Annotated in this window: 50 protein-coding genes (1 of these 50 only partly in view); 31 read left to right on the forward strand and 19 right to left on the reverse strand. The window is 71.8% G+C overall.

Annotated features, from left to right (window positions below; translation table 11 throughout):
• Window positions 1-101 precede the first annotated feature (101 nt).
• Entirely contained in the window at window positions 102-533 is a 432-nt protein-coding gene (locus F0L46_RS07055) for a 4-aminobutyrate aminotransferase (protein WP_149816355.1), read from the forward strand.
• A 13-nt stretch (window positions 534-546) separates the two neighbouring features.
• Here the strand turns inward: F0L46_RS07055 and F0L46_RS07060 are convergent, their stop codons facing one another.
• A complete protein-coding gene (locus tag F0L46_RS07060; protein ID WP_149816356.1) occupies window positions 547-891 on the reverse strand; it encodes a hypothetical protein in 345 nt (114 codons plus the stop codon).
• A 53-nt stretch (window positions 892-944) separates the two neighbouring features.
• Between F0L46_RS07060 and F0L46_RS07065 the strand changes: the two genes are divergently transcribed.
• Both F0L46_RS07065 and F0L46_RS07070 read left to right on the forward strand, forming a co-directional pair.
• Entirely contained in the window at window positions 945-2195 is a 1251-nt protein-coding gene (locus F0L46_RS07065) for a winged helix-turn-helix domain-containing protein (RefSeq protein WP_240539896.1), read from the forward strand.
• A gap of 327 nt (window positions 2196-2522) precedes the next feature.
• Window positions 2523-4847, forward strand: a complete 2325-nt coding sequence (locus tag F0L46_RS07070; protein WP_149816357.1) for a Tex family protein — start codon at window positions 2523-2525, stop codon at window positions 4845-4847.
• A 260-nt stretch (window positions 4848-5107) separates the two neighbouring features.
• On the opposite strand, the gene F0L46_RS07075 is transcribed toward F0L46_RS07070, so the two are convergent.
• The 4 genes from F0L46_RS07075 to F0L46_RS07090 form a co-directional block, all read right to left on the reverse strand.
• Window positions 5108-5617: a Pycsar system effector family protein gene (locus F0L46_RS07075; protein WP_149816358.1), complete on the reverse strand. Its 510-nt coding sequence runs from the start codon at window positions 5615-5617 to the stop codon at window positions 5108-5110.
• Window positions 5618-5721: 104 nt separating this feature from the next.
• Window positions 5722-6570 carry a D-amino-acid transaminase gene (locus F0L46_RS07080; protein WP_149816359.1) on the reverse strand — a complete coding sequence of 283 codons (849 nt, stop codon included), beginning with the start codon at window positions 6568-6570 and terminating at the stop codon, window positions 5722-5724.
• Window positions 6571-6648: 78 nt separating this feature from the next.
• A complete protein-coding gene (locus tag F0L46_RS07085) occupies window positions 6649-7287 on the reverse strand; it encodes a hypothetical protein (RefSeq protein WP_149816360.1) in 639 nt (212 codons plus the stop codon).
• A gap of 120 nt (window positions 7288-7407) precedes the next feature.
• The gene (locus F0L46_RS07090) at window positions 7408-8202 is read right to left on the reverse strand and encodes a DUF2243 domain-containing protein (RefSeq protein ID WP_149816361.1); all 795 of its coding nucleotides are present in this window, start codon (window positions 8200-8202) and stop codon (window positions 7408-7410) included.
• 151 nt (window positions 8203-8353) lie between these two features.
• Between F0L46_RS07090 and F0L46_RS07095 the strand changes: the two genes are divergently transcribed.
• The 3 genes from F0L46_RS07095 to F0L46_RS07105 all read left to right on the forward strand — a co-directional run bounded on the left by F0L46_RS07095 (window position 8354) and on the right by F0L46_RS07105 (window position 13622).
• The gene (locus F0L46_RS07095; RefSeq protein WP_240539897.1) at window positions 8354-9151 is read left to right on the forward strand and encodes a DUF1194 domain-containing protein; all 798 of its coding nucleotides are present in this window, start codon (window positions 8354-8356) and stop codon (window positions 9149-9151) included.
• Window positions 9152-9378: 227 nt separating this feature from the next.
• Window positions 9379-10536 (forward strand): acyl-CoA dehydrogenase family protein, encoded by a 1158-nt coding sequence (locus tag F0L46_RS07100; protein WP_149816363.1) that lies wholly within the window; start codon window positions 9379-9381, stop codon window positions 10534-10536.
• A gap of 365 nt (window positions 10537-10901) precedes the next feature.
• Complete coding sequence (locus F0L46_RS07105; protein ID WP_149816364.1) at window positions 10902-13622, forward strand: bifunctional acetate--CoA ligase family protein/GNAT family N-acetyltransferase; 2721 nt, start codon at window positions 10902-10904, stop codon at window positions 13620-13622.
• 6 nt (window positions 13623-13628) lie between these two features.
• Here F0L46_RS07105 and F0L46_RS07110 read toward each other — a convergent pair whose 3' ends face one another.
• Window positions 13629-14246 (reverse strand): LysE family translocator, encoded by a 618-nt coding sequence (locus F0L46_RS07110; protein WP_149816365.1) that lies wholly within the window; start codon window positions 14244-14246, stop codon window positions 13629-13631.
• Window positions 14247-14270: 24 nt separating this feature from the next.
• Window positions 14271-15236 (reverse strand): patatin-like phospholipase family protein, encoded by a 966-nt coding sequence (locus F0L46_RS07115; protein ID WP_240539898.1) that lies wholly within the window; start codon window positions 15234-15236, stop codon window positions 14271-14273.
• Window positions 15237-15456: 220 nt separating this feature from the next.
• On the opposite strand from F0L46_RS07115, the gene F0L46_RS07120 reads away from it, so the two are divergent.
• The 7 genes from F0L46_RS07120 to F0L46_RS07150 all read left to right on the forward strand — a co-directional run bounded on the left by F0L46_RS07120 (window position 15457) and on the right by F0L46_RS07150 (window position 24019).
• A complete protein-coding gene (locus tag F0L46_RS07120; RefSeq protein WP_149816367.1) occupies window positions 15457-15678 on the forward strand; it encodes a NepR family anti-sigma factor in 222 nt (73 codons plus the stop codon).
• Between the two features lie 253 nt (window positions 15679-15931).
• Window positions 15932-16429, forward strand: coding sequence for a (2Fe-2S)-binding protein (locus tag F0L46_RS07125; RefSeq protein WP_149816368.1), 498 nt, complete (start codon window positions 15932-15934; stop codon window positions 16427-16429).
• 186 nt (window positions 16430-16615) lie between these two features.
• Window positions 16616-18985: a xanthine dehydrogenase family protein molybdopterin-binding subunit gene (locus F0L46_RS07130; RefSeq protein ID WP_149816369.1), complete on the forward strand. Its 2370-nt coding sequence runs from the start codon at window positions 16616-16618 to the stop codon at window positions 18983-18985.
• Window positions 18986-19001: 16 nt separating this feature from the next.
• Window positions 19002-19805 (forward strand): FAD binding domain-containing protein, encoded by an 804-nt coding sequence (locus tag F0L46_RS07135; protein ID WP_149816370.1) that lies wholly within the window; start codon window positions 19002-19004, stop codon window positions 19803-19805.
• A gap of 86 nt (window positions 19806-19891) precedes the next feature.
• Window positions 19892-20806, forward strand: coding sequence for an AAA family ATPase (locus F0L46_RS07140; RefSeq protein WP_149816371.1), 915 nt, complete (start codon window positions 19892-19894; stop codon window positions 20804-20806).
• A gap of 282 nt (window positions 20807-21088) precedes the next feature.
• On the forward strand, window positions 21089-22303 hold the full coding sequence (locus F0L46_RS07145) for a vWA domain-containing protein (RefSeq protein ID WP_240539899.1): 1215 nt from the start codon (window positions 21089-21091) through the stop codon (window positions 22301-22303).
• A 321-nt stretch (window positions 22304-22624) separates the two neighbouring features.
• On the forward strand, window positions 22625-24019 hold the full coding sequence (locus tag F0L46_RS07150) for a DegQ family serine endoprotease (protein ID WP_149816373.1): 1395 nt from the start codon (window positions 22625-22627) through the stop codon (window positions 24017-24019).
• A 3-nt stretch (window positions 24020-24022) separates the two neighbouring features.
• Here the strand turns inward: F0L46_RS07150 and F0L46_RS07155 are convergent, their stop codons facing one another.
• The gene (locus F0L46_RS07155; RefSeq protein ID WP_240539907.1) at window positions 24023-25057 is read right to left on the reverse strand and encodes an HD-GYP domain-containing protein; all 1035 of its coding nucleotides are present in this window, start codon (window positions 25055-25057) and stop codon (window positions 24023-24025) included.
• A 5-nt stretch (window positions 25058-25062) separates the two neighbouring features.
• Window positions 25063-25239 (reverse strand): hypothetical protein, encoded by a 177-nt coding sequence (locus tag F0L46_RS26065; protein ID WP_188311885.1) that lies wholly within the window; start codon window positions 25237-25239, stop codon window positions 25063-25065.
• A gap of 249 nt (window positions 25240-25488) precedes the next feature.
• On the opposite strand from F0L46_RS26065, the gene F0L46_RS07160 reads away from it, so the two are divergent.
• The 5 genes from F0L46_RS07160 (at window position 25489) to F0L46_RS07180 (ending at window position 29850) form a co-directional block, all read left to right on the forward strand.
• On the forward strand, window positions 25489-27096 hold the full coding sequence (locus F0L46_RS07160; RefSeq protein ID WP_149816374.1) for a carboxyl transferase domain-containing protein: 1608 nt from the start codon (window positions 25489-25491) through the stop codon (window positions 27094-27096).
• Window positions 27097-27370: 274 nt separating this feature from the next.
• Complete coding sequence (locus tag F0L46_RS07165; protein ID WP_149816375.1) at window positions 27371-27682, forward strand: polyhydroxyalkanoic acid system family protein; 312 nt, start codon at window positions 27371-27373, stop codon at window positions 27680-27682.
• Between the two features lie 12 nt (window positions 27683-27694).
• Complete coding sequence (locus F0L46_RS07170; RefSeq protein WP_149816376.1) at window positions 27695-28522, forward strand: protein-L-isoaspartate O-methyltransferase family protein; 828 nt, start codon at window positions 27695-27697, stop codon at window positions 28520-28522.
• A gap of 25 nt (window positions 28523-28547) precedes the next feature.
• Entirely contained in the window at window positions 28548-29240 is a 693-nt protein-coding gene (locus F0L46_RS07175) for a TIGR04283 family arsenosugar biosynthesis glycosyltransferase (protein WP_149816377.1), read from the forward strand.
• On the forward strand, window positions 29233-29850 hold the full coding sequence (locus F0L46_RS07180; protein WP_210247618.1) for a TIGR04282 family arsenosugar biosynthesis glycosyltransferase: 618 nt from the start codon (window positions 29233-29235) through the stop codon (window positions 29848-29850). The genes F0L46_RS07175 and F0L46_RS07180 overlap by 8 nt, the downstream gene beginning before the upstream one ends.
• A gap of 494 nt (window positions 29851-30344) precedes the next feature.
• Here F0L46_RS07180 and F0L46_RS07185 read toward each other — a convergent pair whose 3' ends face one another.
• Window positions 30345-32144, reverse strand: coding sequence for a DEAD/DEAH box helicase (locus tag F0L46_RS07185; RefSeq protein ID WP_149816379.1), 1800 nt, complete (start codon window positions 32142-32144; stop codon window positions 30345-30347).
• Between the two features lie 196 nt (window positions 32145-32340).
• Here F0L46_RS07185 and F0L46_RS26800 point away from each other — a divergent pair, with 196 nt between their 5' ends.
• From F0L46_RS26800 to F0L46_RS07200, 3 genes are all read left to right on the forward strand, one after another.
• Window positions 32341-33012 (forward strand): PRC-barrel domain-containing protein, encoded by a 672-nt coding sequence (locus F0L46_RS26800; RefSeq protein ID WP_240539900.1) that lies wholly within the window; start codon window positions 32341-32343, stop codon window positions 33010-33012.
• Window positions 33013-33470: 458 nt separating this feature from the next.
• Window positions 33471-33959, forward strand: a complete 489-nt coding sequence (gene msrB, locus F0L46_RS07195; RefSeq protein ID WP_149816380.1) for a peptide-methionine (R)-S-oxide reductase MsrB — start codon at window positions 33471-33473, stop codon at window positions 33957-33959.
• A gap of 260 nt (window positions 33960-34219) precedes the next feature.
• The gene (locus tag F0L46_RS07200) at window positions 34220-34591 is read left to right on the forward strand and encodes a hypothetical protein (protein ID WP_149816381.1); all 372 of its coding nucleotides are present in this window, start codon (window positions 34220-34222) and stop codon (window positions 34589-34591) included.
• A 3-nt stretch (window positions 34592-34594) separates the two neighbouring features.
• Here the strand turns inward: F0L46_RS07200 and F0L46_RS07205 are convergent, their stop codons facing one another.
• Entirely contained in the window at window positions 34595-35518 is a 924-nt protein-coding gene (locus F0L46_RS07205; RefSeq protein WP_149816382.1) for an amidoligase family protein, read from the reverse strand.
• Between the two features lie 118 nt (window positions 35519-35636).
• On the opposite strand from F0L46_RS07205, the gene F0L46_RS26570 reads away from it, so the two are divergent.
• Window positions 35637-36023: a hypothetical protein gene (locus tag F0L46_RS26570; RefSeq protein WP_210247619.1), complete on the forward strand. Its 387-nt coding sequence runs from the start codon at window positions 35637-35639 to the stop codon at window positions 36021-36023.
• On the forward strand, window positions 35978-36421 hold the full coding sequence (locus tag F0L46_RS26575) for an aspartate dehydrogenase (protein WP_210247620.1): 444 nt from the start codon (window positions 35978-35980) through the stop codon (window positions 36419-36421). Before F0L46_RS26570 ends, F0L46_RS26575 begins: the two co-directional genes overlap by 46 nt.
• 230 nt (window positions 36422-36651) lie before the next feature.
• Here F0L46_RS26575 and F0L46_RS07215 read toward each other — a convergent pair whose 3' ends face one another.
• The 6 genes from F0L46_RS07215 to F0L46_RS07240 form a co-directional block, all read right to left on the reverse strand.
• Window positions 36652-37689, reverse strand: a complete 1038-nt coding sequence (locus tag F0L46_RS07215) for a LacI family DNA-binding transcriptional regulator (protein ID WP_240539901.1) — start codon at window positions 37687-37689, stop codon at window positions 36652-36654.
• Window positions 37686-38459, reverse strand: coding sequence for an HpcH/HpaI aldolase family protein (locus F0L46_RS07220; protein WP_149816383.1), 774 nt, complete (start codon window positions 38457-38459; stop codon window positions 37686-37688). The genes F0L46_RS07215 and F0L46_RS07220 overlap by 4 nt, the downstream gene beginning before the upstream one ends.
• A gap of 1 nt (window position 38460) precedes the next feature.
• Window positions 38461-40188 (reverse strand): L-arabinonate dehydratase, encoded by a 1728-nt coding sequence (araD, locus tag F0L46_RS07225; protein WP_149816384.1) that lies wholly within the window; start codon window positions 40186-40188, stop codon window positions 38461-38463.
• A gap of 349 nt (window positions 40189-40537) precedes the next feature.
• Entirely contained in the window at window positions 40538-41890 is a 1353-nt protein-coding gene (locus F0L46_RS07230; protein ID WP_240539902.1) for an Nramp family divalent metal transporter, read from the reverse strand.
• Between the two features lie 91 nt (window positions 41891-41981).
• On the reverse strand, window positions 41982-42560 hold the full coding sequence (locus F0L46_RS07235) for a hypothetical protein (protein WP_149816386.1): 579 nt from the start codon (window positions 42558-42560) through the stop codon (window positions 41982-41984).
• Window positions 42550-43869 carry a class I SAM-dependent methyltransferase gene (locus F0L46_RS07240; RefSeq protein ID WP_149816387.1) on the reverse strand — a complete coding sequence of 440 codons (1320 nt, stop codon included), beginning with the start codon at window positions 43867-43869 and terminating at the stop codon, window positions 42550-42552. The genes F0L46_RS07235 and F0L46_RS07240 overlap by 11 nt, the downstream gene beginning before the upstream one ends.
• A 294-nt stretch (window positions 43870-44163) precedes the next feature.
• On the opposite strand from F0L46_RS07240, the gene F0L46_RS07245 reads away from it, so the two are divergent.
• From F0L46_RS07245 to F0L46_RS07280, 8 genes are all read left to right on the forward strand, one after another.
• On the forward strand, window positions 44164-44721 hold the full coding sequence (locus F0L46_RS07245; protein WP_188311886.1) for a DUF4142 domain-containing protein: 558 nt from the start codon (window positions 44164-44166) through the stop codon (window positions 44719-44721).
• Between the two features lie 104 nt (window positions 44722-44825).
• On the forward strand, window positions 44826-46286 hold the full coding sequence (locus F0L46_RS07250; protein WP_149816389.1) for a carotenoid oxygenase family protein: 1461 nt from the start codon (window positions 44826-44828) through the stop codon (window positions 46284-46286).
• Window positions 46287-46380: 94 nt separating this feature from the next.
• Window positions 46381-47403: a magnesium chelatase ATPase subunit I gene (gene bchI, locus F0L46_RS07255; RefSeq protein WP_149816390.1), complete on the forward strand. Its 1023-nt coding sequence runs from the start codon at window positions 46381-46383 to the stop codon at window positions 47401-47403.
• Window positions 47400-49133, forward strand: coding sequence for a magnesium chelatase subunit D (locus F0L46_RS07260; RefSeq protein ID WP_149816391.1), 1734 nt, complete (start codon window positions 47400-47402; stop codon window positions 49131-49133). Before bchI ends, F0L46_RS07260 begins: the two co-directional genes overlap by 4 nt.
• 3 nt (window positions 49134-49136) lie before the next feature.
• Window positions 49137-50018 (forward strand): alpha/beta fold hydrolase BchO, encoded by an 882-nt coding sequence (gene bchO / locus F0L46_RS07265; protein WP_149816392.1) that lies wholly within the window; start codon window positions 49137-49139, stop codon window positions 50016-50018.
• Between the two features lie 50 nt (window positions 50019-50068).
• Window positions 50069-50983 (forward strand): alpha/beta fold hydrolase, encoded by a 915-nt coding sequence (locus tag F0L46_RS07270; RefSeq protein WP_149816393.1) that lies wholly within the window; start codon window positions 50069-50071, stop codon window positions 50981-50983.
• A 58-nt stretch (window positions 50984-51041) separates the two neighbouring features.
• Complete coding sequence (locus tag F0L46_RS07275) at window positions 51042-52562, forward strand: phytoene desaturase (RefSeq protein WP_149816432.1); 1521 nt, start codon at window positions 51042-51044, stop codon at window positions 52560-52562.
• On the forward strand, window positions 52543-53580 hold the full coding sequence (locus F0L46_RS07280) for a phytoene/squalene synthase family protein (protein WP_149816394.1): 1038 nt from the start codon (window positions 52543-52545) through the stop codon (window positions 53578-53580). Before F0L46_RS07275 ends, F0L46_RS07280 begins: the two co-directional genes overlap by 20 nt.
• 114 nt (window positions 53581-53694) lie before the next feature.
• Here F0L46_RS07280 and F0L46_RS07285 read toward each other — a convergent pair whose 3' ends face one another.
• Window positions 53695-54546 (reverse strand): carotenoid 1,2-hydratase family protein, encoded by an 852-nt coding sequence (locus F0L46_RS07285; protein ID WP_149816433.1) that lies wholly within the window; start codon window positions 54544-54546, stop codon window positions 53695-53697.
• A protein-coding gene (crtD, locus tag F0L46_RS07290; RefSeq protein ID WP_149816395.1) for a 1-hydroxycarotenoid 3,4-desaturase CrtD crosses the window boundary here: on the reverse strand, window positions 54543-55996 show its 3' portion. 106 nt of this gene lie beyond the right edge of the window; the window shows 1454 of its 1560 coding nt (coding positions 107-1560); its start codon lies beyond the right edge, outside the window — the gene reads right to left on this strand; the stop codon is at window positions 54543-54545. Before crtD ends, F0L46_RS07285 begins: the two co-directional genes overlap by 4 nt.

The raw sequence follows: 55996 nt of genomic DNA on the forward strand, positions 1-55996 counted from the left end.
GGAGCCGCCTTCTCCACATCACGCATCGCAGACCGGCCACGCACAGCTTGACGGATGGCCCCGCGCCCCACACCTGAGAGGCCACCCATCCAGGAGGCCCCATGATCCGCCCGCTCAGCGTTCTCGCCGTCTCGACCCTGATCCTCGCCGCCGGGCCGGCGCTCGCGCAGGATCGCCAGCCCAGGTCCGTCGAGGCCCAGCCCGGCAAGTCGCAGCGGCTCACCATGGTCGGCAACGTCTCCCAGGACTGCAAGCCGGGCGCGCTGCCGGCCATCAAGCTCGTCCAGACCCCACGGAACGGCAGCCTGACGGTTCGCACGGGGGAGACGCCTGCGGGCCAGCTCAAGCGCTGCCCCGCCCTGAAGGTGCCGGTCCTCGGCGTGTTCTACGAGGCCAATGCCGGCTTCACCGGAGGCGACGAGGTCGTGATCGAGGTCCGCCAGGCCGACGGCAAGGTCCAGACCCAGACCATCAAGATCAACGTCAGCAACAAGCCCGCGGCGGAGCCGAAGAGCGACGCGGTCGAGCTGTGAGGCGCCAGGCGCCTTACCAGCCGTGATCGACGGCGGCGCAGCGGGTCTCGCCGCGCCGCGCGTTCAGCACCTCGAAGGCGCCGATCGCGCAGTCGTTGCCCGGCGCCGCCTCCCGCAGGGGATAGGTCGCCACCGTCGAGGCCTCGTAGCGGCCGCGCTCGCCGGGGCGGTAGGCCGGCCAACGCTGGCCGTTCCACCGGGGCGCGTGGGAGTAGAGGGGGTAGTAGGTTTGGAAACGCGGGCGGTCGTAGGACGGGTTCGGCGGACGGGGCTCGCTGTGCCACCGTGGGATGCCCTGCGCCGCCGCTGCACCGGAACCGGCCAGCAGGAGCAGCAAGGCAAGGGCGGGGCGTCTCATGATGGGCGATCCTTAATGGGAAGTGACCAGATCGCCTCGGATCAGCAGGACCCATGCCAACCCGCCGGAACCCGCGCCTGATGGCCTCCGCCGTCTCCCTCTCGGCCCGGGACGCCCGCCGGATCGCGCTGGCGGCGCAAGGGCTCACGGGTGCCAGACCACCGAGACCGTCGCGCGGGCGCCTTGACGCGATGCTCGGCCGGCTCGGCATGGTGCAGATCGATTCAGTCAACGTGCTGGCGCGGGCCCATTACATGCCGGGCTTCTCGCGGCTGGGCGCATACGCCGTCGACCACCTCCACGAGGCGGCCTATGGGCGCCGGCGGCACCTGTTCGAATATTGGGGGCACGAGGCCTCCCTGATCCGGCTCGACCTCCAGCCCGCCCTTCGCTGGCGGATGAGCCGGGCAGGGGAGGGGCGGGGTATCTATGGCGGGCTCGCCCGTTTCGGCCGCGAGCGGCCGGACTTCATCGCCGAGGTGCTGCGCCAAGTGGAGACGCGCGGCGCGCTCTCCGCGCGGGAGCTGGAGGATTGCGGACGTTCGGCGGGCTCCTGGTGGGGCTGGAGCGACGGAAAGCGGGCCCTCGAATGGCTCTTCTGGGCTGGACGCGTCACCACGGCCGCGCGGCGCGGCTTCGAGCGCGTCTACGACCTGCCGGAGCGCGTCCTCCCAGCCGAGATCCTAGCGGCCCCCACACCCTCTGACGAGGAGGCGCACCGCACGCTCGTGCGCGTCGCGGCGGGTGCGCTTGGGGTCGCGACGGAGCGGGACCTGCGCGACTATTGGCGCCTCGACCCGCCGGACGCCCGGGCGGCGATCTGCGCCCTCGTGGACGAGGGCGACCTGCTGCCCGCGTCGGTGGAGGGCTGGGACACGGAGGCCTATCTGGCGCCGGGCGCCGCGGCGCCGGCGCGCCTCAAGGCCCGGGCGCTCGTCTCCCCCTTCGACCCGCTGCTCTGGGAGCGCCCGCGGGCGGAGCGCCTGTTCGGCATGCGCTACCGCATCGAGATCTACACCCCGGCCCACCTGCGCGAGCACGGCTATTACGTCCTGCCGTTCCTATGGGGCGACCGGCTCGCCGCGCGGGTGGACCTCAAGGCCGACCGCAAGACCCGCCGCCTCCTGGTCCAGGCCGCCCATCTCGAGCCCCGCGCCCCGCCCGACACCGCCGCCGCCCTCGCCGACGAGCTGGGCCTGCTCGGCACCTGGCTCGATCTCGACGAGATCGCCGTGGCCGCCCGCGGCGACCTCGCCCCCGCCCTCGCGGCCGCCACCCGGCTGATGCCGTCCGCCCCCGGCTAGAGGAGCGATTCGAAGCCGCAGTGCAGGGCTCGACCCGCTCCCCTCCCCCTTGCGGGAGGGGTTGGGGGGGTGACGGCGGTGCCGAGCCAAGATGGATCTCGACCGATCGGCTGGTCACCTTTCCGGATAGGACGCCGCCGTCACCCCCCACCCCNNGGGGGAGGGAGCACGGCGGCGCTCTTGGAGCGGCGCCACCAGCCGTGGACGGACCCCCGGAGCGAGCGCGTGTGGGCCCCGCCTTACCTCCCCCAACGGCACGCCCCGGACGGCGTTGACCCGCCTCCCGCGCGCGGGTATCCGACGCGCCCCATCCCCGAGGAGAGCCCGATGGCGTCGATCACGCAGCGCATCGCAGCCGAGCTGAGCGTCCAGGACTGGCAGGTCAAGGCGGCGGTCGATCTGCTCGACGGCGGCGCGACGGTGCCGTTCGTGGCGCGCTATCGCAAGGAGGCGACGGGCACCCTCGACGACGCGCAGCTGCGCACCCTGGAGGAGCGCCTGCGCTATCTCCGCGAGCTGGAGGACCGCCGCAAGACCATCCTCGACAGCATCGAATCGCAGGGCAAGCTCGACGCTCCCCTGCGGGCCCGCATCGCCGCGGCCGAGACTAAGGCGGTGCTGGAAGACCTCTACGTGCCCTTCAAGCCCAAGCGCCGCACCAAGGCGCAGATCGCCCGCGAGGCCGGCCTGAAGCCCCTCGCCGACGCGCTGCTCGCCCGGCCCGACCGCCAGCCTCTGGAGGCCGCGGGCGGCTTCGTGAGCGATGAGCGGGGCGTCGCGACGCCGGAGGCTGCCCTGGAGGGCGCCCGCGCCATCCTGGCCGAGCGCTTCTCGGAAGATGCGGCGCTCGTCGGAACGCTGCGCGAGGATTATTGGCGGCGCGGCCGCCTCGTCTCCAAGGTGCGCAAGGGCAAGAAGACGGACGGCGCCAAGTTCGCCGACTATTTCGACTTTGCCGAGCCCCTCACCAAGCTCCCCTCGCACCGCATTCTCGCGATGTTCCGGGGCGAGAAGGAAGAGGTGCTCGATCTTGCCCTCGAGGAGGACAAGGCCGCGGGCGAGCCGGCCTATGTCAGCCCCTACGAGGGCCGCGTGGCGCTCACCGCCGGCATCGCCGACCGGGGACGGCCGGGCGACCGCTGGCTCCTGGAGGCGGCGCGCTTCGCCTGGCGCACCAAGCTGCGCCCCTCCGTCGAGATCGACCTGCGGCTGCGCCTGTGGCAGGCGGCGGAGGACGAGGCCGTCAAGGTGTTCGCGGGCAACCTGCGCGACCTGCTGCTTGCCGCCCCCGCCGGCTCGCGCCCGACGCTCGGCCTCGATCCGGGCTACCGCACGGGCGTGAAGGTCGCGGTGGTGGACGCTACGGGCAAGGTGGTGGCGACCGACACGATCTATCCCCACGAGCCCCGCCTCGACTGGGACCGTTCGTTGGGCGTTCTGGCGAAGCTCTGCCGCGCTCACCGTGTCGAGCTCGTCGCCATCGGCAACGGCACCGCCTCGCGCGAGACGGACAAGCTCGCCGCCGAGCTCCTGGCGCGGCACCCCGACCTGAAGCTCACGAAGGTGATGGTGTCGGAGGCCGGCGCCTCGGTCTACTCGGCCTCGGCCTATGCGAGCGAGGAGCTGCCGGGGCTCGACGTCACGCTTCGTGGCGCCGTCTCGATCGCGCGGCGCCTGCAGGACCCGCTCGCCGAGCTCGTGAAGATCGAGCCCAAGGCGATCGGGGTCGGGCAGTACCAGCACGATCTCGCCGAGCACAAGCTGTCGCGCTCCCTCGACGCCGTGGTGGAGGACTGCGTGAACGGCGTCGGCGTCGACGTGAACACGGCCTCCGTGCCGCTCCTCGCCCGCGTCTCGGGCCTCGGCGCCCACGTGGCGGGCAACATCGTGGCCCACCGCGACGGCAACGGCCCGTTCCGCACCCGCAAGGCGCTGAAGGAGGTGCCGGGCCTCGGCCCGAAGACCTTCGAGCTCGCGGCGGGCTTCCTGCGCATCCCCGGCGGCGACGATCCCCTCGACGCGTCGGGCGTCCACCCGGAGGCCTATCCCGTGGTGAGGCGCATCCTGCAGGCGACGAAGAGCGACATCAAGGTGGTGATCGGCAACCCGGGCATCCTCAAGGCCCTGCGGCCGGAGACCTTCACCGACGAGCGCTTCGGCCTGCCCACCGTCGTCGACATTCTGGCCGAGCTCGAGAAGCCCGGCCGTGACCCGCGCCCGGAGTTCAAGACCGCTACCTTCCAGGAGGGCGTGGAGAAGATCTCCGACCTCAAGCCCGGCATGGTGCTGGAGGGCGTGGTCACGAACGTCGCCGCCTTCGGCGCCTTCGTCGACATCGGCGTGCACCAGGACGGGCTCGTTCACATCTCGGCCCTGTCGAAGACCTTCGTGAAGGATCCGCGCGCCGTGGTGAAGCCCGGGGACGTGGTGCGGGTGAAGGTGCTCGACGTCGACCAGCCCCGCAAGCGCATCGCGCTCAGCATGCGCCTCGACGACGAGATCGGGCCGCAGGGCCGCTCGTCCGGCGCATCGCGGCCCGCGCCGGCCAAGGCTCCGGCGCCTCAGCCCGCCCCGGCGGCGGGTGGTGGGGCCATGGCGGATGCGCTGCGGCGGGCGGGCCTCGGCGACAAGAACCGGGGCGGGCGGCGGTAGGGGCGCTCGATTGCCCGTCTGGGTTCATGGATGGGCCTGCCGGCGCAGGCATACGGAGCCGCTTCGCGGCATCAGAATCCTGGGTCCCGGATCTGCACCTCGCTTCGCGAGGCTTGTCCGGGAAGGTGGGCGAGGGTGGCAGGAAGGTTCTCAAGAACCTCGACGCCACTTTCCCGGACAAGCGCAGCCGAAGGCGAGCGCCGATCCGGGATCCAGCGCAAGGAGCCGCGCCGAAGGCGCTCCCTATCGAACCCCCGCCCTCAGCTCAGCGACCGCCCGAGCGACAGGGCGCAGGCCCAGGCGGGGACCGTGAACATCAGGGCCATGATGGCGCGGCGGAGCGACCGGAACTTGGAGCGCAGGATGCGGGCGTTGAGGTAGACCTGGCCCAGCACGTCCTGCAGGTAGTCCTCGTCGGTGAGCGCGCTGAAACGGCGCCGGTACTCCTCCTGCGGCATCGCCGCGATGGAGCCGAAGAAGAACATCGACGGGCGGTCGTTGCGCATGCGCGGGAACAGCCCGTGGATGATCTCGCCCACCACGATGGCGAAGCCGAGACCCGTGAGCACCAGGGCGACCGTGAAGCTCGCGGTCCATTTCGAGATCGGCGGCGTGGCGGCCGAGAGGGCGCCGAGCATCGCCACCGTGATGCCCATGGTGGCGCCGCTGCGCAGATCGTGGCGGCCGATCCATTCCAGCATGCGCTGGAGCGACTTCTCTGCGCGCTCGATGCTCGTGGTGCTCAAGGGCACGATCGGTTCGTGAAACATGGTTCGGCATTCCCCCCGGATCGGCTCCCACGCCGACCCCTTGCCGCCTTCAAACCAAGCCCCGCGCCCGCCATCCGTGCGCCCGCGCACATGGTCCGCGCCGCTCAGCCCTCGCGGGCCATGTCGAGATAGAGCTCGCGCAGGCGTCGCGTGAGGCGGCCGGGCTTGCCGTCGCCGATCGGCGTCCCGTCGATCGCCACCACCGGCATCACGAAGCTCGACGCGCTGGTGATGAAGGCCTCCGCCGCGTCGTGGGCCTCCTCCAGGGTGAACAGGCGCTCCTCGACGCGAAGCTGCGCCTCCTGCGCCAGCCGCATCACGGAGCGGCGGGTGATCCCCGGCAGGATCGCGTTGGAGAGCGGGCGGGTCACGATGGTGCCGTCGCGGGTGATGATGAAGGCCGTGGACGAGGAGCCCTCGGTGACCGCGCCGTCCTCCACCATCCAGGCCTCGCCCACGCCCGCCTCCGCCGCCGCCTGCTTGGCGAGCACCTGGGCAAGCAGCGCCACCGACTTGATGTCGCGCCGCTTCCAGCGCAGGTCCGGCACGGTGACGACGGCGATGCCGCTCTCGGCCTGGGGCGAGGCGAGGATAGACTTCGGCTGGGTGAACATCACCACGGTGGGCGTGGCCTCCTTCGGGAAGGCGAAATCGCGCTCGGCCGCGCCGCGGGTCACCTGCGTGTAGACGATGCCCTCGTCGAGCTCGTTGCGGGTGATGAGCTCGGTCTGGAGGCCGACCCACTCCTCGTCCGAGTAGGGGTTCGCGATCCGGATCTCGCCGAGGCTGCGGGCGAGCCGCGTGAGGTGGCCCTCGTTGTCGATGAGCCGGCGGCCGACGACCGCGCTCACCTCGTAGATGCCGTCGGCGAACAGGAAGCCGCGGTCCATGATGGGGAGGCGGGCCTCCTCGAAGGGGAGGAACTCGCCGTTCACGAAGACGATGCGCGCCATGACTGTTTCACCGAGCGGGCAGGGGGCCCCTGCGGCCCTTCTGGGACAGATTCGCCGCGAGGGGAAGCACCCGCGATTCTAGCGGGGCACCGCGCCGCTGGCGGATGCGGTGTCGCGGCGGGGCGCGGCCTTGCCGGCGCGCCTGCGCAGCTCGGCCAGGACCCGGCGGCGGGCCGTGTCCGTAAAGGCCGCGAGCGTCTCCTTCGCCTGCGCCTCGCTCTGCCCGGAGGCCACGAGAAGCCCCTGCGCGAGGGATGCGTAGCCGTTGCAGGCCCGGGTGATGGCGCTCGCGGTCGCCTCCACGTCGGCGTCCGGCGCCACCGGATAGGCGAGGACGTCGCCCCTGGTCTTCTCCAGGCACAAGGTCCAATCGGCGAGGTGCTCGTCGGCGCCGGGCCCGCGCGCGGCTTCCTTGCGGGCGGGGGACGCCGGCTTCAGGGCCTTCGCGGCTGGCGCATCGGAACTCCCGCGCTGGCGGGGCGCGATGAACCGCTCCTGCGCCGCCCCCACATGGGACGCGGCCTGGGCGGGCGAATAGCCGATGCCGACCATGCCGGCCCGCGCGGCGTCGAGATGCCCGGCGCAGCCCTTCGCCCCGGGACGGGTTCGGGCGCAGGTCTCGTAGGCCCGCAGAGGCGCGTTCACGGCCCGCTCGAAATCGGGCTTCGGCGCGACCGCGGGCGCGGCGCACATCACCAAGGCGCAAAGCAAGCTCACGTCCGCCCCCTCGAACGCCCACGAAACCTCATGCGGGCGATTGACGGGATCCCTAGCAGCGGGCCCCTCGCGGCCGGATGAAGCGGATCGCTCGAATTGTGCGGGTCTTGGCCGTGCCGGTCAGATGCGCGACCAGGCGAGGCAGCCTGCGACCGCGGGCGAGCCGCCGACGAGGAGCGCGCCGTGGCCGATGAGGCGATAGGGGCTGCGATCGCCGGGCACGATGGCCAGAAGCTCGCCGGACGGATCGGCCCACACCACCCGCGCGTCGATCGCCGCCACGGCCGCGAAGGCCCCCGGCGCCCCGATGCCCTCGCGAAACAGCACGAGCACCGGCGCGTCGCCGCCCGGCGGCAGGGCTGCGATCGGTGCGGCGAGGAGGGCGATGGCGCTCAAGGCCGCTGCGACGCGCCCGTTTCCCGGCCCGCCCCGGTCCGCGTGCGCGCGCAGCCACAGGCCGAGCAGCAGGGGCGGAACGCCGAACATCACGACCCAGCCGATGTCCCAGAGGAGCGGGTTCGGCACGTCGACGCGGATGCGGTGGATGCCGAGCAGCCAGTGGAACAGCACCGTGTCCGCCGCCTGCCACAGGGCGAAGCCGAAGGCTGCGCCGGCCGCCACGCGCCGGTCGGCTCCCGTGCCCGAGAACCCGCCGCGCCGCCGCCAGAGCATCCACAATCCCACGGCCGCGATGGCGTACATGCCGACGTGGAATGCGCCGTCGGCAAGAATCTGCGCCCGGATGTCCCGCAGCGCCTCTCCGGGCACGAGGCTCAGGAGGTGGTGCCATTGCAGCACCTGGTGCAGCAGGATGCCGTCCACGAAGCCGCCGAGGGCGAAGCCCAGCACCCAGGCCCCCGCGGCAGGCGAGGGGGTGGAGGCGGTGGGAGGGCTGGCGATCGAGGCTGTGGCCATGGGGATCTCGTGGCGGCTGGCCTCCAACCCGGGCGGGGCGCCCCGCGTTCCATGCGGCGGCGCGTCCCACGAGCCCCCGTCGCGGGCGGCGGGGCTTGCCCGCCCCCGCGGACGTGGCACACTCCCCGGCGCAAACGTGGAGGGCCGCTCCGTGCCGAACCTGCGCCTGCTCGCCGCCTCGCTCGTCGCCCTCTGGCTTGCGCTTCCGGCCGCCCCGGCCTGGGCCGACACGGAGGTGGACCTCGCCCTCGTGCTGGCCGTCGACGTGTCCCGCTCCATGGACACGGAGGAACAGGAGCTCCAGCGCGAGGGCTTCGTGGAAGCCTTCCGCTCCGCCCTCATCCACGAGGCGATCGCGCGCGGCACCCTGGGTCGGATCGCGGTCACCTATGTGGAGTGGTCGGGGGTCGGGCAGCACACGGTGGTGGTGCCCTGGACCCTCGTGGACGGCCCCGGCACCGCCGACGCGTTCTCCGAGCGGCTGGCGAGCACGCCCATCGGCCGGGTGTTCTCCACCTCCATCTCCAGCGCGATCGACTTCAGCGCCCGCCTTCTCGACGACAGCGGCTTCGAGGCCATGCGCCGGGTCATCGACGTGTCGGGGGACGGGCCGAACAACCAGGGCCGCACCGTGACCTTCGCCCGCGACGAGGCGGTGGCGAAGGGGATCACCATCAACGGCCTGCCGCTCATGTTGAAGCGCCCCACGGGCTGGGGCGACATCGAGAACCTGGATCAGTACTACCAGGACTGCGTCATCGGCGGGCCGGGCTCGTTCATCGTGCCGGTGCGCGAGCGCAAGCAGTTCGCCGACGCGATCCGCACCAAGCTCGTGCGCGAGATCGCGGACCTGCGCGACCCCCATCCGCTGGTGCAGCGGGCGCAGGAGCGGGAGCGGATGAACTGCCTGATCGGCGAGCAGATGCGCCGGCGCAATTACGGCCCCTGACCCAAACACCGCCCGCCGTCCGTGCGCCGGAGCACGGCGGAGGCGGGAGCGCGCCCCTAAAGCGGTCGCACTCGGGCACCGGCCGCCACGGCGCGGCCGGCCCGGACGCGGGGCGGCCTCATCGGTGGTTCGATGGCCGCCCCGCCCTCGACCTCGCGTCGTCCTCGCGCATGGACGAGCGCGCCCGCCACCCCTATCTGTGCGGTGGCAAAGTTGAGGATGGCCCCATGCGCTTCGAGCTCTCCGACGAAGAAGAGATGATCCGCGACGCGGCACGCCGGATCGCGGCCGACCGGCTCGCGCCGCTGGCCGAGCGCCTGGACGCGGGCGAGGGCCGGGAGGGCTTCCTCGCCAACCTGCGCTCGCTCGCCGAGAACGGCTTCATGGCGCTCAACGTCGAGGCCCGCTACGGCGGCACGGAGGCCGGCACGGTGGCCTTCGCGCTCGCCATCGAGGAGCTCGCCCACGCCTGCGCCTCCACCGCCGTCACGGCGTCCGTCACGAACATGGTGGGCGAGGTGATCCAGGCGGTGGGCTCGGAGGAGCAGAAGGCCTTGCACCTGCCGCGCCTCGCCGACGGCACCTATCCGGCCGGCGCCTTCTGCCTCACCGAGAGCGGCGCGGGCTCGGACCCCGCCGGCATGCGCACCCGGGCGCGCCGCGACGGCAACGGCTACGTGCTCGCGGGCTCGAAGATCTACATCACGAGCGCCGAATATGCGGGCCTGTTCGTGGTCTGGGCGGTCACCGACCCCGAGGCGCCGAAGGGCAAGGGCATCTCCTGCTTCCTGGTCGAGGGCAACACGCCGGGCCTCGTGATCGGCAAGGCCGAGAAGAAGATGGGCCAGACGGGATCGGCCACGAACATCGTCCATTTCGAGGAGTGCCGCGTCACGGCGGATGCCCTCATGGGCCCGGAGAACGGGGGCTTCCGCACGGCGGTGGCGGAGCTCGCGGGCGGGCGCATCGGCGTCGCGGCGATCTCGCTCGGCATCGCGCGCGCCGCCATGGACGCCGCCAAGAGCTACATCCGCGAGCGCAAGCAGTTCGGCCAATCCATCGCCGACCTCCAGGGCCCGCAATGGATGGTGGCCGACCGGGAGGTGGACCTCGAGGCCTCGCGCCTCCTCATCCTCCAGGCCGCGCACCAGAAGGACGCAGGCCTGCCCTTCGCGAAGGCCGCCTCCATGGCGAAGCTCTTCGCCTCCGAGGCCGCCCACCGCTGCACCGACACGGCGATCCAGCTCCATGGCGGCGCCGGCTATTGCCGCGACTATCCCGTCGAGCGCTACGCCCGCGACGCCCGCATCACCCGCATCTACGAGGGCACCTCGGAGATCCAGCGCCTGATCATCGCGCGGGAGACGCTGAAGGCGGTGGCATAGCCTCCCCTCTCCCGGATGGGAGAGGGGTCGGGGGTGAGGGTTGCACGCCGGTCGGTTCGCAGCACCTCACCACCGCACCACCGTCATCCCCGGGCTTGTTCTTCGATAGGCTCAGGATGAGGCCGGGGACCCAGGCCTTCGCGTCGGCTGGATGGCCGGGTCAGGCCCGGCCATGACAAGCGGAGGTGGTTGGGCGAAATGGTGTGAGCGCGCCACCCTCACCCCCTGGCACTTCGTGCATCCCTCTCCCATTCGGGAGAGGGGAGACATCGGAGAGGCGGGGCGGCCCCCATCGTCGCAGGGGGCGAACCGGAGCGGGCGGGGGTCGTTGCCTGCCCGACGCCGCTCAGGAGATGGACAGCCCCATGAGCACCTATCGCCTCGACAAGCTCTTCGCTCCCAATTCCGTGGCCCTGGTGGGCGCGAGCTCTCGGGACGGGTCGCTCGGGCGGCGCGTCCTGCAGAACCTGCGGGACGCCGGCTTCAGGGGCCGCATCCAGCTCGTCAACCCGAAGCACAGCGAGATCGACGGGCTGCCCTGCGTGGCGCGGGTCGAGGACCTGGAGGGCGCGCCCGATCTCGTCGTGATCGCGGCCCCGCCCGCTGCCGTGCCGGGGATCGTGGACGCCGCCGGCCGCAAGGGCGTCGCGGCGGCGATCGTGATCACGGCGGGGCTCGGCCATGGGCCGGGCTCGCTCGCCGAGGCCGTGACCAGGACGGCCCGGCGCCATGGCGTGCGCATCGTCGGGCCCAACTGCCTCGGCGTGATCGCGCCCCATGCCCGGCTCAACGCGAGCTTCGCGGCCCGCAACGCGCCGGCCGGCGACCTTGCGCTGATCTCGCAGTCGGGTGCGATCGCGGCGGGTCTCGTGGAATGGGCCGCCGCGCGGCGGGTGGGCTTCTCGGCCGTGGTGTCGCTCGGCGACAAGACCGACGTCGATTTCGGCGACTGCCTCGATTATTTCGCCCAGGACCGGGCGACCCGCGCCATCCTGCTCTACGTCGAATCGATCCACACCGCCCGCAAGTTCATGTCGGCGGCCCGGATCGCGGCCCGCGCCAAGCCCGTCGTGGTGATCAAGTCCGGGCGGCACGCCCAAGGCGCGCGGGCCGCCGCCACCCACACGGGCGCTCTCGCGGGGTCCGACGAGGTCTACGACGCGGCGTTCCGCCGCGCGGGCCTCCTGCGAGTGTTCGACCTCGACGAACTCTTCGCCGCGGTCGAGACGCTCGGGCGCCAGAAGCCCTTCGCCGGCAAGCGCCTTGCCATCCTCACCAATGGCGGTGGCGTCGGCGTGCTCGCGGTGGACCGGCTCGTCGACCTCGGCGGCTCGCTCGCGGGCCTGTCCGAGGGCACGGGGGCGGTTCTCGACAGCCTGCTGCCGGAGACCTGGTCCCACGCCAATCCCGTCGACATCATCGGCGATGCCGACGCCACCCGCTACGCCACCTCCCTCGACGCGCTCCTCAAGGACGACGCCAACGACGCGGTGCTCGTGATGAACGTGCCCACCGCCATGGCGAGCGCCGCGGAGGCGGCGGAGGCCGTGGTGGAGACCGTGCGGCGCGACCGGGCGAGCGGCTACCGCCGCAAGCCCGTCTTCGCGGTCTGGCTCGGCGAGGACGGGCGCTCGGCCTCCGCCTTCGAATCGGCCGGCATCCCGCACTTCGCCACGGAGGCCGACGCGGTGCAGGGCTTCATGCACCTGGTGCGCTACCGCGAGGCGCAGGACGCCCTCATGGAGACGCCCGACAGCCTCCCGCAGGATTTCGTCCCCGACGCCGCCACCGCCCGCGCCATCGTGGCTGCCGTGATCGCGGAGGGGCGCACCTGGCTCGACCCGCTGGAGGTGAGCCGCCTGCTCGCCGCCTACCAGATCCCCGACGCCTGCGTGACGCTCGCCCGCACCCCCGACGAGGCGGCCGAGGCCGCGCGGCCCCACGTCTCGGCCGGCGCCACGGTGGCGGTGAAGATCCTTTCGCCCGACATCGTCCACAAGTCCGACATCGGCGGCGTGCTCCTCGATCTCACGAGCGAGGACGCGGTGCGCGAGGCCGCAGCCAGCATCCTGGAGCGGGCCGCCCGCCTGCGCCCCGGCGCCCGCGTCACCGGCGTCACCGTCCAGCCCATGGTGCGCCGGCCCAAGGCGCGGGAGCTGATCCTGGGGCTTGCCGACGATCCCACCTTCGGGCCCGTCATCGTGTTCGGGCGCGGCGGCACGGCGGTGGAGGTGATCAACGACAAGGCGCTCGCCCTGCCGCCCCTCGACATGAATCTCGCGGCAAGCCTCGTCGCCCGCACCCGGGTCTCGCGCATCCTGAAAGCCTATCGCGACGTGCCGGCGGCGGACGAGCGGGCGATCCAGCTCGTCCTCGTGAAGCTCGCCCAGCTCGCCGCCGACGTGCCCGAGCTGCGCGAACTCGACATCAACCCCCTGCTCGCCGATTCGAACGGCGTGATCGCGGTGGACACCCGCATCGCCGTGGCGCCCGCCGAGACGCGCCGGGGCTCCGGCCATCCGCGCTTCGCCGTGCGGCCCTATCCGAAGGAGTGGGAGCGCCGCTTCGAGCTGCCGAGCCACCGCCGGGTCTTCGTGCGCCCCGTGCGGCCGGAGGACGAACCCCTCTTCGTCGCGTTCTTCCAGAGGGTCACGGTGGAGGACCTACGGCTTCGCTTCTTCGCCCCCGTGAAGGAGTTCAGCCACGCCTTCATCGCCCGGCTGATCCAGATCGACTACGCCCGCTCCATCGCCTTCGTGGCCATCGACGAGGAGACGGGCGAGATGATGGGGGCCGTGCGCCTCCACGCCGACGCCAACAACGAGGCGGGCGAGTACGCCATCCTCCTGCGCTCCGACCTGAAGGGCCTCGGCCTCGGCTGGCGCCTCATGCAGCTCATGATCGAGTGGGCCCGCCACGAGGGCCTGCACCACGTGGAGGGCCAGGTGCTGCGCGAGAACACGGTGATGCTGGAGATGTGCGCGGGGCTCGGCTTCGAGATCCGCTCCGACCGCGACGACCCGGAGATCAAGGTCGTGCGGCTCGCCGTGGCCGACATGCCCGAGGATCAGCGGCTCGCGGGGTAGGGGCCTTCAGCGCGTCAGGGCAAGCCGCGCGCCGAGGCCCACGAGCGCGACGCCGAGAAGGGCCGTGATGCCCCGCCTCAGGCGCAGGAAGCCCCGGCGGATGTGCTCGGCGGAAAGGAGCAGCGCCAGCGTGAACGACCACGCCGCCGAGACGCCCGCGACGGTGAGGCCCGTCGCCGGAAAGAGCCAGCCGGGTGCGTCGGCGGGGAGCACCGCCGCGTAGAAGCCGGCGACGAAGGCGGCCGATTTCGGGTTCGCCATGTTGACGACATAGCCCCGCCGGAACGCCGCCGCCCCGCTCAGGCGAGGGCCCTCAGGGATCGCGCGGCCGGTGCCAGGTCGGACGCTCCAGAGCATCCGCAGCCCGAGATAGACAAGATAGAGGGCGCCCGCGATCCGCAGCGCCTCGTAGAGCCAGGCCACCTGCGCCACCACGAGGGCGAGCCCCATGGCGCCCGCCATCGCCCAGGTGAGCGACGCGGCCGCGACGCCGGCCGCCGCCCAGAGCCCCGAGCGTCGCGAGGCCAGCGCCTGCGTGGTGATCATCACGAAGTTCGGGCCCGGGCTGAGCGCGGCGAGAAGGCCGATGCCAGCGACGGTGGCGAAGTGGCTGACGTAATCCATGGACGGGCCTCCGACAGGCGGGCCTTACGCGGGCAGCGCCTGCATCTCGCCGATGAGCTCCTGGAGGTCGGGCAGCGCGCGTTCCGCCGCCTGGCGCCCGAGCTCGATGACCTCCGCCGCGCGGTGGAACTCGAACAGGCCGATGCCGCCGAGCTTCGGCGCGATCATCACGTCGGGCGGGTCGCCCGCGAGGCGCGAGCGCGAGATGCGGTCCTGGGTGATGTTGAAGGCGTCCATCATCACGCTGGCGATGCCGGGGCCGGGCGTCTTGGGCCGCGGGCGGGGCTTGTCGCCGTTGGCCCGGGGCGCGAAGAGGCCCCAGCGCCGGGGCTCCTCGACGACAGCCTCCACCACCTCGTCCTCCTCGCCGCCATAGGCCTGGATCACGGTTCCGCGCAGCTTCATGTCGCCGTTGAGGTTGACGCACAGCACCACGTCGGCGCCGAGCGCCCGGGCCGTGGTGACGGGCACGGGGTTCACCAGCGCGCCGTCCATGAGGAGCCGGCCCTTGATGCGCACGGGATCGAAGATCCCGGGAAGGGCGTAGGAGGCCCGCATGGCCTCGATGAGCGGCCCGCGGCTGAGCCAGATCTCGTGACCCGTGCCGATCTCCGTCGCGACGCAGGCGAAGCGGCGGCCCAGATCCTCGACCTTCAGCTCCGCGAGATCGCGCTCCAGGAGGCGACGCAGGCGCTCGCCCGCGATGAGGCCGGAGGAGCCGAGGTGGAAGTCGAGCAGGCCGACGACGCCGCGCTTGCTCAGGCTGAGCGCGAATCGCTCCAGCTCGTCGAGCTTGCCCGCCGCGTAGCAGCCGCCCACCACCGCGCCGATGGAGCAGCCGGCGATCACGTCGACCGGGACGCCCGCCGCCTCCAGCACCCGCAGGACGCCGATATGCGACCAGCCTCGCGCCGCGCCGGCGCCGAGCGCGAGCCCGACCCTGATCTTGTGCCGCCCGCCATTGTCGGGTGCGGGCACTATCGACGTCATCGCGCCTTCTCCGCTCGCCAGAGCCGCCCGCTTCAAGATCCCGTCCCAGAACATGGGAGTCCCCGATCGTTCCGGGGACCAGCCTGCATGGGGACCATGAAGCCATCATGAATCGAACGTCCCCCACGCGCGGGCCGGATGCAAGGCCGGCAAAAAGGGAACGCAACCTGGGTTAACGCGTTACCCGGCCTGACGAGAAAGCTTCCGCGGGGGAGTCCCAGTGCCTGATCACGACGATCTGGATGCCGCCCGGGGTCCCGGGCGGTCGGCTCACCTCAATGGCGGCGCGTTCCGGCGTTCGGAGTCCGTTCCCCTCGATCGATCCACCCAAGACCGCATCGGCTTCGCGTTGAGATCGCTCTATGACGGCCTCATGGACGAGCCCGTCCCCAACCGCCTCACCGACCTGATCCGCCGCCTTGACCGCGGCCAGGGCGGCTGAGCGGAGCCGCCTTTCTCCTTTCTCCTCAACATCTCCCGGGTCTCCGGCCCCTCCGCGAAATCGTCGCCAAGCGCGACGTTTGCGCCCTGTTTGCGCCGTGAGGAGCGCTTGACCAGCGATTCAGGCCGGTTCACACTCGTTTTCGGCTGGATCGTTCGGGCGACGTCGCGTCACCTCTATCCGCCCAAAACGCCGCTCGGGGCAACCGGGCGTTGATGCCGGCCGTCGAGAGCCGGGCCACGAGGAGGATTGAATGGCCATCGTCAACATGACGGTGAACGGGCGCGCCGTCACCGCCGACATCGACCCGCGCATGCTGCTGGTGCAGTTCGTGCGCGAGAACCTGCGCCTGACGGGAACCCATGTCGGCTGCGACACCAGCCAGTGCGGATCCTGCGTGCTTCATGTCGACGGGCAGGCCGTTAAGGCGTGCACCGTGCTGGCCATCCAGGCCGACGGATCGAGCGTGACGACGATCGAGGGGCTGTCGGCGGCGGGCGGCGAGCTGCATCCCATGCAGGCGGCCTTCCGCGAGCATCACGGCCTCCAGTGCGGCTATTGCACGCCCGGCATGATCATGGCCGCCATCGACATCGTGAACCGCAAGGGCCACGCCCTCGACGAGACCACGATCCGCGACGAGCTCGAGGGCAACCTGTGCCGCTGCACGGGCTACCACAACATCGTCAAGGCGGTGGCCGCGGGCGCCGAGGCCATGGGCCGCGAGCCCATCCGCCAGGCCGCGGAATAAGCCCACGCCCGTCCGCGTCGTGCGGGGCGGCGCCCCGCAGGCCGGGGCCCCGCGCCCCAGCCCGCCAGCGCCGGTCCTCCACCGCGAATGGGCTTAGACGCCCCATTCACGCCGACCAGGGCCCCGCGCCGACAACCCTCTGAGGGGAGGGGCGCGCCGGGGCCGTCACCTCCAGGGAGGACCATCATGACCGGAACCGGCATCGGCGCGCCCGTGCGCCGCAAGGAGGACCAGCGCTTCATCACGGGCGCGGGCCGCTACACCGACGACCTCAGCCGTCCAGGCCAGGCCCACGCCTATTTCCTGCGCTCGCCCCACGCCCACGCCAAGATCCTGTCCATCGACACCGCCGCTGCCCGGGCCATGCCCGGCGTCGTCGCCATCCTGACCGGCGACGATCTCGCGGCCGACAAGATCGGCGGGCTCATCTGCGGCTGGATGATCCACTCCAAGGACGGCTCGCCGATGAAGGCTGGGCCGCATCCGGCGCTCGCCCAGGGCAAGGTGCGCTATGTGGGCGACCACGTGGCGGTCGTGATCGCCGACACCTACGCCCAGGCCCGCGACGCCGCCGAGGCGATCGAGGTCGCCTACGAGGTGCTGCCCGCGGTCGTTGATGCCCGCGCGGCCCAGAAGGCCGGCGCGCCGCAGGTTCATGACGTCGCCGACGACAACACGGTGTTCCGCTGGCACCTGGGCGACAAGGCCTCGACCGACGCCGCCTTCGCCCGCGCGGCCCACGTGACGAAGATCGACCTCGTCAACAACCGCCTCGTGCCCAACCCCATGGAGCCCCGCGCGGCGGTGGGCGAGTACGATCCCGGCAACGAGTCCTACACGCTCTTCACCACGAGCCAGAACCCGCACGTGGCGCGGCTCGTGCTCTCCGCCTTCATCGGCGTCGCGCCCGAGCACAAGCTGCGGGTGATCGCGCCCGACGTCGGCGGCGGCTTCGGCTCGAAGATCTTCATCTACGCCGAGGAGACCGTGTGCGTGTGGGCCGCCAGGAAGGTGGGCCGTCCCGTGCGCTGGACGAGCGACCGGACGGAGGCCTTCCTCTCCGACGCCCATGGCCGCGACCACGCCACCCACGCCGAGCTCGCCATGGACGAGAACGGCAAGATCATCGGCCTACGGGCCCAGACCATCGCCAATCTCGGCGCGTACCTGTCGACCTTCTCGTCGTCGGTGCCGACCTATCTCTACGCGCCGCTCCTGTCGGGCTCCTACGACATTCCGGCGATCTACGCCGAGGTGGACGGCGTCTACACCAACACCGCGCCCGTCGACGCCTATCGCGGGGCCGGGCGGCCTGAGGCCACCTTCGTGGTCGAGCGCCTCGTCGAGGTCGCGGCGCGCGAGCTCGGGATGGATCCGGCGAAGTTCCGCAAGCGCAACTACGTCAAGCGCTTCCCGCACCAGACGCCGGTCATCATGACCTACGACGCGGGCGATTACGGCGCCTCCATGGACAAGGCGCTGGAGCTCGCCGACTACAAGGGCTTCTCCCGGCGCAAGCGCGAGAGCGCCCGGCGCGGCAAGCTGCGGGGCATCGGGTTCTCGTCCTATATCGAGGCCTGCGGCATCGCCCCCTCCCAGGCCGTGGGCTCGCTCGGCGCGGGCGTGGGCCTGTGGGAATCGGCTGAGGTGCGGGTCAATCCCACGGGATCGATCGAGGTGCTCACCGGCTCGCACAGCCACGGCCAGGGCCACGAGACCACCTTCGCCCAGCTCGTCTGCGACCGGCTCGGCGTGCCGATCGAGAACGTCATCATCGTCCACGGCGACACCGACAAGGTGCAGTTCGGCATGGGCACCTACGGCTCGCGCTCCGGCGCGGTCGGCATGTCGGCCATCGCCAAGGCGATCGACAAGGTGATCGTGAAGGGCAAGAAGGTGGCGGCCCACGTGCTCGAAGCCGCCGAGGCCGACATCGAGTTCAAGGACGGCAAGTTCACGGTGGCCGGCACGGACCGCGGGGTCGGCTTCGCCGACGTGGCGCTCCAGGCCTACATCGCCCACAAGTTCTCAGGCCAGGACCTCGAGCCGGGGCTGAAGGAGGGGGCGTTCTACGATCCCACCAACTTCACCTTCCCGGCGGGCGTCCACATCTGCGAGCTGGAGATCGACCCCGACACGGGCGTCACCACCATCGAGCGCTGGACGGCGGTGGACGATTTCGGCGTCATCATCAACCCGATGATCGTCGAGGGCCAGGTGCACGGCGGCATCGCGCAGGGCGTGGGCCAGGCGCTGCACGAGGGGGCGATCTACGACGAATCGGGGCAGCTCGTGACCGCGAGCTTCATGGACTACCGCATGCCCCGCGCCGCCGACCTGCCGTCCTTCCAGGTCGGCATGACCGTGACGCCCTGCCCGTCGAACCCGCTGGGCATCAAGGGCTGCGGCGAGGCGGGCGCGATCGCGGCCCCGGCCGCCGTCATGAACGCCATCACGGACGCGCTCGGCCACGAGGACATCGCCATGCCGGCGACGCCCCAGGCCGTCTGGCGCGCCGCCCAGAAGAACGCCGCCATGCGGGTCGCCGCCGAATAATCGCGGGAGGACAACGATGTACGCTTTCACCTACCACAAGCCCTCCTCCGTCCGGCAGGCCGCCGCCATGCTGGCCAAGAACGAGGACGCCAAGCTGCTCGCGGGCGGGCACACCCTGCTGCCCACCATGAAGCAGCGCCTCGCCAGCCCCTCGGCGCTCATCGACCTCGGCGCGATGCCGGAGCTCAAGGGCATCGAGCGCAAGGGCCGCTCCGTCGTAATCGGGGCCATGACCCGTCACGGCGAGGTGGCCGAATCGGCGGTCGTGCGCGAGGCCATCCCCGGTCTCGCCGAGCTCGCCGAGCTCATCGGCGACCCGCATGTGCGCCACCGCGGCACCATCGGCGGCTCGGTCGCGAATAACGACCCCTCGGCGGACTATCCCGCCGCGCTCCTCGCCCTCGACGCGACCGTGATCACCAACAAGCGCAAGATCGCGGCGGACGAGTTCTTCCAGGGGCTCTTCGTCACGGCGCTGGAGGAGGGCGAGATCGTCACCAAGGTCTCGTTCCCGGTGGCCCAGAAGGCGGCCTACGCCAAGTTCCGCAACCCCGCCTCGCGCTATGCGCTCGCCGGCGTCTTCGTCGCCAAGCGCGGCTCCGACGTGCGGGTCGCGGTGACAGGCGCGAGCGAGAACGGGGTGTTCCGCTGGACCGCCGCCGAGGAGGCGCTGAAGGCGCGCTTCACGGCGAAGTCCCTGGAGGGCATGGCGCCCTCGCCCGACGGCATGATCGGCGACATCCACGCCGATTCGGCCTACCGCGCGCACCTCGTGGGCGTCATGGCCCGCCGCGCCGTGCAGGCCGCGACGTCGCGCTGACGCAAGACAGATTCCTCCCCCCGCCGGGCGGGGAGAGGAATCGTCCCGCCCCTGGCGGCTGTCGCCGCTCGCCGGAGAGCCGCCTCTTGACCCCGCTGCCTGCCTCCATCGACGCCACTCTCGCGCTCTTGCACAACAACGGTTACGTCGCCGACCGACCGCTCGCGACCGTCCTGTTCCTGTCCTTGAAGCTCGGGCGGCCGCTCTTCCTCGAGGGCGAGGCGGGGGTGGGGAAGACGGAGATCGCCAAGACGCTGAGCGCGGCGCTCGGGCGCAAGCTCATCCGCCTTCAATGCTACGAGGGGCTGGACGTCGGCTCGGCGGTCTACGAGTGGAACTATGCCGGCCAGATGATGGCGATCCGCCTCGCGGAGGCCGGCGGCGGGGTGGACCGGGAGCGCCTGGAGGGGGACATCTTCTCCGAGCGGTATCTCGTGCGCCGCCCGCTCCTCCAGGCCCTGGAGCCCGATCCGGCGGGCCCGCCCGTGCTCCTCATCGACGAGCTCGACCGCACGGACGAGGCCTTCGAAGCCTTCCTCCTGGAGGTGCTGTCGGACTTCCAGGTGACGATCCCGGAGCTCGGCACGGTGAAGGCCGAGCACCCGCCCATCGTCATCGTCACCTCCAACCGCACCCGCGAGATCCACGACGCCCTCAAGCGCCGCTGCCTCTATCACTGGGTCGACTACCCGGACGCTGCCCGCGAGCTGGAGATCGTGCGCGCGAGGGCGCCGGGGGCGCCCCAGAAGCTCTCCCGCGAGATCGTCGCCTTCGTCCAGGCCATCCGCAAGGAGGACCTGTTCAAGGCCCCCGGCGTGGCCGAAAGCCTCGACTGGGCGAGCGCCCTCGTCGAGCTCGACGCCGTCGCCCTCGATCCCGCCCTCGTCTCCGACACGCTGGGCGTCCTGTTGAAGTACCAGGACGACATCCAGAAGATGCAGGGGTCGCGGGCCAAGGAGGTCCTGGATCAGGTCCGCGCCCAGATGCGAGGGGCGGCGTGACGAGCTCCCCTCTCCCAGGGGGAGAGGGGTTGGGGGTGAGGGGTGACCACGCTGGTCCAGTGGTCTCCCACCCGCTCGCTCCAACCCTCACCCCGGTCCCGAGGTGCCCACGAAGTGGGCCTCGAAGGGCGCTCCAGGAATCTCCCTTCGAGCGTGGCGATGTGCTGCGTGCTTCGAGACACCCGCTGCGCGGGCTCCTCAGCATGAGGGAGATATCTGGATCAGCGTCGTACCTCCTCACCCCCGGCCCCTCTCCCCATGGGAGAGGGGAGGGAGCCCTCCATGACCTCTGACGGCACCGGCCACCTCGCCGACAACATCGCCTATTTCGCCCGTGCCCTGCGGGCCGCCGGCCTGCCGCTGGGGCCGGGCTCGGTGGTGGATGCGCTCGATGCCGTGGAGGCGGCGCGGGTGGGGACGCGGGAGGATTTTTACTGGACGCTCCACGCCGTCTTCGTCACCCGGCGCGAGCACTCGGCGATCTTCGACCAGGCGTTCCGGATCTTCTGGCGCCGCCGCGCGCTCATGGAGAAGCTCATCGCCCAGATGTCGCCGATCGCCCCCGGCGACCCCACCCAGCCCGACAAGCCCAAGGCAGGGGCGCTACGGGTGGCGCAGGCCCTGGCGCCGAGACCTAAGCCCACCGACGAACCCCCGCCGCCCGAGCGCGAGATCTCGGCGCGGCTCACCATGTCAGACCGCGAGATCCTCAAGTCGAAGGACTTCGCCCAGATGTCGGCCGCCGAGATCGCCCAGGCCAAGCGCCTCGTGGCCGAGCTGCGGCTGCCCGACGACGCGCTGCCGACCCGCCGCCTCACCCCGAGCGCGGGCGGGCGGCGCATCGATCCGCGCCGCTCGTTCCGCCGCTCCCTTCGGGCGGGTGGGGCAGCCATCGAGCTTGCCATGCGCGACCGCATCGAGGCGCCGCCGCCGCTGGTGGCCCTCGTCGACATCTCGGGCTCAATGGCGGATTATTCCCGCCTTTTCCTGCACTTCCTCCATGCGCTGTCCGAGAAGCGGCGGCGGGTGCACGCCTTCGTCTTCGCCACGCGGCTGACCAACATCTCCCGCGAGCTCCAGAGGCGCGATCCCGACGAGGCGCTGGCGCTGGCAAGCAAGCGCGCCGAGGATTGGGAGGGCGGCACCCGCATTTCCGCCGCGCTCCACGATTTCAACCGCCACTGGTCGCGCCGCGTGCTTTCCGGCGGCCCGGTCGTGCTCCTCTTCACCGACGGCCTGGAGCGGGAGGTGACGCCGGAGCTCGCCTTCGAGATGGACCGCCTCAAGCGCTCCTGCCGCCGCCTCGTCTGGCTCAACCCGCTCCTGCGCTTCGACGCTTTCGAGGCCCGCGCCGCGGGCATCCGGGCCATGCTCCCCCACGTGCACGAGTTCCGGCCGGTCCACTCTCTCGCCTCCATGGAGGAACTGTGCCGGGCGCTTGCGGGCGACGGCTCCGCTGCCGCCGACCCCCGCCGCTGGCTCGCCCGGGTGGCCTGAGGGGCGGACCCGGGCGAGAGCGCTGCCCCGATCCTCACCCTCGTCCTGAGGCGCCCGCCGCAGGCGGGCCTCGAAGGGCCCTCCAGGGTTCTCCGAACCGCCAGGGCACTGTTTTGCGTGCTTCGAGGCTCGGTCCGCTCGCGCCTCAGCATGAGGGAGGAAGGGAACTCCCTTGGTCCTGATCAGACTCTGACAGCCCCGGCAAGCAAGAGACACCGCGCTCAAGCCGCCCTTTTTCCGTCAGGGTCTGAGGCTTATAGGAACCCCGCACGCTCGCACCCCTCCGGGGGCGAATCACAGATCCGTGGGGCTACCAACGACATGCGCCGTCCCGTCCTCGTCCTGGCGATCCTCGCCGCCATCGGCATGCCCGCCGCCGCGCAGACCCGGGTCACCCCGGAGAACCGCGCCCAGGTTCAGCTCTCCTTCGCGGGCATCGCGAAGCAGGCCTCGCCGGCGGTGGTGAACGTCTACGGGGCGCGGGTGGAGCAGCGGGCCAATGCCGGCATGGACGACTTCTTCCGGCGCTATTTCGGCGACGGCCAGCCCGGCGCCATGCCCCAGGACCGGGTGCAGCGCTCGCTTGGGTCGGGCGTCATCGTCGACGCCTCGGGCCTCGTCGTGACGAACAACCACGTCATCGAGAACATGACCGAGGTGAAGGTCGCGCTCACCGACCGGCGCGAGTTCGAGGCCGAGATCGTGCTGCGCGATCCGCGCACCGACCTCGCCGTGCTCCGCCTGAAGGGCGCCGCGAGCTTCCCCACCCTGGCCCTCGGCGATTCCGAGGCGCTGGAGGTGGGCGACCTGGTGCTCGCCATCGGCAACCCCTTCGGCGTCGGCCAGACGGTGACCCAGGGCATCGTCTCGGCGCTCGCGCGCACTCAGGTCGGGGTCACCGACTACCAGTTCTTCATCCAGACCGACGCGGCCATCAACCCCGGCAACTCGGGCGGCGCCCTCGTCGACATGTCGGGGCGCCTTGTCGGCATCAACACGGCGATCTTCTCCCGCTCGGGAGGCAGCCACGGCATCGGCTTCGCGATCCCCGCCAGCATGGTCCGCACCGTGGTTGATTCGGCCAGGGGCGGCGGCAAGACCGTGCGCCGGCCGTGGCTCGGTGCCCGCCTCCAGGCCGTGAACCCCGAGATCGCCGAGAGCGTCGGCCTCGACCGGCCGACGGGCGTGCTGGTCGCGGGCGTGGTCGAGAAAGGCCCCGCCGAGGAGGCCGGCATCCGGCGCGGCGACGTGATCCTGGAGGTGGACGGCCGCGAGGTCGACGACCCCGAGTCCTTCGGCTACCGCTTCGCCCTGAAAGGCGTGGAGGGCCGTACCGCCGTCACCGTGATGCGCGGGGGCAAGCGCAACGCGCTCCAGGTCCGCCTCATCACGGCGCCCGAGACCCGGCCGCGCGATCCCGTGCGCATCCGCGCCCGCTCGCCGCTTGCCGGCGTCACGGCGGTGAACATGTCGCCCGCGGTGGCGGAGGAGATGTCCCTCGACGTCGGAACGGAGGGCGTGGTGCTCCAGGAGGTCGAGCGCGGCAGCGTCGCGGCGCGGGTCGGCTTCCAGCCCGGCGACCTGATCCTCGCGATCAATGGCGAGCGCATCGCCGCGTCCCGCGACCTGGAACGGGCCATGCGGGACGGCCGCGGCGTGTGGGAGATCACCCTCAACCGCGGCGGGCGGGTCTTCACGACCGTGCTCGGCGGCTAAATCTCAGGCCGCCTCGGCGAACTCTACGATGCCCCGCGCCTCGGTGAAGCGGCGCAGGAGCGCGTCGACGCAGTCGGGATCGAAGTGGCCCCCGCGCTCGCGCAGGAGCGCGTCGCGGGCATCCTCGATGGACCAGGAGCGCTTGTAGGCGCGGTTCGAGGTGAGCGCGTCGAACACGTCGGCGACGGCGGCGATACGGCCCGCGACGGGGATGTCCTTGCCCCGGAGGCCGTTCGGGTAGCCCGTGCCGTCCCATCGCTCGTGATGCGTGGCGGCGATGAACTCGGCGGCCTGGATCAGCGGGAAGGCGCTGCCGCGCAGGATCTCACGGCCGATCTCCGTGTGGCTCTCCATCACGGCCCGCTCCTCGGCCGTGAGAGGGCCCGGCTTCTGGAGAACGGCGTCGGGAACGCCGATCTTGCCGACATCGTGCATCTGGGCCGCCAGATACAGAAAGCGGCTCGTCTCGGCGCTGAAGCCGAGCTCCAGCGCGATGAGCTCGCACAGGCGCGCCATGCGCAGGATGTGGTCGCCGGTCTCCCGGTCGCGATAGCCGCCCGCTCGGGTGAGGCGCAGGATGATCTCCTCCTGGACCTGCTCGATCTGGTCGTTCATCCGCTCCGTCTGGCGCTCGGTCCAGGCGCGCTCGCGCCGCAGCGCCAGGGCGCAGGCCTCGAGCGCCAGGAAGCGGTGCAGGCGGGTCTCGATCTCGACCGTGGCGCAGGGCCAGACCGCGACGTCGCTCGCTCCGTTCTCCAGGGCCGCGACGCGGGCCCGGGCCGCCTCGGGCGCCGCGATGTAGAGAAGCGGCAAGAGCGGTCCCCGAGCGCGCAGGGACATCACGGCCGCGGGCCCGCACACCTCGTCGTGAAGTGCCACGGCGGCAAGCTCGGGCGACGTCGCGTCGAGGTCGTCCACGCGGTCGATCACGATCAGTGCGGCGCGCCCGAAGCCTGAGCCCGCGAGGGCGCCATGGACATGCTCGATCAACGCGCGGCTTTGCGCCACCACGGCGATCTGGGAGGGGCCGCGGCGCATCTCCCTCACGCGACGAATCCTCGGGCCGCATGGCTGCGGGTGGAGCGCACGACGCGTTGCGCCGTCGCGAGATGCTGCCCGGCGAGAGTGACCGTCACCCGCTGCACCATCTCGCGCCGGCGCCCGCCGCCGTTGGAGGCGGCGCTCTCCACGTCGGGAGCGAGGGAGGGCAGGGGCTGCATGACGGACGGCCTCGTTGCGGTCCGTCACGCATAGGCGCCAAACGTAATGGGTGGGTTACCCCGGCCGCCGAAACCCCGGGATGTCGTGTGATTTGCCGCGTTTTGGCTCGCGGTGCCGGATGCCTTGATCCGTTTCGCCTCGTGCGGGCAGCGGCACCCCGCATGCGACGCGGCGGCAGCCCTCCCGCATTGCCGAGGTGAGCGCCAAGCGATAAAGCCCGGAGAACCGTTTCGCACGAGGGGTTCACCGTGCCCGTACTCCCCACCTCCGTGGATCTGACCTCCGACACCGCCTCCGCCAACCGCGGCGCCTGGGCGGCCCTTCGCCGTGAGCTCGGGGGCTTGCGCGAGGCTGCGGCCCAGGGCGGCCCGGCGCGCGCCCGCGAGCGCCATCTCGCCCGCGGCAAGCTCCTGCCCCGCGAGCGCGTCATGCGCCTCCTCGATCCCGGCTCCCCCTTCCTGGAGCTGTCGCCGCTCGCCGCGCACGGCATGTACGACGACGCGATCCACGCGGCGGGGGTGATCACCGGCATCGGCCGGGTGTCGGGCCGCGAGGTCGTGATCGTGTGCAACGACTCGACGATCAAGGGCGGCACCTACTACCCCATGACGGTGAAGAAGCATCTGCGGGCCCAGGAGATCGCCCGCGAGAACCGGCTGCCCTGCGTCTATCTCGTGGATTCGGGCGGCGCGAACCTGCCGCACCAGACCGAGGTGTTCCCCGACCGCGACCATTTCGGCCGCATCTTCTACAACCAGGCGACGCTGTCCTCGCAGGGCATCCCGCAGATCGCCTGCGTCATGGGCTCGTGCACCGCGGGCGGCGCCTATGTGCCGGCGATGTCCGACGAGACCGTGATCGTGCGCCGCCAGGGCACGATCTTCCTGGGCGGCCCCCCGCTCGTGAAGGCGGCCACCGGCGAGGTGGTGTCGGCGGAGGATCTCGGCGGGGCGGACGTGCATGCCCGGCAATCGGGCGTCGCCGACCACTACGCCACCGACGACGTCCACGCGCTCGCCATCGTGCGCCGGATCGTCGGCACGCTGAACACCCGCAAGAGCATCGACATCGACATCGCCGAGCCCGTCGAGCCCGCCTATTCGATCGACGACCTCGATGCCATCGTGCCGAGCGACCTCAAGAAGCAATACGACATCCGCGAGGTCATCGCCCGCCTGGTGGACGGTTCGGAGTTCGACGAGTTCAAGCGGCTCTACGGCACCACCCTGGTGACTGGGTTCGCCCGGATCTGGGGCATCCCCGTCGGCATCATCGCCAATAACGGCATCCTGTTCTCGGAGAGCGCCCAGAAGGGGGCGCACTTCATCGAGCTGTGCTGCCAGCGGCGCATCCCGCTCCTGTTCCTGCAGAACATCTCCGGCTTCATGGTCGGGCGGCAATACGAGGCGGGCGGCATCGCCAAGGACGGCGCGAAGCTCGTGACCGCCGTGGCTTGCGCCCAGGTGCCCAAGGTGACGCTTCTGGTGGGCGGCTCGTTCGGCGCGGGCAATTACGGCATGTGCGGGCGCGCCTACTCGCCCCGCTTCCTCTTCACCTGGCCCAATTCCCGCATCTCGGTGATGGGCGGCGAGCAGGCCTCCAGCGTGCTCGCCACCGTGCGCCGCGACAACATGGAGGCCGAGGGCAAGACCTGGGCGCCCGAGGAGGAGGAAGCCTTCAAGGCGCCGATCCGCGCGAAATACGAGGAGGAGGGCTCGCCCTACTACGCCACCGCCCGCCTCTGGGACGACGGCATCATCCTCCCGTCCGAGACGCGGCGGGTGCTGGGCCTGGCGTTCTCGGCGGCGCTCAACGCGCCGGTGCCGGAGACCCGGTTCGGCGTGTTCAGGATGTGACGGACCGCCTCTCCCCGCATGCGGGGNNAGCCCCCCTCGTCGGGGGCTGAGGCGAGCGCGGCAGCGCAAGGGTGAGAGGGCGTCTCAGGATGGAGTCTCACCCGGAAACACCCCCTCACCCCCGCTCACTTCGTTCGCTCGCTTCGGCTGCCGTTCCGCAGCCGAAGCCCTCTCCCCGCCCGGCGGGGAGAGGTGAAGGCGTCGCGCAGTCCGGGAACCATCCCCGCCTCCCCAGCTTTACCGCACGAACCCCTGTAACCGGATCCGCGTCCCCATGGCCAAGCCCCTCGTCGTCTCCATTCCCCACGGCCTCGGCAAGGACGAGGCGCGGCGGCGGCTGGAGACGGGGTTCACGGGGCTCAAGCAGCAGTTCGGCCAGCACCTCACCGCGGTGCAGGATACCTGGACCGGGGACCGGATGGACTTCAGGCTCGCCGCGATGGGCCAGCAGGTGACGGGCCATCTCGTGGTCAAGCCCGACTGCGTGGACCTTGAGGTCAACCTGCCGTTCCTGCTCGCCATGATGGCCGACAAGGCGAAGGCGCTCATCCAGAAGCAGGGGAACCTGATGCTGGAGAGGAAATAGACCGGGGGAGCCGTGCCGGCTGGGATCGAGACCCGGCGACGCGCCTATGCCGACGCCGTGACCCATGCGGCGGGCGTCGCGAGCCCGCGCCTCCACGCGGCCTTCGCCTCCGTCCCCCGCGAGCGCTTCCTCGCTCCGCCGCCCTGGACGGTGTTCGAGCCCGGCGACCTCGCGCCGAAGGTGACCTTCGATCCGGCGGATCTCTACCAGGACGCTCTCGTCGCCATCGATCCGGCGCGGCGCATCAACAACGGCCAGCCCTCGCTCCATGCCCGCTGGCTCGCCGCCGTCGATCCCCGGCCCGGCGACCGGGTGGTGCAGATCGGCGCGGGCACGGGCTACTACACCGCGCTCCTCGCCGAGCTCGTGCGCCCCACCGGCCGGATCGACGCCTACGAGATCGAGGCGGACCTCGCCGAGATCGCGCGGGCGAACCTGCGCCCCTACGCGGACGTGACCGTGCACGCGGCCTCGGCCGTGGGCGTGCCCCTGCCGCCCGCCGACGTGATCTACGTGTCGGCCGCCGCGTCCGTCCCGGCTGCCGCCTGGCTCGATGCGCTGGCGCCGGGGGGCCGCCTCGTCATGCCCTGGGAGCCCGTGGCAGGCTTGGGCGGCGTGACCCTGCTCGTGCGGCGCGAGACGTCTGGCTTCTCGGCGGTGCCGACCACCCTCGTCGGGTTCATCCCGTGCCAGGGCCTCGACGAGCGCCCGCGTGCCCGCGTGCATCCCGACGCCTTGCTCGCGACCCGGTCCCTGTGGCGCGTGGCGGAGCGCGCCCCCGACGAGGCCGCGACGGCGGTCTTCACGGACCTCTGGTTTTCGTCGAGCCCCCTCGGCTAAGCTCGGGGCCCAAGAGGATCCCGCGATGCGCCTGTCGATCGTCGTGCCGGTGCTGGACGAGGCCGGAGGCGTCCGCGACGTGCTGGGCCGCTTGGCGACCCTGCGCAGGCGCGGCGCGCAGGTGATCGTCGCCGACGGCGGCAGCCAGGACGACACCCCGGCGCTAGCCCGCCCCCACGCCGACCAGGTGATCGCCGCCCCGCGCGGGCGCGCCTCTCAGATGAACGCCGGCGCGGCGATCGCAAGCGGCGACGTGCTTCTCTTCCTCCACGCCGACACGGTCCTGCCCTGCGAGGCCGACCGGCTGATCGCCGCGGGCCTCCGGGACACGGGGCTTGCCTGGGGGCGCTTCGACGTCGCGATCGCGGGCCGCCATCGGCTCCTGCCGGTGATCGCCGCCCTGATGAACCGCCGCTCCCGCCTCACCGGCATCGCCACGGGCGACCAGGCGATGTTCGTGCGCGCCGACGCCTTCGCCCGGGCCGGGGGCTTCCCCGACATCCCCCTCATGGAGGATATCGCGATCTCGCGCGCCTTGAAGCGGATCTCGCCGCCCCTGTGCCTGTCCCGGCGCGTGATCACCTCCGGGAGGCGATGGGAGAAGAACGGCGTGGTTCGCACCATCGGGCTCATGTGGCGGCTGCGGCTGTCCTACTTCCTTGGCGCCGATCCGGCACGGCTCGCGCGTTCCTATGGCTACCGGCCGCGCGATGAGTAGCGTCGCGGTTCTCGCCAAGGCACCCGTGCCGGGCTTCGCCAAGACGCGGCTCATCCCGCGTCTTGGCGCGGAGGGCGCCGCCGATCTTCAGGCCAGGCTTACCGAGCGCGCGGTGGCGACCGCGCTCGCCGCCGGCATCGGCCCCGTGACGCTGTGGTGCGCGCCTGAAACCTCCCATCCGGCCTTTCTCGCTCTCGCGCAGCAGTTCGGGGTGACGCTTCGCGTCCAGCCGGAGGGCGATATCGGCCGGCGCATGCTGGCCGCCTTCGAGGCAACGGCGGGCCCCCTCGTGCTCATCGGCACCGACTGCCCGGTGCTTCGGCCCGACGACCTTCGCGCCTCCCTCAACGCGGTCGAGGGGGGCGCCGACGCGGCGTTCAGCCCGGCGGAGGACGGCGGCTACGGCCTCGTGGCCGCCGCGCGCGCCCTGCCGGCGCTGTTCGAGGGCGTGCCGTGGAGCACGGGGGAGGTGATGAGCGAGACCCGCGCCCGCGCCGCCGAGGCGGCCCTGAGCCTCGCGCTTCTCGACCCTGTGTGGGACGTGGATATGCCCCAGGATTACGACCGCCTCGTCGCGAGCGGCTTGATGCGGGATCGGAGGCTTCCATAGGCTTGGTGCCGCTCTCGCAGCTTGCACGCGAGATGCCTCACAGGGCCGACGGTCGGCGAGGCCAACGTCTCGGCGCCCGGCCAGACGAGCAAGCGGTCAACCCGTCGTTCCGTGGTGGCGGCGCTGTCGCGCCGCACCCCTCTCTCCATCTCTCCCCCGCAAAGGGGGGAGAGGGATGATCGGCATCCCTGGCGCAGACCGCTGAAGTTTCGCGGAGACGGGCATTCCCGCCCTCTCCCCCACTTGCGGGGGAGATGCCCCGTCAGGGGCAGAGGGGGGGCGGCGAGGCGAATGCCTCGCCGCGCGACCGGACGAGCAAGCGATCACCCGACGTTGAATCGGGTCCGGTGCTATCCCGCCGCCCAACTCCGGCAACGGGGAAGGGGCATCTGCTTTAAGCTGGGGAGGTGCTTGACCAAGCGGCCTCGCTTCCATCACCGCTCATCGCGTTCGGAGCTCGGCCTCGAACGTGTGGCCCGCCGTCCCGGATGTCTCTACCGCTCCTTCGACTTCGCCTTCTTCTTGTGCGGCGGCCGGTCCTTCGGCGGTCCGTCGCGGCGGGGCGGGGCTGCGTCCGCGTGGCGGTTGTCGCCGTCGGGGCGCTTGCGGGCGAAGGGCTTGTGCGCCTTCTTAGGAGGACCCTTCGGGCCCTCGAAGGGCTCGATGCGGATGTCCTCGTCGTTGGTGGACCGGCGAACCGACGCCATGAACCGGGGCGCGTGGACCTCCGCGATCTCGAAGGTGGTCTCCCGGTCGAAGATGCGGATGACGCCGACCTCGTTCTTCGTCACGTGGCCAAGGCGGCAGATGATGGGCAGAAGCCAGCGCGGGTCGGCGTTGTTGCGCCGGCCGACATTCATCCGGAAGCGCACCATGCCCTCGGAGCCCGGGCCGTCGTCGGCGGGGCGGGGCGGGCGGGTGGGCTTGCCGTCGCGGCGGTCCCCACGCTCGGGCCGGTCGCGGCCGGGCCGCTCGGAGGCGCCGCCGTCGTCGAACACCTCCTCGGGGGCGGGCAGGCGGGCGCGGTAGATGCGGACCAGGGCGGCGGCGACGTCCTCGGGCGAGCGCTGCTCCAGGAGCGTGCGGGCCCAGGCGGCATCCTCCTCGGTGGTCTCCTCCGTGAAGGCCGGATCGGCGACGAAGCGGCGCTGGTCGGCGGCGCGCACGTCGTCGGCGGAGGGCGGCGGACCCCAGAGCGCGTCGACGCGGGCGGCGGCGAGCAGGGACTCGGCCTTGCGGCGGCGGGTATAGGGCACGATGAGCACGCAGGTGCCCTTGCGGCCCGCGCGCCCCGTGCGGCCACTGCGGTGGAGGAGCGTGTCCCGGTTGTTGGGCAGGTCGGCGTGGATCACGAGGCCGAGATCCGGCAGGTCGATGCCCCGCGCCGCCACGTCGGTGGCGACGCAGACCCGGGCGCGGCCGTCGCGCAGGGCCTGGAGGGCGTGGGTGCGCTCGCTCTGGGTCAACTCGCCCGACAGCGCCACCGCCGAGAAGCCCCGCTCCACGAGGCTGCCGTGCAGGTGCCGCACCGCCTCGCGGGTATGGCAGAAGATCATGGCGCCCCGCGCCTCGACGAAGCGCAGGATGTTGACGATCGCGAGCTCCATCTCGTTGGGCGCGATGCGCACGGCCCGGTACTCGATGTCGCCGTGGGGCTGGCTCTGGTCGATCGTGTCGATGCGCACCGCCTCGCGCTGGTAGCGCTTGGCGAGCGTGGCGATGTCGCGCGGGATGGTGGCCGAGAACAGGAGCGTGCGCCGCTCGGCCGGGGTCGCGTCGAGGATGAACTCCAGGTCCTCGCGAAAGCCGAGGTCCAGCATCTCGTCGGCCTCGTCGAGGACGACGGCCCGCATGGCGGAGGTGTCGAGGCGGCCGCGCTCCAGGTGGTCGCGCAGGCGGCCGGGCGTGCCGACCACGAGATGGCAGCCGTCGGCGAGCGCGCGGGCTTCGCGCCGCACGTCCATGCCGCCGACGCAGGACGCCACCCGTGCGCCCGCCGGGCCGTAGAGCCAGATGAGCTCGCGCTGGACCTGAAGCGCCAGCTCGCGGGTCGGCGCGATCACGAGGGCGAGCGGCGCGCCGGGGGCGCCCATCCGCTCCTCGGTGCCGAGCAGCGTCGAGGCGAGCGCCAGGCCGTAGGCCACCGTCTTTCCCGATCCCGTCTGGGCCGAGACCAGGAGATCCCGGTCATGCGCCTCCGGCTGGAGCACCGCCGCCTGGACGGGCGTCGGCTCCGCGTAGCCCTTCGCGGTGAGGGCGGCTTCGAGGGTGGGATGCGTCGAGGGAAAGGGCATGGACCGGTCGATTTAGGAAAGCTGTCTGCGACATGCAGGGCCTTTGGAGTGCATCGGCCTTCGCGGCGGCTGCGTCAACCGCGAAGGAACCGCCGCGACCACGAGAACGCGCCCGCGGCGCTCGGGTTCTCGCGAACCATTGCCGGACCGCCGGGTTACCCGTGCGGGGCCCCTGGGGCCCGAGAGGAGGGACGTCATGGTCGACACCATTCGCGGCAGCAGCGCCTACGAGACGGCCGGCACCGGAGCCCGGTCCTATGCGGAAGGAGGACGGGATCACCCGGCCTATCGGTCCCACGAGGTCGACGCCATGGCCCGGCGGCGGCGCGCGCAGTCGGACACCGGCAGCGGCGATTTCCTGGAGGACGCCATTCCCCTGGTCGGGATCCTCGTCGGCGGGGCGCTCGGCTATCTCGCCGCCACGACGCTCGGCGGCAGCTCCCGGTCGAGCACCTCGGGCAGCCGGGGGCAGAGCTCGAGCCTCTATGGCCGGACCGGCTCCGGCCTGGGCTCGGTCGAGCACGACGAGACCACGGACATGATCGCCTCGAGCAAGGTCGAGGGCACCGCCGTGTACAATCGCCAGGGCGAGAAGCTCGGCGAGGTCTACAACTTCATGGTGGGCAAGCGCTCCGGCCGTGTCGCCTACGCGGTGATGAGCTTCGGCGGCTTCCTCGGCATCGGCCAGAAGTACCATGCGGTGCCGTGGGATACGCTGACCTACGACAAGGGCAAGGGCGGCTACGTCATCGACGCCAACCGCGACCGCCTCATGGGCGCCCCGAGCTACGGCGCGGGCGAGGATCCGTTCTCGCAGCCGGGTTACGGCCGCCATGTGGAGGACTACTGGGCCGCCGGGATGATCTGACGCGCCCCGGAGCCCGGTAGTGGGGACTGGGTGAGCCGAGACCCCGCAATCGTTCCGATCCGTGGCATCCGCATAGGAGGCCGACGGCACCCGACGGGCTTGAGACCTCGGCTGTCGAGCCTGGCCGCGAGGGCGGCTCCGCCCGTTCCCCTCCCCGCAAGGGGGGAGGGAGCGCGGCGGCGCCCGTCGGCGCGCGTGCTCTCCTCTGTGGGGAACCTGGGGGCGACGAGGTCGGAACGGAACGCATCCGTTCGATCGGCGGCATGTCGGGCCGGATCACCGCCATCACTCCCCACCCGAGACGGCACGGGTGCGGACGCTGAGAGGGAAGTCCGTCAGAACATCGCGCGATCTCCCAAATCGCCGGACGCTGCTGCAAGCCCGTTCCGCCCAAAGGTCGCAGGCTCCGAACCGGGGGCCGTGGTCCTGCGTTCGACCCCCGTGAGCCGGAGGCGTCGATGGCGGATGTGAAGGGTGACGTTTCGGCGGCGGGGTTCCACCTCGCGCCGCCATCCGAGACCGAGTACCGGGCGCTGGTCGCCGATCTCAGCGCCGAGGAACGCGAGGTGTTGCTGGAGCACGGCACGGAGGCGCCGTTCTGCGGCGTCTTCCACGAGGGCAAGGGCACCTATGCCTGCAGGCTTTGCGGGCTGCCCCTGTTCCGCTCCGGCGCCAAGTTCGAGTCGGGCACCGGCTGGCCGAGCTTCTTCGATCCCATCGACCGCGCCCATGTCGCCTTCGTGGAGGATCGCTCCTACGGCATGGTGCGGGTCGAGATCCGCTGCGCCCGCTGCCAGGGCCATCTCGGCCACGTGTTCGACGACGGTCCCCCGCCCACGGGGGAGCGCTATTGCATGAACTCGGTGTCGATGCAGTTCGTGGCGGAGGACCTGCCGCTTCCCGACCGCCTCGGGCGCGGTGCTCCCGAGGGCCGGCGGGCCGAATAGGACCGCTATCGTCCGGTCTGCCGCGATAGAGGAACGCTCCCGGCCGGTCTGAGCCTTTCGTCCTGATCCACAGGCGCATCAGGACGCCGGGCGACTTCCATCCCAAGTAAAGCCTCAGCATAAGACCGGACAGGTCTAGGCTCGTTGAAGCATCGACTGATTTTCGGCAACACCGAATCGAAACGCTGCGGGGGGACTGTCCCGGCGCGGGCAAGAGTGCTCTATAGTGGATTCGCCACGGAACCGAACGGAGCACCGCCTTGCTGAAACTCGCGCGCGTCTCGATGGCCGCCGGGCTGCTGCTCGTCGGCGCAGCATGCCAGACCATCACGGCCGAGGGGCCCTCGGCGACCGGTGATATCGGCGTTCCGGCTCCAGCGGCCTTTGCCGTCGAGGAGGTCGCCCATGCGCTCCCTCAGGGGCTCGTCACCCGCCAGGGCGTGCTCGAGGAAACGCTCGTGGGTTCCGGAAATTTCGTCGGCCCGCTTCCGTCGCAGCCGCGAGCCCGCCTGGCCGCAGCACCTCTCACGCCGGCCGGCGACCCGGATTATCTCGCCGCGATGAACCAGGTCATGGACCGGCAGGACGCCACCGCGCGTCGCGCCGTGAGTTCCATGTGCGGGGGCTGCTGAGCCTTACGCTCTGGCCGGCGCCGTCAAGGTCTCCCGGTCCGCCGCCAGGCGCTCCACGGCGAGCCAGCGGCGCCAGTCGGGCAGGATGCTCCAGCCGGCCTCGCCCGGGAAGGCGAGCGGGAGCCGGTAATGGAACACGGGCCGCGGCCCGATCTTCTCGCGTGGCAGCACGGCCCGCACCTGCGCCTCGTCGAGGAACGTGAACAGGGGCAGCAGGTCCAGGGCCCGCTTGCGGCTCGGATTGGCGGCGAGGTAGTCGGCTGCCAGGGTGGTGAGATCGGGCCAGTAATCGGGCGCGAGCACCCGGCGCATATAGGCCTCCGGATAGGCGTCCGGCAGGACGCCGGCGAGCCGGTTCTCGCCCCGCGAGACCTCGCGCCGGAAGCGCCCTTCCAGCAGTAGGAAGGCCTTGAGGAACGAGGTCACCGTCTCGGCGTCGAGGCGCGGCGGCTCGACGTTGAAATGCATGCTCAACGCATCGAAGAACACCCGGCCCTGTCCACGGGCGCCGGCGCGCCGCAGGCTTTCCACGGCATCGTCGAGCTCCGGCAGCCGAGCGAGGGGAAGGGGAGCGGTGATCATCTCCCGGGGCACGATCGGCGACACGAGCGTGCCGAACCAGGCCGCCCCGCCGGGCGTGAGCCGGACGCCGCGGCCCCGGCCCAGTCCATAGCCCAAGCCCGGATGACGCTGAGGATGGACGTAGCGCAAATCGAGGTCGATCGAGATGTCGCCGAAGCGGCTGGCCCGCACCTTGTAGGCGTGGGCGTCCTCCTCGTCGGCCGTTCCGCCGATGTCCCGCGCCAGCGCCTCGGCGGCCTGACGGGCGCTCGGCCCGAGAAACTCCATCTCGACGCCGACCCGCCGCGGGGCACCGTCCTGGGTAAAGGGCAGGGGAGGGGTGAGGTCGTCGGGGAACGTGTCCATGCGGCCCGGAGATGGGGACTTGCCCTGCGATCCACAATGCCGGTGGAGGCGCGCATGCGGGCCTTGGCTTGCGGGGCCTCTCCGGTCACGCTCACGAAAGCTCAAGGAGACCACGAGCATGGACGGACGAAGCGTCGCCCTGATCGGCTACGGGGCGATCGGACGGGCCCTCGCGGGATTGCTGGGAGGCGAGCCGCGCCTCGCGGCCGTGCTGGTGCGCGACACGGGCGTGCCGGCCGCCCGGGCAGGCCTGCCGGAGAGCGTGCGGGTGACGAGCGACGTTCGCGAGCTTCTCGCCGAGGAACCCGATCTCGTGGTCGAGTGCGCGGGGCAGAGGGCGGTGGCGGACCACGCCCGCCCGATCCTCACGGCCGGCGTCCCGTTGATGGTGACCTCCACGGGCGCGCTCGCCACGCCGGGGCTCCTCGACGAGCTCACCGCGCTCGGGGGCAGATCCTGGTGCCGGCCGGGGCCATCGCGGGGCTCGACGGCCTGGGTACCCTGAAGGCGGCAGGCCTGCATGCCGTCACCTACACCTCGACGAAGCCGCCGCTCGCGTGGCGCGGAACGCCGGCCGAGCGAACCGTCGATCTGGAGGCTCTCACCGAGCGGGTCGTGTTCTTCGAGGGCTCGGCACGGGAGGCGGCGCTGCAATTTCCGAAGAACGCCAACCTCGCTGCCACTGTCGCGCTGGCCGGCCTCGGCTTCGAGCGCACCCGCGTGCGCCTCGTCGCCGATCCGGAGAGTCGGGGCAATACCGGCGAGGTCCGGGCCGAGAGCGAGATCGGCACGCTCGAGGTGACCATGGCGGGGCTTGCGAGCACGAACCCGAAGACCTCGGCTTCCGTGGCCTACAACCTCCTGCACGCCATCCGGCAGCGAGGCGCGCGCCTGGTCATCTGAGTGCTATCAACGCAGGTGGGTCAGTTCGGCCCGTAGGTGGCGAGCGCCAAGAGAGCGGCGGTGGAACCGAGCCAAGCAATACCAATCCAGAGCAATGAAACCTCCCGAAAAATGAGCCGCCGGGCCGATCCCGCCTGATTCGCGGACCCTTCGACGGCGGGGGAGGATTAGGAGCACGCGCGAACCGTGACCATCCGGCGCATCCCCCAGCGGGAAAATCCGTAACGCGCTCAGCCGCTTTCGCGCTCGATCAGCTCGAAGCCGAGATCCAGCACGGCGGGTCCGGACGCGTCGCCCTCGAACCGCGCGAGCAGCGCGTCGGCGATGCGGCGGCCGATCTCGCGGCGTGGGGGGCGAACGGTGGTCAGCAAGGGCACGCTCTCGGCCGCGAAGTCGAGGTCGCCGAAGCCGCACAGGCGCAGCCGCTCGGGCACCGCGATCCCGCGCCGCCGACACTCGAAGAGCGCGCCGAGCGCCATGACGTCGTTGGAGAAGAACGCGGCATCGACCCCTGGCTGCTCGTCGAGGAGCCGCGCCAAGCCCTGCGCGCCGGTGGCGACCTGCGGTCGCTCGGCGAGGCTCACGGTCACTGCATCGGTACCCCCCGCCGACGCCTCGGCGAGGAAGCCCGCGCCGCGCTCCAGGGCGCGCAGGTCGCGGTCCAGAGCGGCGCCGACGAAGGCAAGCCGCGTCGCGCCGCGTGACCGAAAGTGACGGGCCACCGCCCGCCCGACCTCGCGGTGGGAGAAGCCGACGAGCATGTCGATGGGGCGCTCGCCGAGTTCCCACATCTCGACGACGGGGATCTCGGCCTCCAGGAGCCGGCGCAGGGTGAGCTTCGAATGGTGCCGGCCGGTGAGCACGATCGCGGCGGGGGACCAGGCGAGGTAGGAGGCGACGAGGGCCTCCTCCCGCTCCGTCGAGTAGCCGCTGTGGCCGAGCATCAGCTGGTAGCCCCGGTCGGCGAGGCGCTCGCCCAGGGCCTCGACGGTCTCGGAGAAGAACGAGTTCATGATGGAGGGCACGATGATGCCCACCGTGCGGCTGCGCGCGCTCGCAAGCCCGCCCGCCATGAGGTTCGGCACATAGGCCAGCCGCTCGATCGCCTCGTCGATACGCGTCCGGAGCTCAGGCGAGACGATGTCGGGCTGGCGTAGCGCCCGCGACACGGTGGAGGTCGACACGCCGGCAAGGCGCGCCACGTCCGCCATGCGCGAGCGGTTCACGCCCCGGCGCCGGCCCTCGTCGGCGATGCGCGGCTCGCTCAAGCGCCGCCGTCCCGCATGAGGCCGACGAGCTCGCGGCCCCGGCCCGTCACCATGGCGAGGTCCGACGACACGGCCGACCAGGTGTAGCCGTAGTCGAGGAAGCGACGCGCCATCTCAGGGTTCGGCGCCACGATGCCGACCGGCTTGCCGGCGCGCCCGGCGGCCTCCGCCGCGCCTTGGAGCGCCTTCTGCACGTCGGGATGGCCGATCTGGCCGATGAGGCCGAGGCTCGCCGAGAGGTCGGCCGGGCCGACGAAGAGGCAATCCACCCCGTCCACCGCCGCGATGTCCGGCAGCGCCTCCACGGCCTGCATGGTCTCGAGCTGGAGGATCACGCAGAGCTCGTCGGCGGCGCGGTGCAGGTAGTCCTTCACGGCACCGAAGCGCGAGGCGCGGTGCATGGCGGCGACGCCCCGGATGCCGTGGGGCGGATAGCGGGTCGAGGCGACCGCGGCGCGCGCCTCGTCGGCGTTCTGGACGAAGGGGAACATGAGGCTCTGGGCACCGGAATCGAGCACGCGCTTGACCAGGACCGGGTCGTTCCAGGGCAGGCGCACCACGCTCGTGGCGGGCGTCCCGGCGACCGCCTGGAGGAGGGGGAAGAGCACGGAGACGTCGACGATCGTGTGCTCCATGTCGAGCACCAGGAAGTCGAAGCCGGAGCAGCCCAGGGCCTCGGCGATGACGGGGCTCGCGCTCATCATCCAGGTGCCCGCCATGGGGCGGCGCTCAGTGAGGGCCTGCTTGAAGGCGTTGCGGGGCAGGTCCATGTCAGAAGATCTCCGGCTCCGGCGTCGGCGCGCCGGCTTCGAGGAAGTCGAAGTCGCAGCCCTTGTCGGCCTGGCTCACATGCCGCTGGTAGAGCATCGTGTAGCCCCGCTCGTAGCGCGGCGCCGGCGGCGTCCAGGCCTCCCGTCGGCGCGCGAGCTCGGCGTCGTCCACGAGCATGTCGAGCCGGCGGTTCTCCACGTCGAGCACGATCTCGTCGCCCGTCCGCACGAGGGCGAGCGGGCCGCCCACATGGGATTCCGGCGCGATGTGGAGGACGCAGGTGCCGTAATGGGTGCCGCTCATGCGGGCGTCCGAGAGCCGGACCATGTCGCGTACGCCCCGGTCGAGAAGCTTCTTCGGGATGGGCAGCGCGCCCCATTCCGGCATGCCCGGCGCCCCCACGGGCCCGGCGCCGCGCAGCACGAGCACGGTGGTCTCGTCCACGTCGAGGGCGGGGTCGTCGATGCGCCGGCTCAGCTCCGCGTGGCTGTCGAAGACGAGGGCGCGGCCCCGATGGTTGAGGAGCGCCGGGGTGGCGGCGGACGGCTTCATGGCCGCTCCGTCGGGGCAGAGGTTGCCGCGCAGGATCGCGATGGCCGGCACGGTGGTGACGGGCCGGTCGAGGGGACGGATCACCTCGTCGTCCCACACCTTGGCGCGGCCTACGCTCTCGCCGATGGGCCGGCCGGTCACGGTGAGGCAGGACAGGTCGAGACGGTCCTGGATGCGCGAGAGGAGGGCCGGGAGGCCGCCCGCGAAGTACACGTCCTCCATGAGGAAGGTGCCGGCGGGAAACACGTTGGCAAGCACGGGGGTGCGCCGGGCTGCCTCGTCGAAGGCGTCGAGGGGGAGGGCGACGCCCGCCCGGGCCGCCACGGCGACGAGGTGGATGAGGGCGTTCGTCGAGCCGCCGAGCGCCGCCTGGACCTCGACGGCGTTGCGCACGGACGCCTCGGTGACGATCCGGTTCGGGGTCAGGTCCTCCCACACCATGTCGACGATCCGCTCGCCCACGGCCGAGGCCATCTTGGCGTGCGAGGAATCCACCGCCGGGATGCTCGTCGCGCCCGGCAGGCACAGGCCCAGGGTCTCGACGATGGAGGTCATCGTCGAGGCGGTGCCCATGGTGTTGCAGGTGCCCGTGGAGCGGGTCGAGATCCCCTCCAGCTCCAGCCAGTCGTCGTCCGTGATGCGCCCGGCGCGGTACTCGTCCCAGTATTTGCGGGTGTGCGTCCCGGCCCCGATCGTGGTGCCGCGCCAGCGGCCGCTGAGCATGGGCCCAGCGGGCAGGAAGATGCAGGGCAGGCCCATGCTGATGGCGCCCATGACAAGGCCGGGCGTGGTCTTGTCGCAGCCGCCCATGAGCACGACGCCGTCCAGCGGATGCTGGCGGATCAGCTCCTCGGCCTCCATCGCGAGCATGTTGCGGTAGAGCATGGTGGTCGGCTTGACGATGACCTCGCCGAGCGACAGGGCCGGCAGCTCGACGGGAAAGCCCCCGGCCCGGATCACGCCCCGCCGCACCGCCTCCGCGCGGTCGCGCAGGTGGCTGTGGCAGGGGCTCATCTCGCTCCAGGTGTTCAGGATGCCGATCACGGGCCGCCCGACGAACTCGTCGCGGCGGAAGCCCATCTGCTGCGTGCGCTGGCGGTGGGCGAAGGCGCGCATGTCGGAGGCGCCGTACCACCGGGCGCTGCGCAGGCTCTCAGGGCTTCGTCTCGTGCTCACGTCACCTCCACGGGGGCGATGGTACCGCTTTCAAGGGGCCGGTCAACGCGGGCGCGGACGCCTGGGCGCCCGAGTCGACGGGGTATTCTGATGCTCCCGCGCTCCCCTTTGCAAGCGCTGTCACGTCCTGAATGGCGCAGGAGGAATGGCAGACCATCGTCCATGTCGTCGCCTTCTTTCGGCGCCGCAGCCCTCGCGGCCACTGCGGCGGCCCGCGGCCACCTGGACAGGCCCGTCCAGACAATCATGCCCTTCGGCGCGGCCTAGACGACCGGCACGAGGCCTATCGGCCCGATGCGCCCGTGACGCGCCGGCGTATGCCCGATGTGCCACGGAGGCGGGCGGCGCCCTAAGCTCCCAGGACGAAATCGGCGACGAGCTTCACGTTCAGCCCCACGATCGCCGCCGCGATGAGGCAGGCGAGGGCGACGAGCCAGGCGGGTGCCACGAGGGGGCCCATCTTGGCGCGGCTCGCGGTGAACATCACGAGGGGGACGACGGCGAAGGAGAGCTGGAGCGAGAGCACCACCTGGCTCAGGATGAGGAGCCGCGCGGTGCCGCTGTCCCCGTACCAGATCGTCACCGCGGCGGCGGGCACGATCGCCACCATGCGGGTGATGAGGCGGCGCAGCCAGGGCGGGAGGCGGATGTCGAGGAAGCCCTCCATCACGGCCTGGCCCGCCAGCGTCGCCGTCACGGTGGAGTTGAGCCCGCAGCACAGGAGCGCGATGCCGAACAGCGTCGGCGCGATGGCGGCGCCAAGGAGCGGCGAGAGGAGGTTGTAGGCGTCGCCGAGCTCCGCGACCTCCTTGCGTCCCGTGGCGTGGAACGCCGCCGCGGCGAGGATCAGGATCGCGGCGTTGATGAGGAGCGCGAACATCAGCGCCACCGTCGAATCGATGGTCGCGAAGGTGAGCGCCTGGCGCTTCTCAGGGATCGTGGACCCATAGGCGCGGGTCTGCACGATGGCCGAATGGAGATAGAGGTTGTGCGGCATCACCGTCGCGCCGAGGATCCCGAGCGCCAGGTAGAGCATCTCGGGGTTCGTGACGATCTCGGTGGTCGGCGCGAAACCCCGCAGCACGGCGCCCCATTCGGGATCCGCGAGCACGATCTGCGCCCCGAAGCACAGGGCGATGACGCCGAGCAGCGTCACGATCATCACCTCCAGGTACCGGAAGCCGAGCTTCTGGAGGTAGAGGATCAGGAACACGTCGAGCGCCGTGACGAGCACCCCGATCTCGAGCGGCAGGCCGAACAGCAGGTTGAGCCCGACCGCCGTGCCGATCACCTCGGCAAGGTCGGTCGCCACGATGGCGAGCTCCGCCATGAGCCAGAGCGGGTAGGCGACCGCCTTCGGGAACGCGTCGCGGCAGGCCTGGGCGAGGTCGCGGCCCGACGCGATGGCAAGGCGCGCGCAAAGCGCTTGCAGCACGATCGCCATCACGTTGGAGACGAGCGCGACGGCGAGCAGCGTGTAGCCGAAGCGCGAGCCCCCGGCGATGGAGGTGGCCCAGTTGCCCGGGTCCATGTAGCCCACCGCCACCAGGTAGCCCGGCCCGAGGAAAGCGGCGAGCTTGCGCAGGTTGCTGCCGCCCCGGGGCACGGACACCGAGCGGTAGACGTCGGCCAGGGGCGCATCCCGGCGCGGATGCCGCCACCCGGTGAGGCCGTCGTCGGGGTCGTTCGTGCGGGTGTCCAAGGCGCGCTCCGGTCCGGCAATTGCAAATGATTTGCAACAGCGTCGCACGGCTCGGCTCCGCTGTGAAGCCGTCATGCCGGCGCAGGCGGCCTCAGCGCCCGACCAGGCGCAGGATTCCCCGGCGGATCGAGGCCGCGAGCGCCACGACGCCGTCCCGGATCCGGGCGAGCAGGCGGCGCAGGCCGATGGCGGTGATCCACGCCCCGACCGCCGACCGGACGCTCACGAACCAGCCCCAGATCACGGCGAACCAGCGCAGGGTGAGAAGCTGCGGTAGGCCGGCATGGAGGATGCGCTCGACGAGGAGCAGGCTCACGGCATGCCCCACGACCTGGAGCCCCACGCCCCAGGCGATGCGCCCGGTGCCGAGCGCGTAGAGGCCGGCGATCTTCAGGGGCTCGGCCACGAGGAACGGCACGGCGAGCACCGCGAGCACGCCGTAGGGCGGCAGGCGGCGGACCAAATCGGCAAGCGCGGCGAGGAAGGGCAGCCCCGCGATGGCGCGCCAGACCGGGGCGCCGACGAACGCCACCAATTCCTGGAGCAGGATCGCGGCGGCGAAGATCCCGCGCAGGACCAGTCCGAGGCCCCGCAGCAGGGGAGCGAGCGCCCGGCGCACCGGGGAGAGGGACGTTACGGGCGGGCTGCCGCGCGTCGGCTCACCGGCCATCCGAGATGTCCGCGTAGAGATCGGCGCGGGAGGAGGGGACGCCCGAGGCGCCCTTGGTGCGCTTCGACGCCAGCGTCTGGTTGACGCCGATGACGCCGCGCTCGAAGGCGAGCGACACGCCCGCGAGATAGAGCATCCAGGTGCGCGTCTTTTCCGGGCCGACCTCGGCCTCCGCCCGCTCGCGGTTGGCGCGCAGGTTCTCCCACCAGAGGCGCGTGGTGCGCTGGTAGTGCTCGCGCCAGGCCTCCACGTCGTGCACCTCGAAGCCGAAGCGCTCCAGGTTCGTCACCGACATGCCGAGATGGTCGAGCTCGGCGCCGGGGAAGATGTGGCGCATGATCGCCCGCGCCTCGGGCCGCGTGCGGCGGAACGCCTTGTCGGAGCGCTTGGCGCGCCTGGCGATGGTGTGATGGAGGTAGAGCCCCCGCGGCCGCAGCAGCCGGTGCACGGCGCGGAAGTAGGTCGGGTGGTTGGCGATGCCGACGTGCTCGAACATGCCGATGGACGAGATCTTGTCGAACTCGCCCTCCAGCCGGCTGTAATCCTCCAGCCGCACCTCGACCCGGCCCTGGAGCCCCAGCGCCTTGATCTTCTCCCGCGCGAGCGCCGCCTGCTCCTCGGCGAGGGTCACGCCGAGCGCGCTGACGCCGTAATGCTGCGCCGCGTGGCAGATGAGGGCTCCCCAGCCGCAGCCGATGTCGAGAAGCCGCTCGCCGGGCTTCAGGCGGAGCTTGCGGCAGATCATGTCGAGCTTGTCGCGCTGGGCGCGGGCGAGGTCGTCGTGCCAGTCGGGCTGGAAGTACGCGCAGGTGTAGACCATCTCCGGATCGAGGAAGAGCCGGTAGAACTCGTTCGAGACGTCGTAGTGGAAGGCGATGTTCGTCTTGTTCGTCTCGGGCCGCCCGTCCTGGCCGCCGGTCTGGCCCCGCGGCGCGTCGAGGGGGCGGGGCATGTCGGCGGGCGCGCGCAGGAATTTCGCCGCGACGCCGAGCACCCGGAGCTTGCCGATTCCCGCGAGCCGCCGCCGCAGCTTGCCCTGGGGGCGCTGTGCCGCGAGATCGAAGATCGTGCCGTTCCTCAGGTCGAGGAGGCCCGAGACGTGGGCGTTGAGGAGGGTGTCGAGAGTCGGGCGGCGCAGGAGCGCCGCGATCACGCTCTCGCGCGCGATCACGAGCCGCATCGCGTCGTCCGTCAGCGAAGCCGGGATCCGCGAGCCGTCCCACAGCTCGAAGCCGAAGGCGAGATCGAGCGCCCGGTGCACCTCCTCCAGTAGGCTCCTGATGGCCTGAAGCCGGTTGTCCCCGCTCATGAACATGCTCTCTCGTTGACGACGCGCGGCACCATAGGCCGCCAAGTGCGCGGATGCGAGGGCCGAGCGCCACGCGGCGCGAGCCGTCCTCCCGGCTGTCGCACGGCAGGTTCCCGGGCGGGGCCCGGCCGCCGCCGCAAGCCACCGCGCCGTTGCCGCCTCGCCGAAAACAGCGACGTTTCATGATCTTGCCGCGGCACGATGCACCCATCCCGGCGCGTCGTTTTGTCAGGCCTCTCGCCGGAACTTGCCAGGACTTGCCGGCTTCACCGGATCTATCTCGTGGAGCCCCGCATGACCCTTGAAACCGATCTCGTCCGCCGTCGCATCCTGTTCACCGGCCTCATGTTCGGCCTCGTCACGCCGGCCATGGCCCAGAGCGTTCCCCCGGTCACCGGCTCGCCCTTGAGCGACGACCTCTACCAGGGTCGCGCGCTCTCGACGGGTGGCCTGGCCCTGGAGACGAGCCGCATCGCGCTTGCCAAGTCCCCGAGCCCGGCGGTGCGGGCCTTCGCGCAGGAGGAGATCAACGAGCAGCTCGCGTTCCGCCAGGCCTTCGCCCGCGCCGCCGCGACGACGGGCTCGGTGCCGCGCCTCCCCGCCGACCAGGCTGCCGGCCTCTCGGCGCGCGACGCGACCGTGCTCCAGCTGCACCAGACGGGCTCCGCCGGCACGCCGTTCGACAAGCTCTATGTGGGCACCCAGATCGACGGGCACCGCGAGCTGCGGCTCCTGAACCAGGGCTACGCCGCCAACGGCTCCGATCCGACGCTCGCCGCGATCGCAACCCAGGCCCTCCCGCTGATCGACCGCCATCTCGCGATCCTGCAGGACATCAACAACGCATCCTGAAACCGAGCGCGTCCCTGCCCATATGACGGGGCGGGGACGCATCGGCACTTGGGATCGTGCGGCGGCGTCGCCCGTTTCCCGTCCGACCCAGACCGAGGCATGGCATGAGCCGACCCGCGACCGCCGTCCCGACGACCCCGGCCGTCCCGACCCTCGGATTCGAGTCGCTCGACCGCGAGGTGGCCGACATGGCCCTGTCGGTGCGGGGCACGCTGCCGGCGTGGATCGAGGGCGCCCTCCTGCGCACCGCGCCGGGGCAGTTCGAGATCGGCGGCCGCTCGTTCAATCATTGGTTCGACGGCTTCGCCATGCTCCACCGCTTCGCCCTGCGGGACGGCGCGGTGACCTATTCCAACCGCTTCCTGCGCTCGCAGGCCCGCGAGCGGGCGCTCGCCGAGGGGCGGATCGCCTTCCGGGAGTTCGGCACCGACCCGTGCTGGTCGCTGTTTCGCCGCGTCGTCGCGACGTTCCGCAACGAACGGACCGACAATTGCGGGGTGAGCATCAACACGGTGGCGGGCGAGGTTCTCGCCTTCACCGAGACGCCCCTGCCGATGCGGTTCGATCCCGAGACCCTCGAGACGCTCGGCGTCTCGGAGCTCGCGCCGGGCGACGCCGACATGGCGGTGGCCCATCCCCATTTCGATGCCGCACGGGGCCGGCATTACACCTTCGACGTCACCTTCGGCCGCCGCAGCCGCTACCGCCTGATCGCGATCGACGCCGTGACCGGCGCCCGCGAGACGCTGCACGAGATCGAGGTCGACTGCCCGGCCTACATGCACAGCTTCGGCATGTCCGAGCGCTATCTCGTGCTGGTCGAGTATCCCCTCGTCGTGAACCCTCTCTCCGTCCTCCTGTCGGGCAAGCCTTTCATGGCGAACTTCCGCTGGGAGCCCGCGCGGGGCACCACCTTCCACGTCGTCGACAAGGATACCGGGCGGGCCGTCGCGCGGATCCGCGGGGACCCGGGCTTCGCCTTTCATCACGTCAATGCCTACGAGGAGGGGGACGAGCTCGTCGTCGACATGATCATGCATCCCGACGGGACCGTGATGGAGAAGCTGCAGCTCGCCTCCCTGCGCAGCGGCGAGCCCGTGAACCTCACCGGCATCCTGACCCGCACCCGCCTCGACCTGCGCGCCCAAACGGCGCGGCACGAGCGACTCTCCGGGGAGCCCATCGAGCTCCAGCGCATCCATTACGAGCGCGCCGCCGGGCAGCGGCACCGCTACGTCTGGGGCGTGGGGCAGACCTCCGGCGCCATCTTCCTCGACCGTATCGTGAAGATCGATTGCGAGACCGGCGGCGCGCTCGCCTGGACCGAGCCGGGGTGCTTCCCCGGCGAGCCCGTCTTCGTGCCCGCGCCGGGGGAGGGGGCGGAGGACGCGGGCGTGCTGCTCTCGATCGTGCTCGACACGGCGGCCCGGCGCTCCTTCCTGCTCGTGCTCGACGCCGCCAGCCTGTCGGAGCTCGCGCGGGCCGAGGCACCGCACCACATCCCGTTCGGATTCCACGGCAATTTCCTGCCGAGCCGCACCACGCGAGCCGGATTGCATGCGTAAGGCGAAGTTGACACTTGCGAACGCAGCTTGTGTTGACATAGCTTGGGGAGCGAGCACGGTCGGCGGGATCGGCGCTCCTGGAGGCTTGTGCCGCATGGGTGCCGTGTTCCCCTTTTCGGCCATTGTCGGCCAGGACGAGATGAAGCTTGCGCTTCTGATCGCGGCCATTGATCCAAGCGTCGGCGGCGTTCTCGTTCTGGGCGACCGCGGCACGGGCAAGTCCACCGCCGTGCGCGGCCTCGCCTCGCTCCTGCCTCCCATGAACGCCGTCGCGGGCTGCCGCTACCGTTGCGACCCGGCGGCGGGCCCAAGCGCGCGCTGCGAGGAATGCGCCGCGCGGTCCGGCTCCCTCGGGAGCCAGCGGGTGCCGGTGCCCGTCGTCGACCTGCCGCTCGGCGTCACCGAGGACCGCGTCGTCGGCGCCCTCGACCTGGAGCGGGCCATCACCCGGGGCGAGAAGGCCTTCGAGCCGGGGCTGCTCGCCCGCGCCCATCGCGGCTTCCTCTATGTCGACGAGGTGAACCTCCTGGAGGATCACATCGTCGATCTCCTCCTCGACGTCGCGGCCTCGGGCCAGAACGTGGTCGAGCGCGAGGGGCTGAGCGTCCGTCATCCGGCCCGCTTCGTGCTGGTCGGCAGCGGCAACCCGGAGGAGGGCGACCTGCGCCCGCAACTCCTCGACCGGTTCGGCCTCTCGGTCGAGATCGGGACGCCGAAAGACCTCGCCCAGCGTGTCGAGGTGGTCCGCCGCCGCGACGCCTTCGAGCGCGACCCCGAGGCCTTCCTGGAGCTCTGGCGGCGCGAGGACATGCGCATCCGCCGCAAGATCGCCGCCGCCCACCGCAGGCTGCCGGGTGTCGTCGTCCCGGACGCGACCCTGTTGCGGGCCGCGGGCCTCTGCATGGCGCTGGGCACGGACGGCCTTCGCGGCGAGCTCACCCTCATGCGCGCGGCGCGTGCCCTGGCGGCCCTGGAGGGCGCCGAATCGGTGGAGGACGCGCATCTGCGCCGGATCGCGCCCGCGGTCCTGCGCCATCGCCTGCGCCGCAACCCCCTCGACGAAGCGAGTTCCGGGACGCGGGTCGAGATCGCCCTCGCCCAGCAATTCGCCGCATGACCGCCGCCCCGCCCGGCGGCGCCATGGCGGGGCCCCTGCGCGCCGCGCATCTCCTCGCCGTCGATCCGCACCGCCTCGGGGGCGCCGCGGTCAGGGCTCGCCCTGGGCCCGTCCGCGATCATTGGCTCGCCGCCCTGCGCGGCGCTCTGCCCCCGTCCGAGCCGGTCCGCCGCCTTCCGGTCGGCATCGACGACGACCGGCTCCTCGGCGGCCTCGACCTTGCCGAAACCCTGAAGGCCGGACGTCCGATCGCGCGCCGGGGCGTGCTGGCGGAGGCCGATGGCGGCATGGTCGTCGTCCCCTGCGCCGAGCGCCTGTCGCCCGGCACCGCGGCTCGCCTCGCGGGCGTCCTCGACCGCGGCGCCGTCGTGGTGGAACGCGACGGCATCCAGGACCATGCGCGGGCGCGCATCGGCCTAGCGCTCCTCGACGAAGGCGAGGCAGACGAGGCACCGCCCGAGGCCCTCCTCGACCGCCTCGCCTTCCGCCTCGACCTTGTCGACCTCTCGATCCGCGACATCGCCCCGGACACGCCGCCCGACATCCCGGCGGCGCGGGCGCGCCTTCATGCGGTCGCGGTCACGCCCGAGATCGTCGGGGCCGTGACCGAGGTCGCACTGAGGCTCGGGATCGCCTCCCTGCGCGCCCCCCTCCTGGCGCTCGCCGCCGCGCGCGCCGGCGCGGCTCTCGCCGGCAGGACCAGCGTGACCGAGGACGACCTCGCGGAGGGCGTCCGCCTTGTGCTCTGCCCCCGCGCCACGCTCGCGCCGGCGCAGTCCGACGAGACGCCGCCCGAGCCTCCCGCTCCCGACGAGCCGACGCCGGACGACAAGGCCGGCGAGCCGGTCGAGAGCGATCTCACGGACCGCCTCGTCGAGGCGACCCGCGCCGCGCTGCCGCCTGGCCTGCTCGACGCTCTCCAGGCGCCGAAGGGCGGTGGCGAGCACGGCCGGTCGCGGGGCGACAGCAGCGTCCAGAAGCGGCCCGGCACCACGGGCCGTCCCGCGGGATCCCGCCCTGGCGAGCCCCGGGGCGGCGCACGCCTCGACCTGCTCGCGACCCTTCGCGCGGCGGCGCCCTGGCAGGGCTTGCGGCGGCGGGTCGATGCCGTCGAGCCCGGGCGGGTCGCGGTGCGCCGAGAGGACTTCCGCGTCGGCGTGCGAAAGCCTCACAGCCGCGCCACGGCGATCGTCGCCGTCGACGCCTCGGGCTCCTCGGCGATGAACCGGCTCGCCGAAGCCAAGGGTGCCGTCGAATTGCTGCTGGCGCAGGCCTATGTGCGCCGCGACCGCGTCGCGCTCCTCGCCTTCCGGCGCAGCGGGGCCGAGATCTTGCTGGAGCCGACGCGCTCCCTCGTGCGCGCCAAGCGCAGCCTCGCGGGCCTGCCCGGGGGCGGCGGAACCCCGCTCGCGGCGGGCATCGAGGCGGCGGCCCGGCTCGCCGACACCCTGCGCCGGCGCGGCGACGCGCCGACCCTCGTCCTCCTCACCGACGGCGGCGCCAATGTCTGCCGCTCGGGCGAGACCGGCCGGGCGGCGGCCGCGGCCGATGCCCTCGCCGTCGCGCGGCGGGTGGGCGCCGAAGGGCTGTCCGCCCTCGTCATCGACACCTCGCCCCGGGGCCAGCCGCTCGCCGGCGAGGTGGCGGCCGCCATGGCGGCCCGCTATCTGCCGCTGCCGCGCGCCGACGCCGCCGCCGTGAGCCGGGCCGTCCGGCTCGCGATGGCCTGACCCATGCCCCAGCGCCTCTCCTGGGAGGAGGACGGCCGCGACTGGCCGAACCGCGCCGCAAGCCGCTTCGTGGAAGCCGCGGGCATGACCTGGCACGTGCAGCGGACGGGGCAGGGGCCCACGATCCTGCTCGTCCACGGGACAGGCGCCGCCACCCATTCCTGGCGCGACGTCGCGCCGCTCCTCGCCCGCCATTTCGACGTGATCGCCCCCGATCTGCCCGGCCATGGCTTCACCGACCCGCTGCCGAACGCCGTCAGCCTGTCCTCCTTCTCGCAGGCGGTCGGGGCGCTTATGGGGACCCTCGGTGTCCAGCCTGCCCTCGCCATCGGCCATTCGGCGGGCGCCGCGGTGCTCATCCGCATGAGCCTCGACGGGCTGATCCATCCCGCGGGCCTCGTCGGGATCAATCCCGCGCTCCTGCCGTTCCGGGGCGTCGCGGCCCGTGTCTTCGCGCCGCTCGCGAAGCTCATGGCCCTCAATCCCTTGGTGCCCCGGATGGTCTCGGCCACACTCGACCGGCGCGGCGCCAAGCGCATGATCGGCAACACCGGTTCCGAGATCGACGCGCTCGGCGTCGATCTCTACGCCCGCGTGGTCGCGAGCCCGGCGCACGTGCGCGGCGCCCTCGACATGATGGCGAACTGGGACCTCGACGCGCTGGCGGCCGCCATGCCGGGGCTGAGGCCCCCCTTCTACCAGATCATCGGCGGCAACGACCGCGCGGTGCCGCCCGAGGAGGCGGAGCGGGTCCGCGAGCTCCTGCCCGCCTCGACGGTCACTTATGTTCGCGGCCTGGGCCACCTCGCGCACGAGGAGCGGCCGGAAGCGATCGTCGATCTCATTCAGGCTTTCGCGAACCAGGTGGGGGTGTTGGCGCGTTAGGGGGAAGCGATGCCGTGCGACGGCAGCGTGGGCCCTCGAGGAGAACGACCATGTCCCATCCCACCCTGCCGCCCGCCATCGACGGCGAGCGCACGACGACCCTGCGCCGCTCGGGCCCCCTGAGCTATTACGTCCGGGGCGAGGGCGAGCCGATCCTGCTCATCCACAGCATCAACGCCGCCGCGTCTGCCTACGAGATGCGCCCGCTCGCCCATGCCCTCCAGGGCCGCAAGGTCTATGTGCCGGACCTGCCGGGCTTCGGCTTCTCCGACCGCTCGAACCGCGACTACACGATCCGCCTCTACACCGACGCGATCCACGACATGCTCGACGTGATCGCCCACGACGAGGGCGAGGGCGCCATCGACGCCGTGGCGCTCTCCCTGTCGAGCGAGTTCCTGGGCCGCGCCGCGGTGGAGCGCCCGGCGGCGTTCCGCACGCTCGCCATGATCACGCCGACCGGCTTCGAGCGCGGCTCCTCGACGCGCCGGGGGCAGACCGGCTCCTCCCGCGAGATCCCTGGGCTCTACAAGGCGCTCACGGCCCCGCCCTGGCATACGGGGCTCTTCAACCTTCTGGTGAGCCGGCGTTCCATCGCTTTCTTCCTGAAGCGAACCTTCGGCTCGGACAATTTCGGCCGCGACCTCCTCGATTACGACTACGCGACCTCGCACCAGCCCGGCGCCGAGAACGCGCCCTACGCCTTCGTCTCGGGGCGCCTGTTCGCCCGCGACATCCGCACCATCTACGAGGCCCTGACGCTCCCCGTCTGCGTGCTCCATGCCACGCGCGGCGACTTCAAGGATTTCAGCGAGGCCGATTGGGCCCGCGCGCGCGCGAACTGGGATTTTCAGGCCTTCGACGCCGGCGCGATGGTCCATTTCGAGCAGCTGAAGCCGCTCCTGTCGGCCTACGAGGCGTTCCTCGCCCGCTCGGGCCAGCCCCAGCCGGCCGTCGCTTTTTAGAAGGCGTCAGGCAAGCAGGCGCTTCCCATGTGTCAACGTCGTGTTACACTCCACGGCGATGAACATCCTGACGCCTCCCCCCCAGATCGGTTTCGCGCAACCACATGCGATCGTGATCGGCAGCGGCTTCGGCGGGCTCGCGGCGGCCGTGCGGCTCGGCGCGCGCGGCTACCGCGTCACGGTGCTGGAGCGCCTGCCGGAGCCCGGCGGGCGGGCCGGCGTGATCCGGCAGGACGGCTTCACCTTCGATGCGGGGCCGACCGTGATCACGGCGCCCTTCCTGTTCGAGGAGCTGTGGAGCCTGTGCGGCCGGCGCATGGCCGACGACGTCACCCTCGTTCCCGTCGACCCGTTCTACCGCATCCGCTTCCACGACGGCGAGACCTTCGCCTATTCCGGTGACCCGGATGCCATGCGGGCCGAGGTGGCGCGGCTCTCGCCGCGCGACGTTGCGGGCTACGACCGCTTCATGGCCCTGAGCCGGGAGATCTGCCGCGTCGGGTTCGAGGAGCTCGGCCACGTGCCCTTCGGCTCCCTCGGCAAGATGGCCCGGATCGCTCCGGACCTCCTGCGCCTGCAGGGGTGGCGCTCGGTTCACGGCCTCGTCTCGACCTTCTTTCGCGATCCGCGCCTGCGCACGGTGTTCAGCTTCCACCCGCTGCTCATCGGTGGGCATCCCTTCCGCGCCACCGCCGTCTACGGGCTCATCGCGCATCTCGAGAAGCACTGGGGCGTGCACTTCGCCATGGGCGGGACGGGCTCCCTCGTGAAGGGCCTCGTCGGGCTGATCCAGGGGCAGGGCAACCGGGTGCGCTGCGGGGCGGAGGTCGCCGAGATCACGACGGAGGGCCGGCGCGCCACGGGCGTGCGGCTCGCCACGGGCGAGATCCTGCCGGCCGACATCGTGGTCTCGAACGCCGACAGCGCCTGGACCTACCGCCATCTCGTGCCGGCGCATCTGCGCCGGCGCTGGACCGACCGGCGCCTGGAGCGCTCGCATTATTCCATGGGCCTGTTCGTCTGGTATTTTGGCACGAAGCGCCGCTACCCGGACGTCGCCCATCATACGATCCTGCTCGGGCCGCGCTACCGGGGCCTGCTCGACGACATCTTCCGCCGCAAGGTGCTGGCCGAGGATTTCAGCCTCTATCTCCACCGCCCGACGGCCACAGACCCGGCGCTGGCGCCTCCCAGGCACGATGGATTCTATGTGCTCTCGCCCGTGCCGAATCTTGGCGGCGACATCGACTGGGAGCGGCAGGCGGAGCCCTATCGGCAGGCGATCATGCGCCACCTCGAGGCCACCGTGATGCCCGGCCTGGAGGCGAGCCTCGTGACCTCCGCGCTCGCGACGCCGGCCGATTTCGAGCGCCGATACCTGTCGTTCCGCGGGTCCGGCTTCGGGCTCGAACCCATCATGAGCCAGAGCGCCTGGTTCCGACCGCACAACCGGTCCGAGGAGGTGGACGGGCTCTACCTCGTCGGCGCCGGCACCCATCCCGGCGCCGGCCTTCCCGGCGTCCTCTCCTCCGCCCGCATCCTCGACGAGGTGGTGCCCCATGTTCACGAGCTCGCCTGAGGAGCGCGCCGCCGCGCGGGCGGACATGTCGGCCTGCGCCGATCTCCTGCGGGTGGGCTCGCGCAGCTTCCACGCGGCGGGCCGCCTCCTGCCGCGCGCCGTCCGCGAGCCCGCGACCGCCCTCTACGCCTTCTGCCGCGTCGCGGACGACGCCGTCGACGGCGGCGGCGACCCGCGCGCCGCGCTGGCCCATCTGCGGACCCGCCTCGACCGGTGCCGGAACGGGCGCCCCGAGGATCACCCCGTCGACCGCGCCTTCGCGCGCATGATCGCGGCCCACGCCGTCCCCTGGGCGCTTCCCGAGGGCCTGATCGAAGGGCTCGCCTGGGATGCCGAGGGGCGCCGCTACGAGACCCTGGGGGACCTCCACGCCTACGCGGCCCGGGTCGCGGGCACGGTGGGGGCGATGATGACGCTCGTCATGGGGCGCCGCGAGCCCGAGGTGCTGGCACGGGCCTGCGACCTCGGGGTCGCGATGCAGCTCACCAATATCGCCCGGGACGTCGGCGAGGACGCGCGCATGGGCCGGATCTACATGCCGCTCGCCGACCTGCGGGCCGCAGGCATCGAGCCCGACGCCTTCCTGGCCGACCCGCGCCCGAGCCCTGCGCTGGCCGGCGTCGTGCGCGGCCTCCTCGTGGCGGCTGAGGGCCTCTACGAGCGTGCGGCGGGCGGCGTCGCCGAGCTGCCGCCGGCCTGCCGGCCCGGTATCGAGGCCGCGCGCCTGCTCTACCGGGAGATCGGGCGCGAGGTGGAGCGGCGCGGCTGCGACTCGGTGACGGCCCGCGCCGTGGTGCCGGCCGCGCGCAAGGCCCAGATCCTCGCCCGCGCCGCCGCCGCCGCCGTTCCCCAGCGCGCGCCGCGCTCGATTCCGGCACTCGCCCAGACCCGCTTCATCGTGGATGCCGTGTCGGGCCTGCATGCGCCGGCCGCACGCGGCGAGCCCGGTTCCTTCCTCCGCCTGCTGGCTCTGTTCGAGCGCCTCGAACGAGTCGAGCGCGGCCCCTTGAGCGGGTGACGCGCCATGGACGGCACCGCGGCCATCATCGAGCTCGTCCTGGTCTTCGGCGTCGTGCTCGCCTGGGCGATCTGGGATCTCGTTCGCCTCAAGCGGAACAAGTAGTCCGCGCCGTCAACTCCAGGGCACGCGGGGCATGCGGAACGGGAGCAGCATCCGCACCCAGGGCCGCGTGAAGCGGGTCATGGACAGGCTCTCGTGCACCGCTCGGGTCCGTTCGCCGAAGAGCCGCGTCTCGATCTCCGACCGCGTGTAGAACGGGGTGTCCTCGAAGGTGCGCAGGACGCGCGGGGTCGCGCCCGCGTCGCAGCGGGTGGGCCGCGCCACGCGCCAGATCCTGCCGGGCGGCAGGGCGGTCGGCGGCGGCGCCTCCCGATGCTCCACCTCTCCGCCGGGCGAGATCGCGAGCGACAGGAGCTGCCCCGTCCCGTCGCGGCGCTCCACCTCGTAGATCACGCCCGCGTCGCCGCTGGGCAGGGGCGCGCGGCACCACCACCACGTGGAGAAATCGTCCTCCAGGGGCCGGTCCCCGGCATTGGTGTCGAAATAGGCCGCGCCGCGCCAGGACAGGCCGGGCGAATCGAACGCGACCTCGGCCCGCGAGGCCGGCGCAATGGGCCACCAGCGTTGCCGGCCCGCGGCATCGAGAGCGAAGGGACCCGGCGTGAAGCCCGACGGCGTGAGGCGCACCCGGCCCCGCACGCGTTGCGGGATCGGAGCCGCGATCTCGTCGATGTCGACGGTCACGTTCGTGCCGTCGAACGACATCTGGCTACGCCCGATCGAGAGCGAGCGCTCGTCCCGGCGCAACGCGCCCGCCCCGCGCTCGGTGAGCGAGAAGCGCCCGCCCGGTCCGTAGATCACGGCGTTCATGGCGCAGAAGCGCTGCGGGTCGGCGGGGCCTCGCGCGCGGGCGGCGGCGTAATAGGGCGAGAAGACGCTGCCGATGAAGGCGATGATCGTCAGCCCGTGCCGCCCGTCGTCGCTGAGGGCGTCGAGGTACCACCAGACATAGCCGTTCGGGGGAACCGGCTCGTCGAAGCGAAGTCGGCCAGGATGGAGGACGCGGCCGACCGGCCCGACAGCGCCGCCATCGGCACTCCCGGCCCCGGATGCACGCTCCCGCCCGCGAGATAGAGCCCCGGCAGCCGGGTGCGCGAGCCCGGACGCTGGAACGAAGCTCTCCATCCGTGCGAGGCGCGACCGTACAGGGCTCCCCCGGTCCCCGGGAACAGGCGCGCGAACTCCGCCGGGCCCGTCGTCACGGTGGCCTCCGGCTTGTGCTCCAAGCTCAGGCCCTGCCTGGCCAACAAGGCGAAGGTGCTGATCCGGCATCGCTCGATCTCCTCGGGCGTAAGGGGGGCCTCGTCGGCCCGGGCGGGGGCGTTGACGAGGCAGAACAGGCGCTCGGGACCGGAGGCCGCCGCCTCGTCGGTGCGGTCCTGGGCGCAGACATAAACGGTGGGTTCGCCCGGCAGCCGCCCGGCGCGATCGATGTCGTCGAACTCGGCCGCGTAGTCGCGCGAGAAGAACACGTTGTGGCGCACGAGCGGGAAGCCGCCGGCCGTGGCCCGCATCGACCAGGTGAGGGCCGACAGCGAGCGCGCCGACCGGGGGAGCCGGGGCACGGCACGGCGGGGGCGCTCGCCCAGCAGGCCCGCCGCGACGCCCGCGACGTCCCCCGCCGCGACCACCGCGTCGCAGGCGATCCGCTCGCCGTCCGCGAGCGTGACGCCCGCGACCCGTCCGCCGACGACGTCGATGGAGCGCACCTCCGTGCCATAGCGCAGCCGCGCGCCCCGCGCCTGGGCCAGCCCGGCCAGCGCCTGCGCGAGCCGGTGCATGCCGCCCTCGACATAGGACACGCCCTCGTTCTCGACATGCGCCACGAGCATGAGGGTCGCGGGCGCGCGGAAGGGCGAGGAGCCGCAATAGGTGGCGTAGCGGCCGAAGAGCTGGCGCAGGCGTGGATCGCGAAAATAGCCGCCGAGCGCCGACCACAGCCCCGTGAAGGGGCGGATCGCGAGAAGATCGGGTAGGCCGCCGATCCCGTGCGCCGCGACGAGGCGCGGCAGGCTCGGGGAGGGCGCCTCGATGAAGGGGCCGCGCAGGGTCTCGTAGATCCGCCGCGCGTCGGCGCAGAACCGCTCGTAGCCCCGGGCCTCCTCCGCGCCGGCGAAGGCGCCGATCGCGTCCCGCGAGCGGTCCCGGTCCGCGAAGAGGTCGAGCCCGGCGCCGCCATCCCAGGAATGGCGCGCCAGGATCTGGGCCCGCGTCAGGGTCACGTGGTCGGACAGCTTGAGGCCGAGATCGGCGAGAATCGCCTCGAACACCCAGCGCATGGTCAGAACGGTGGGCCCCGAATCGATCGGTACGCCGTCGACGGTCACCTCGCGCATCTTGCCGCCCGGCGCGG

Source organism: Salinarimonas soli (genome assembly GCF_008386575.1).
Taxonomy (GTDB): Bacteria; Pseudomonadota; Alphaproteobacteria; order Rhizobiales; family Beijerinckiaceae; genus Salinarimonas_A; species Salinarimonas_A soli.

What these genes read in the sequence shown, in the direction of transcription:
- F0L46_RS07055 (WP_149816355.1), top strand. Translation starts at nt 102, where the DNA reads ATGATCCGCCCGCTCAGCGTTCTCGCCGTCTCGACCCTGATCCTCGCC.
- F0L46_RS07060 (WP_149816356.1), bottom strand. Translation starts at nt 891, where the DNA reads ATGAGACGCCCCGCCCTTGCCTTGCTGCTCCTGCTGGCCGGTTCCGGT.
- F0L46_RS07065 (WP_240539896.1), top strand. Translation starts at nt 945, where the DNA reads ATGCCAACCCGCCGGAACCCGCGCCTGATGGCCTCCGCCGTCTCCCTC.
- F0L46_RS07070 (WP_149816357.1), top strand. Translation starts at nt 2,523, where the DNA reads ATGGCGTCGATCACGCAGCGCATCGCAGCCGAGCTGAGCGTCCAGGAC.
- F0L46_RS07075 (WP_149816358.1), bottom strand. Translation starts at nt 5,617, where the DNA reads ATGTTTCACGAACCGATCGTGCCCTTGAGCACCACGAGCATCGAGCGC.
- F0L46_RS07080 (WP_149816359.1), bottom strand. Translation starts at nt 6,570, where the DNA reads ATGGCGCGCATCGTCTTCGTGAACGGCGAGTTCCTCCCCTTCGAGGAG.
- F0L46_RS07090 (WP_149816361.1), bottom strand. Translation starts at nt 8,202, where the DNA reads ATGGCCACAGCCTCGATCGCCAGCCCTCCCACCGCCTCCACCCCCTCG.
- F0L46_RS07100 (WP_149816363.1), top strand. Translation starts at nt 9,379, where the DNA reads ATGCGCTTCGAGCTCTCCGACGAAGAAGAGATGATCCGCGACGCGGCA.
- F0L46_RS07105 (WP_149816364.1), top strand. Translation starts at nt 10,902, where the DNA reads ATGAGCACCTATCGCCTCGACAAGCTCTTCGCTCCCAATTCCGTGGCC.
- F0L46_RS07110 (WP_149816365.1), bottom strand. Translation starts at nt 14,246, where the DNA reads ATGGATTACGTCAGCCACTTCGCCACCGTCGCTGGCATCGGCCTTCTC.
- F0L46_RS07115 (WP_240539898.1), bottom strand. Translation starts at nt 15,236, where the DNA reads ATGACGTCGATAGTGCCCGCACCCGACAATGGCGGGCGGCACAAGATC.
- F0L46_RS07125 (WP_149816368.1), top strand. Translation starts at nt 15,932, where the DNA reads ATGGCCATCGTCAACATGACGGTGAACGGGCGCGCCGTCACCGCCGAC.
- F0L46_RS07130 (WP_149816369.1), top strand. Translation starts at nt 16,616, where the DNA reads ATGACCGGAACCGGCATCGGCGCGCCCGTGCGCCGCAAGGAGGACCAG.
- F0L46_RS07135 (WP_149816370.1), top strand. Translation starts at nt 19,002, where the DNA reads ATGTACGCTTTCACCTACCACAAGCCCTCCTCCGTCCGGCAGGCCGCC.
- F0L46_RS07145 (WP_240539899.1), top strand. Translation starts at nt 21,089, where the DNA reads ATGACCTCTGACGGCACCGGCCACCTCGCCGACAACATCGCCTATTTC.
- F0L46_RS07150 (WP_149816373.1), top strand. Translation starts at nt 22,625, where the DNA reads ATGCGCCGTCCCGTCCTCGTCCTGGCGATCCTCGCCGCCATCGGCATG.
- F0L46_RS07155 (WP_240539907.1), bottom strand. Translation starts at nt 25,057, where the DNA reads ATGCGCCGCGGCCCCTCCCAGATCGCCGTGGTGGCGCAAAGCCGCGCG.
- F0L46_RS26065 (WP_188311885.1), bottom strand. Translation starts at nt 25,239, where the DNA reads ATGCAGCCCCTGCCCTCCCTCGCTCCCGACGTGGAGAGCGCCGCCTCC.
- F0L46_RS07165 (WP_149816375.1), top strand. Translation starts at nt 27,371, where the DNA reads ATGGCCAAGCCCCTCGTCGTCTCCATTCCCCACGGCCTCGGCAAGGAC.
- F0L46_RS07175 (WP_149816377.1), top strand. Translation starts at nt 28,548, where the DNA reads ATGCGCCTGTCGATCGTCGTGCCGGTGCTGGACGAGGCCGGAGGCGTC.
- F0L46_RS07180 (WP_210247618.1), top strand. Translation starts at nt 29,233, where the DNA reads ATGAGTAGCGTCGCGGTTCTCGCCAAGGCACCCGTGCCGGGCTTCGCC.
- F0L46_RS07185 (WP_149816379.1), bottom strand. Translation starts at nt 32,144, where the DNA reads ATGCCCTTTCCCTCGACGCATCCCACCCTCGAAGCCGCCCTCACCGCG.
- F0L46_RS26800 (WP_240539900.1), top strand. Translation starts at nt 32,341, where the DNA reads ATGGTCGACACCATTCGCGGCAGCAGCGCCTACGAGACGGCCGGCACC.
- msrB (WP_149816380.1), top strand. Translation starts at nt 33,471, where the DNA reads ATGGCGGATGTGAAGGGTGACGTTTCGGCGGCGGGGTTCCACCTCGCG.
- F0L46_RS07205 (WP_149816382.1), bottom strand. Translation starts at nt 35,518, where the DNA reads ATGGACACGTTCCCCGACGACCTCACCCCTCCCCTGCCCTTTACCCAG.
- F0L46_RS26570 (WP_210247619.1), top strand. Translation starts at nt 35,637, where the DNA reads ATGGACGGACGAAGCGTCGCCCTGATCGGCTACGGGGCGATCGGACGG.
- F0L46_RS07220 (WP_149816383.1), bottom strand. Translation starts at nt 38,459, where the DNA reads ATGGACCTGCCCCGCAACGCCTTCAAGCAGGCCCTCACTGAGCGCCGC.
- F0L46_RS07235 (WP_149816386.1), bottom strand. Translation starts at nt 42,560, where the DNA reads ATGGCCGGTGAGCCGACGCGCGGCAGCCCGCCCGTAACGTCCCTCTCC.
- F0L46_RS07240 (WP_149816387.1), bottom strand. Translation starts at nt 43,869, where the DNA reads ATGAGCGGGGACAACCGGCTTCAGGCCATCAGGAGCCTACTGGAGGAG.
- F0L46_RS07245 (WP_188311886.1), top strand. Translation starts at nt 44,164, where the DNA reads ATGACCCTTGAAACCGATCTCGTCCGCCGTCGCATCCTGTTCACCGGC.
- F0L46_RS07250 (WP_149816389.1), top strand. Translation starts at nt 44,826, where the DNA reads ATGAGCCGACCCGCGACCGCCGTCCCGACGACCCCGGCCGTCCCGACC.
- bchI (WP_149816390.1), top strand. Translation starts at nt 46,381, where the DNA reads ATGGGTGCCGTGTTCCCCTTTTCGGCCATTGTCGGCCAGGACGAGATG.
- F0L46_RS07260 (WP_149816391.1), top strand. Translation starts at nt 47,400, where the DNA reads ATGACCGCCGCCCCGCCCGGCGGCGCCATGGCGGGGCCCCTGCGCGCC.
- bchO (WP_149816392.1), top strand. Translation starts at nt 49,137, where the DNA reads ATGCCCCAGCGCCTCTCCTGGGAGGAGGACGGCCGCGACTGGCCGAAC.
- F0L46_RS07270 (WP_149816393.1), top strand. Translation starts at nt 50,069, where the DNA reads ATGTCCCATCCCACCCTGCCGCCCGCCATCGACGGCGAGCGCACGACG.
- F0L46_RS07275 (WP_149816432.1), top strand. Translation starts at nt 51,042, where the DNA reads ATGAACATCCTGACGCCTCCCCCCCAGATCGGTTTCGCGCAACCACAT.
- F0L46_RS07280 (WP_149816394.1), top strand. Translation starts at nt 52,543, where the DNA reads ATGTTCACGAGCTCGCCTGAGGAGCGCGCCGCCGCGCGGGCGGACATG.